This window comes from Nonomuraea angiospora (genome assembly GCF_014873145.1).
GTDB lineage: Bacteria > Actinomycetota > Actinomycetes > Streptosporangiales > Streptosporangiaceae > Nonomuraea > Nonomuraea angiospora.
Window position 1 is genome coordinate 8,219,495 of record NZ_JADBEK010000001.1, and the last position, 57,281, is coordinate 8,276,775.

At 70.0% G+C, this 57,281-nt stretch carries 53 protein-coding genes and 1 pseudogene (1 of these 54 cut by a window edge); 27 read left to right on the plus strand and 27 right to left on the minus strand.

Annotated features, from left to right (window positions below; genetic code table 11):
* The first annotated feature begins 64 nt into the window (after positions 1-64).
* Both H4W80_RS61535 and H4W80_RS37645 read left to right on the plus strand, forming a co-directional pair.
* Entirely contained in the window at positions 65-361 is a 297-nt protein-coding gene (locus H4W80_RS61535) for a TadE family type IV pilus minor pilin (RefSeq protein WP_378526202.1), read from the plus strand.
* A gap of 37 nt (positions 362-398) precedes the next feature.
* The gene (locus H4W80_RS37645; RefSeq protein WP_318787635.1) at positions 399-755 is read left to right on the plus strand and encodes an Rv3654c family TadE-like protein; all 357 of its coding nucleotides are present in this window, start codon (positions 399-401) and stop codon (positions 753-755) included.
* A gap of 30 nt (positions 756-785) precedes the next feature.
* Here the strand turns inward: H4W80_RS37645 and H4W80_RS37650 are convergent, their stop codons facing one another.
* Positions 786-1,526 (minus strand): class I SAM-dependent methyltransferase, encoded by a 741-nt coding sequence (locus tag H4W80_RS37650; protein WP_192789413.1) that lies wholly within the window; start codon positions 1,524-1,526, stop codon positions 786-788.
* A gap of 893 nt (positions 1,527-2,419) precedes the next feature.
* Between H4W80_RS37650 and H4W80_RS37655 the strand changes: the two genes are divergently transcribed.
* On the plus strand, positions 2,420-4,087 hold the full coding sequence (locus tag H4W80_RS37655; protein ID WP_192789414.1) for a hypothetical protein: 1,668 nt from the start codon (positions 2,420-2,422) through the stop codon (positions 4,085-4,087).
* A 202-nt stretch (positions 4,088-4,289) separates the two neighbouring features.
* Here the strand turns inward: H4W80_RS37655 and H4W80_RS37660 are convergent, their stop codons facing one another.
* Positions 4,290-6,830, minus strand: a complete 2,541-nt coding sequence (locus H4W80_RS37660; RefSeq protein WP_318787244.1) for a DEAD/DEAH box helicase — start codon at positions 6,828-6,830, stop codon at positions 4,290-4,292.
* Positions 6,831-7,239: 409 nt separating this feature from the next.
* Between H4W80_RS37660 and H4W80_RS37665 the strand changes: the two genes are divergently transcribed.
* The 5 genes from H4W80_RS37665 to H4W80_RS37685 all read left to right on the plus strand — a co-directional run bounded on the left by H4W80_RS37665 (position 7,240) and on the right by H4W80_RS37685 (position 12,799).
* Positions 7,240-7,590, plus strand: coding sequence for an STAS domain-containing protein (locus H4W80_RS37665; RefSeq protein ID WP_043629845.1), 351 nt, complete (start codon positions 7,240-7,242; stop codon positions 7,588-7,590).
* A 1-nt stretch (position 7,591) separates the two neighbouring features.
* Positions 7,592-8,011 carry an ATP-binding protein gene (locus tag H4W80_RS37670; RefSeq protein ID WP_192789416.1) on the plus strand — a complete coding sequence of 140 codons (420 nt, stop codon included), beginning with the start codon at positions 7,592-7,594 and terminating at the stop codon, positions 8,009-8,011.
* A gap of 1,623 nt (positions 8,012-9,634) precedes the next feature.
* A complete protein-coding gene (locus H4W80_RS37675) occupies positions 9,635-11,950 on the plus strand; it encodes a sodium-translocating pyrophosphatase (RefSeq protein ID WP_192789417.1) in 2,316 nt (771 codons plus the stop codon).
* A gap of 203 nt (positions 11,951-12,153) precedes the next feature.
* Positions 12,154-12,318, plus strand: coding sequence for a hypothetical protein (locus H4W80_RS37680; RefSeq protein WP_192789418.1), 165 nt, complete (start codon positions 12,154-12,156; stop codon positions 12,316-12,318).
* Positions 12,319-12,322: 4 nt separating this feature from the next.
* A complete protein-coding gene (locus H4W80_RS37685) occupies positions 12,323-12,799 on the plus strand; it encodes a SixA phosphatase family protein (RefSeq protein ID WP_318787245.1) in 477 nt (158 codons plus the stop codon).
* A gap of 382 nt (positions 12,800-13,181) precedes the next feature.
* Here H4W80_RS37685 and serB read toward each other — a convergent pair whose 3' ends face one another.
* The 4 genes from serB to H4W80_RS37705 form a co-directional block, all read right to left on the minus strand.
* On the minus strand, positions 13,182-14,405 hold the full coding sequence (serB, locus tag H4W80_RS37690) for a phosphoserine phosphatase SerB (RefSeq protein ID WP_192789419.1): 1,224 nt from the start codon (positions 14,403-14,405) through the stop codon (positions 13,182-13,184).
* Positions 14,406-14,621: 216 nt separating this feature from the next.
* Positions 14,622-15,158, minus strand: coding sequence for a DUF11 domain-containing protein (locus H4W80_RS37695; RefSeq protein ID WP_192789420.1), 537 nt, complete (start codon positions 15,156-15,158; stop codon positions 14,622-14,624).
* A 101-nt stretch (positions 15,159-15,259) separates the two neighbouring features.
* On the minus strand, positions 15,260-16,270 hold the full coding sequence (locus tag H4W80_RS37700) for an S-adenosylmethionine:tRNA ribosyltransferase-isomerase (protein WP_192789421.1): 1,011 nt from the start codon (positions 16,268-16,270) through the stop codon (positions 15,260-15,262).
* On the minus strand, positions 16,267-16,923 hold the full coding sequence (locus H4W80_RS37705; RefSeq protein ID WP_192789422.1) for an SDR family oxidoreductase: 657 nt from the start codon (positions 16,921-16,923) through the stop codon (positions 16,267-16,269). Before H4W80_RS37705 ends, H4W80_RS37700 begins: the two co-directional genes overlap by 4 nt.
* 94 nt (positions 16,924-17,017) lie before the next feature.
* Between H4W80_RS37705 and H4W80_RS37710 the strand changes: the two genes are divergently transcribed.
* Both H4W80_RS37710 and H4W80_RS37715 read left to right on the plus strand, forming a co-directional pair.
* Positions 17,018-18,133, plus strand: coding sequence for a GAF domain-containing sensor histidine kinase (locus H4W80_RS37710; RefSeq protein WP_318787246.1), 1,116 nt, complete (start codon positions 17,018-17,020; stop codon positions 18,131-18,133).
* Positions 18,130-18,741 (plus strand): response regulator, encoded by a 612-nt coding sequence (locus H4W80_RS37715; RefSeq protein ID WP_225963875.1) that lies wholly within the window; start codon positions 18,130-18,132, stop codon positions 18,739-18,741. The genes H4W80_RS37710 and H4W80_RS37715 overlap by 4 nt, the downstream gene beginning before the upstream one ends.
* Positions 18,742-18,768: 27 nt before the next feature.
* On the opposite strand, the gene H4W80_RS37720 is transcribed toward H4W80_RS37715, so the two are convergent.
* A complete protein-coding gene (locus tag H4W80_RS37720) occupies positions 18,769-19,419 on the minus strand; it encodes a hypothetical protein (RefSeq protein WP_192789424.1) in 651 nt (216 codons plus the stop codon).
* A gap of 170 nt (positions 19,420-19,589) precedes the next feature.
* On the opposite strand from H4W80_RS37720, the gene H4W80_RS37725 reads away from it, so the two are divergent.
* On the plus strand, positions 19,590-22,259 hold the full coding sequence (locus H4W80_RS37725) for a protein kinase domain-containing protein (protein ID WP_192789425.1): 2,670 nt from the start codon (positions 19,590-19,592) through the stop codon (positions 22,257-22,259).
* A gap of 8 nt (positions 22,260-22,267) precedes the next feature.
* Here H4W80_RS37725 and H4W80_RS37730 read toward each other — a convergent pair whose 3' ends face one another.
* A complete protein-coding gene (locus H4W80_RS37730; protein WP_318787247.1) occupies positions 22,268-22,987 on the minus strand; it encodes a hypothetical protein in 720 nt (239 codons plus the stop codon).
* Between the two features lie 68 nt (positions 22,988-23,055).
* On the opposite strand from H4W80_RS37730, the gene H4W80_RS37735 reads away from it, so the two are divergent.
* From H4W80_RS37735 to H4W80_RS37750, 4 genes are all read left to right on the plus strand, one after another.
* A complete protein-coding gene (locus H4W80_RS37735; protein WP_192789426.1) occupies positions 23,056-23,844 on the plus strand; it encodes an ABC transporter ATP-binding protein in 789 nt (262 codons plus the stop codon).
* 87 nt (positions 23,845-23,931) lie between these two features.
* Positions 23,932-24,852, plus strand: coding sequence for an SPFH domain-containing protein (locus tag H4W80_RS37740; protein ID WP_192789427.1), 921 nt, complete (start codon positions 23,932-23,934; stop codon positions 24,850-24,852).
* 9 nt (positions 24,853-24,861) lie between these two features.
* Positions 24,862-25,617, plus strand: coding sequence for a sulfite exporter TauE/SafE family protein (locus tag H4W80_RS37745; protein WP_192789428.1), 756 nt, complete (start codon positions 24,862-24,864; stop codon positions 25,615-25,617).
* A 30-nt stretch (positions 25,618-25,647) separates the two neighbouring features.
* Positions 25,648-25,869, plus strand: a complete 222-nt coding sequence (locus H4W80_RS37750; RefSeq protein ID WP_185069927.1) for a hypothetical protein — start codon at positions 25,648-25,650, stop codon at positions 25,867-25,869.
* On the opposite strand, the gene H4W80_RS37755 is transcribed toward H4W80_RS37750, so the two are convergent.
* The 6 genes from H4W80_RS37755 to H4W80_RS37780 all read right to left on the minus strand — a co-directional run bounded on the left by H4W80_RS37755 (position 25,862) and on the right by H4W80_RS37780 (position 31,491).
* Positions 25,862-26,686, minus strand: a complete 825-nt coding sequence (locus H4W80_RS37755; RefSeq protein WP_192789429.1) for an NAD(P)H-binding protein — start codon at positions 26,684-26,686, stop codon at positions 25,862-25,864. The genes H4W80_RS37750 and H4W80_RS37755 overlap by 8 nt on opposite strands.
* Before the next feature lie 29 nt (positions 26,687-26,715).
* Entirely contained in the window at positions 26,716-27,594 is an 879-nt protein-coding gene (locus tag H4W80_RS37760; RefSeq protein ID WP_192789430.1) for a Rieske (2Fe-2S) protein, read from the minus strand.
* A 63-nt stretch (positions 27,595-27,657) separates the two neighbouring features.
* On the minus strand, positions 27,658-28,269 hold the full coding sequence (locus H4W80_RS37765) for an HD domain-containing protein (RefSeq protein WP_192789431.1): 612 nt from the start codon (positions 28,267-28,269) through the stop codon (positions 27,658-27,660).
* Position 28,270: 1 nt separating this feature from the next.
* Positions 28,271-30,559, minus strand: a complete 2,289-nt coding sequence (locus H4W80_RS37770; protein WP_192789432.1) for a molybdopterin-dependent oxidoreductase — start codon at positions 30,557-30,559, stop codon at positions 28,271-28,273.
* 124 nt (positions 30,560-30,683) lie between these two features.
* Entirely contained in the window at positions 30,684-31,331 is a 648-nt protein-coding gene (locus H4W80_RS37775; RefSeq protein WP_192789433.1) for a hypothetical protein, read from the minus strand.
* A 1-nt stretch (position 31,332) separates the two neighbouring features.
* The gene (locus H4W80_RS37780; RefSeq protein ID WP_192789434.1) at positions 31,333-31,491 is read right to left on the minus strand and encodes a hypothetical protein; all 159 of its coding nucleotides are present in this window, start codon (positions 31,489-31,491) and stop codon (positions 31,333-31,335) included.
* A gap of 708 nt (positions 31,492-32,199) precedes the next feature.
* Here H4W80_RS37780 and H4W80_RS37785 point away from each other — a divergent pair.
* A complete protein-coding gene (locus tag H4W80_RS37785; RefSeq protein ID WP_192789435.1) occupies positions 32,200-33,063 on the plus strand; it encodes a helix-turn-helix domain-containing protein in 864 nt (287 codons plus the stop codon).
* Between the two features lie 53 nt (positions 33,064-33,116).
* On the plus strand, positions 33,117-33,341 hold the full coding sequence (locus tag H4W80_RS37790) for a DUF397 domain-containing protein (RefSeq protein WP_192789436.1): 225 nt from the start codon (positions 33,117-33,119) through the stop codon (positions 33,339-33,341).
* Between the two features lie 138 nt (positions 33,342-33,479).
* Here H4W80_RS37790 and H4W80_RS37795 read toward each other — a convergent pair whose 3' ends face one another.
* Together H4W80_RS37795 and H4W80_RS37800 are read right to left on the minus strand one after the other, a co-directional pair.
* Positions 33,480-34,193, minus strand: a complete 714-nt coding sequence (locus H4W80_RS37795) for a DUF6082 family protein (protein WP_192789437.1) — start codon at positions 34,191-34,193, stop codon at positions 33,480-33,482.
* Positions 34,194-34,253: 60 nt separating this feature from the next.
* On the minus strand, positions 34,254-35,639 hold the full coding sequence (locus H4W80_RS37800; protein WP_318787248.1) for an MFS transporter: 1,386 nt from the start codon (positions 35,637-35,639) through the stop codon (positions 34,254-34,256).
* 130 nt (positions 35,640-35,769) lie between these two features.
* Between H4W80_RS37800 and H4W80_RS37805 the strand changes: the two genes are divergently transcribed.
* The 4 genes from H4W80_RS37805 (at position 35,770) to H4W80_RS37820 (ending at position 40,286) form a co-directional block, all read left to right on the plus strand.
* On the plus strand, positions 35,770-36,600 hold the full coding sequence (locus H4W80_RS37805; RefSeq protein ID WP_378526196.1) for a helix-turn-helix transcriptional regulator: 831 nt from the start codon (positions 35,770-35,772) through the stop codon (positions 36,598-36,600).
* Positions 36,601-36,660: 60 nt separating this feature from the next.
* Positions 36,661-37,734: a CapA family protein gene (locus H4W80_RS37810; protein WP_192789440.1), complete on the plus strand. Its 1,074-nt coding sequence runs from the start codon at positions 36,661-36,663 to the stop codon at positions 37,732-37,734.
* Positions 37,735-37,776: 42 nt separating this feature from the next.
* Entirely contained in the window at positions 37,777-39,600 is a 1,824-nt protein-coding gene (locus H4W80_RS37815) for an SDR family oxidoreductase (protein ID WP_192789441.1), read from the plus strand.
* A gap of 122 nt (positions 39,601-39,722) precedes the next feature.
* Positions 39,723-40,286, plus strand: a complete 564-nt coding sequence (locus H4W80_RS37820; RefSeq protein ID WP_192793982.1) for a TetR/AcrR family transcriptional regulator — start codon at positions 39,723-39,725, stop codon at positions 40,284-40,286.
* 148 nt (positions 40,287-40,434) lie between these two features.
* Here the strand turns inward: H4W80_RS37820 and H4W80_RS37825 are convergent, their stop codons facing one another.
* Complete coding sequence (locus H4W80_RS37825) at positions 40,435-40,758, minus strand: hypothetical protein (protein ID WP_192789442.1); 324 nt, start codon at positions 40,756-40,758, stop codon at positions 40,435-40,437.
* 239 nt (positions 40,759-40,997) lie between these two features.
* Between H4W80_RS37825 and H4W80_RS37830 the strand changes: the two genes are divergently transcribed.
* Positions 40,998-41,456 (plus strand): tetratricopeptide repeat protein, encoded by a 459-nt coding sequence (locus tag H4W80_RS37830; RefSeq protein WP_225963876.1) that lies wholly within the window; start codon positions 40,998-41,000, stop codon positions 41,454-41,456.
* Positions 41,457-42,012: 556 nt separating this feature from the next.
* On the opposite strand, the gene H4W80_RS37835 is transcribed toward H4W80_RS37830, so the two are convergent.
* The 7 genes and pseudogenes from H4W80_RS37835 to H4W80_RS37865 all read right to left on the minus strand — a co-directional run bounded on the left by H4W80_RS37835 (position 42,013) and on the right by H4W80_RS37865 (position 50,297).
* Positions 42,013-42,687: a hypothetical protein gene (locus H4W80_RS37835; RefSeq protein WP_192789443.1), complete on the minus strand. Its 675-nt coding sequence runs from the start codon at positions 42,685-42,687 to the stop codon at positions 42,013-42,015.
* A gap of 367 nt (positions 42,688-43,054) precedes the next feature.
* Positions 43,055-45,625: an ATP-dependent chaperone ClpB gene (gene clpB / locus H4W80_RS37840; protein ID WP_192789444.1), complete on the minus strand. Its 2,571-nt coding sequence runs from the start codon at positions 45,623-45,625 to the stop codon at positions 43,055-43,057.
* 32 nt (positions 45,626-45,657) lie between these two features.
* Positions 45,658-45,981, minus strand: a pseudogene (locus H4W80_RS37845) (heat shock protein transcriptional repressor HspR); the annotation flags it as partial.
* Positions 45,982-45,984: 3 nt separating this feature from the next.
* Positions 45,985-47,160 (minus strand): molecular chaperone DnaJ, encoded by a 1,176-nt coding sequence (dnaJ, locus tag H4W80_RS37850; RefSeq protein WP_192789445.1) that lies wholly within the window; start codon positions 47,158-47,160, stop codon positions 45,985-45,987.
* Positions 47,161-47,181: 21 nt separating this feature from the next.
* Entirely contained in the window at positions 47,182-47,778 is a 597-nt protein-coding gene (gene grpE / locus H4W80_RS37855) for a nucleotide exchange factor GrpE (RefSeq protein ID WP_192789446.1), read from the minus strand.
* A complete protein-coding gene (gene dnaK / locus H4W80_RS37860; RefSeq protein WP_192789447.1) occupies positions 47,778-49,646 on the minus strand; it encodes a molecular chaperone DnaK in 1,869 nt (622 codons plus the stop codon). The genes grpE and dnaK overlap by 1 nt, the downstream gene beginning before the upstream one ends.
* A 198-nt stretch (positions 49,647-49,844) precedes the next feature.
* Positions 49,845-50,297, minus strand: a complete 453-nt coding sequence (locus tag H4W80_RS37865) for a hypothetical protein (protein WP_225963877.1) — start codon at positions 50,295-50,297, stop codon at positions 49,845-49,847.
* Between the two features lie 69 nt (positions 50,298-50,366).
* Between H4W80_RS37865 and H4W80_RS37870 the strand changes: the two genes are divergently transcribed.
* The 5 genes from H4W80_RS37870 to H4W80_RS37890 all read left to right on the plus strand — a co-directional run bounded on the left by H4W80_RS37870 (position 50,367) and on the right by H4W80_RS37890 (position 55,421).
* Positions 50,367-51,248, plus strand: a complete 882-nt coding sequence (locus tag H4W80_RS37870; RefSeq protein ID WP_318787249.1) for a proline dehydrogenase family protein — start codon at positions 50,367-50,369, stop codon at positions 51,246-51,248.
* Between the two features lie 9 nt (positions 51,249-51,257).
* On the plus strand, positions 51,258-52,052 hold the full coding sequence (gene proC / locus H4W80_RS37875) for a pyrroline-5-carboxylate reductase (RefSeq protein WP_192789449.1): 795 nt from the start codon (positions 51,258-51,260) through the stop codon (positions 52,050-52,052).
* A 34-nt stretch (positions 52,053-52,086) separates the two neighbouring features.
* Positions 52,087-53,442 (plus strand): efflux RND transporter periplasmic adaptor subunit, encoded by a 1,356-nt coding sequence (locus tag H4W80_RS37880; protein ID WP_192789450.1) that lies wholly within the window; start codon positions 52,087-52,089, stop codon positions 53,440-53,442.
* Positions 53,439-54,122, plus strand: a complete 684-nt coding sequence (locus H4W80_RS37885) for an ABC transporter ATP-binding protein (RefSeq protein WP_192789451.1) — start codon at positions 53,439-53,441, stop codon at positions 54,120-54,122. Before H4W80_RS37880 ends, H4W80_RS37885 begins: the two co-directional genes overlap by 4 nt.
* A gap of 114 nt (positions 54,123-54,236) precedes the next feature.
* A complete protein-coding gene (locus H4W80_RS37890) occupies positions 54,237-55,421 on the plus strand; it encodes an ABC transporter permease (protein WP_192789452.1) in 1,185 nt (394 codons plus the stop codon).
* A gap of 2 nt (positions 55,422-55,423) precedes the next feature.
* On the opposite strand, the gene H4W80_RS37895 is transcribed toward H4W80_RS37890, so the two are convergent.
* The 3 genes from H4W80_RS37895 to H4W80_RS37905 all read right to left on the minus strand — a co-directional run.
* Positions 55,424-56,164 carry an ABC transporter permease gene (locus tag H4W80_RS37895; protein WP_192789453.1) on the minus strand — a complete coding sequence of 247 codons (741 nt, stop codon included), beginning with the start codon at positions 56,162-56,164 and terminating at the stop codon, positions 55,424-55,426.
* A complete protein-coding gene (locus H4W80_RS37900; RefSeq protein WP_192789454.1) occupies positions 56,161-57,051 on the minus strand; it encodes an ABC transporter ATP-binding protein in 891 nt (296 codons plus the stop codon). Before H4W80_RS37900 ends, H4W80_RS37895 begins: the two co-directional genes overlap by 4 nt.
* Before the next feature lie 80 nt (positions 57,052-57,131).
* Positions 57,132-57,281, minus strand: the 3' portion of a protein-coding gene (locus tag H4W80_RS37905; protein ID WP_318787250.1) for a response regulator transcription factor. Its footprint extends 507 nt past the window's final position; only the last 150 of its 657 coding nucleotides appear in the window; its start codon lies beyond the right edge, outside the window — the gene reads right to left on this strand; the stop codon is at positions 57,132-57,134.

Consider the following 57,281-nt stretch of genomic DNA (forward strand, 5'->3'; position numbering starts at 1 on the left):
CAGGAAGCGGTCGGCATCGCGGGGCTCGGTCACGGCCGAGACCGCCGCGGTGCTGCCCGCGCTCATGGTCGTGCTCGCGGCCGCGCTGTGGGCCGTCCAAGCTGTCAGCGTCCAGCTCGAGTGCGTGGACGTGGCCCGCGCCGCCGCACGAGCCGCGGCCAGGGGTGAGCCCCTTGACCAGGTCATCACCCGTGCCCGCACGGCAGCCCGCCCCGGGGCGAAGGTAGCCGTAACCCGCGACATAGAAACCACAAAGGTTCAGATCACCGTAGAAGTACGACCACCCTGGGGCCAATCATTGCCCGCAGTACAAATATCCGCGACGGCCATCGCCGACACCGAGCCCGGATATCCCCCGTAACCACAGGCGCACGAGCTCGGCAGGTGAGGAGGTCCACATCAATACTAAGGAAAAAGGCTCAGCAACACTCTGGGGGGTAGCTCTCATGGGTCTTCTGATGGCGGTGGCCACAGCGTTCGCCACGCTGGGCTCGGTGCGCGTGGCACGCCATCGCGTCCACAGCGCTGCCGACCTGAGCGCCCTTGCCGCAGCCAAGCTAGCGATAATGAATCCCGAGACTGCCTGCGCCCGAGCAGCCGCCCTGGCCGGCCAGAACGGCGTGAAGCTGACCCAATGCAAAATCACTGACGAAATCGCCGATGTTTGGACCTCGCTGTCGATCTCGCTACCGATATTGGGCTCCCGCACGCTGACGGCCAGATCTCGGGCCGGTCCAGCGGAAAGGGGCCCTTGAATCGTCGACTGGGCCGTACACTCGTGGTCGTCAAGCGCGCATGCCGGAAAGCAACAGAAATAACGGAACGCGACGCCGGCGCGCCAGCTCATCGGCATCCCCGTTGAAACGATCCTCGCAAGGTGCACACTCGCGCAGCGAGCTCAGCGCAAACCCTGACCTCGTGAGTGCCACAACATAATCCTCTATAGTGCGGTGAAACCACGTGACGGTTCCACCGATCCATTCTCTTTCCCGCGGCCCTTGGACAAAGTAGTCATCAACAACCCAAGACGTTCGCTTCTCCCGCGCACCGGAGTCGTGCGAGGTCAGAACCGGATGAACGACCGTGAAGACGATGCGTCCGCCGGGCGAGAGGCATCTATGGAGGGCGGCCAGCACCGTCTCGATATCTTTGACATAGTGAAACGCCAATCTCGAAACAATCAGGTCGAACGAAGAGGGTGGAGCGGAGAAGTCCTCGATATCGACCATCTCGACGCGGCCGGCCGTTTCGCATAACGCCGCATTGGCAGCCTCGACCATCGCCGCCGAGCCGTCCAATCCCAGGTAGCTACGACAGCCGGCATCCAACAGGACTTGTCCGATGGCCGCATCCCCGCATCCGAGATCCAACACCCGGAGCCCTGCGACCTCACCAAGTTCCGCCAGGAAAGCCGGTTCCTCCATCACATGGTTGGGGCTCGACACACCACTATGCCGATGGCCGAAGTACCGCTCGACGACTTGGGGCGCGTCGTAGAAGGACCCGCCGCGCTTGGTTTCAGCCACGGCCCCGAAGCGTAGATCGGCGACCCCGCCGGAGCTCTCGTTACCGAGGATCTGGTGGCAAAGGGTGAGGCGGGTTGGAGTGGGAGTCGATGGTGAGGGACTCCGGTGGGGGAGTCGATGGTGAGGGACGTGAGGGACTCTGGTGGGTCGGGAGCGGAGGGTGAACGGCTCTGGTGGGTCGGGAGCGGAGGGTGAACGGCTCCGGTGGGTGGGAGTGGATGGCGAAGAAGGCCAGTGGTGGGGAATTGATGACCAGGGACTTTGGTCGGTGGGGAGTTGACGGAGAAGGCGTCCGGCGGGTGCGGAGCCGACGGTGAGGGATGGGGTGCTTGCGTGGAACTGATGACCAGGAGGGAGTCGGCGACTGGGCATGGGGCGCGGAAGGGGGGATCGGGGCGGCTGGGAGGCAGGTGGTGAAGGTCGAGATCGATCTCGGCCCTCCGGTCTGAGGTCCGCTTCAGGCGAATGGTCCTGCGTTGCGCTGCCCTCATGGGAGTGGCCGACCGCATGTGTTTTGCGGGCGAATGGGTGGCATGGTCGCTGTGGCGTAAATGTGGTGAATGGCGACATTTCGGTTGACATGAAACGCGGCGAATGAATCGAATGAGCGGCCGAAAAGGCTGGGGCACTAGGGGTTTGCGGGGCTAGGTCGCAATCCAGTCACGACCTCTTAGACATGGTGTCCAAGAGTCGTGTATCTACCGTAAGGTTCCGCTTACCCTCGGTCCATGCCGAATGTGACAGGGCGCCCGTGAGCGCCGGAGCGAAGTCGCTAGGGTGCGGGTCCGGGGACGGTCGGTGACCGTATCGGCCGGGCGGACTGCACTTCCGGTCGTCGCGTGAACGCCCCCGGGTGGTCAGGCGGCGCGAGGCTCTCGATGGAGGGAAGCGTCGTGACGGTAGTCGGCAGAGTGGTGGCCACAGGGATGATCGTGGCCGGCTCCATCGCGCTTGGCGGGACCGCTCAGGCCGCCGCGGTGACTTGGCGGGCCGACACGTCCGGGCAGATCACCTCGCCCGCTGACGGCCAGGTGCTTTCGAGCTCGTCCGTGACCGTTTCCGCGCACACGGGCGTGATGCAGCTGAACATGGGGCTCTACGTCGAGGGGCCCTCCACGCCCAGTCGGAAGGTCGCCGGAGGGGGAGCGAACCAGACGATCTCCGGCACGTTCGACGCCGGCAACGCCCCGAACGGGACCTTCACCGTGACCCTCAAGGGAGAGATCACGGGGAGCCAGTACGCGAGCAGTGCGTTCAAGCTCCGTCGGCCGCCCGAGGCGCCGGGCAACGTGAACGCGACCCGGCAGGGCAGCGCCAAGGTCCAGCTGACCTGGAGCAAGGGCTCGGAGCCCGACCTGCAGTCGTACGAGGTCTCCAACAGCCAGTCCGGCATCGTGGGAAGGCTGCCCGCCGACAGTGCGTGCGCCGGGTCCACATGCCGGGCGGTGCTCGCCGTGCCGGCCAGGGCGAAGGGCCAGAAGGTGGGGTTCACGGTCAAGGCGTTCAGGGGTGACGGCGACGGCGGGTCGATCGGGTCGGGCAGTTCGGCCGCCGCGTACGTCGCCTTCCCCGCCGCGCCGACGCCCACGCCGACGAAGAAGAAGACCGGCGGCACCCGGACCCCGAAGACCACCAAGAACGTCGACCCGCTCCCCACACTGCCCGCCAAGAGACAGACCCTGCCGACGACGAAACCGACGACGCACAAGCGAACGACAGCCAAGCTTCCGGAAATACCCGACGCCGATCCGAACGGGAACCTGCCGATCCCCACGACCGACGAAACGGGTGGTCTGCGCCCATCCGACGCAAAGGGCGGCGCGGACACCGCTTCCGTCCAGCCCGACGTGAAGGCGCAGTCGAGCGAGTCGCCGATCGGGAACCTCGGCCAGTACGGCCTCTACGTCGCAGCGGGCGTCCTCCTGCTGCTGTTCGGCGCCCATGCGGGGGCCTGGGCGCGACGGCGGGCACTCGCCACGGGCGAGAGCTCCGCGCCTGGACCGGCCACAGCGGCCACGGGTGTGAGCACGTCGCCGGTCGGCGGGGTGCAGACCGCCCATGCGAACGAAAGCGTTTCGGTCACCACGGCTCCGCCCCGGCGGCGGCCCGCCGTGATCCTGGCCGTCGCCAAGACTCGGGTTCCCGATCAGTCCCGGGCTCAACGGCCGGTGTCCGCGGAGAATTTCGACGAGGCTGCTCCGGAACAGTCGCCGGCGCCGCCCGCACTCGACCGGAAGCGTGAGGAGGCCCGCGGCACGTTAGGGGTGGAGGAAGTGCGAGACGTGCCGGAAACCCGCCAGGGGCCCGTTCGCATCACCTTGCTCAGTTCCGCGGTCACGGATGTCCCCGAGGCCGAAGCATCGCCCGTCCGGCCCGCCGTGCGGATGGAGGATCGTTGGGACGATTATCTGCCGCCGTCTCCCCGGTCAATGGAGGACAGCGGATTCTGGGAACGCCCTCAGCCGGGGGCGGCCGATTTCTGGTCCGGCGACGATGACAACAAGGGCGAAGGCGAGGAACGCGCTTTTGTGGGACCTCGGCATAGAGATGGCGAAAGCTGAATCGGCTATTTGAGTCGGCTCATCGATCAACCGGGTCCGAGGTCTGGGTTGGCGTGCGACAGTGCAGGTGGAGCGGGGTCCGGAGTGTTCGGGATGGCGGGTCCAGCGGGCCGGTATTTACGGGCGGCGGGTGCCGCTCGCGCGGAGAATAGTCGCTGAGCGCCGCGCTCGGTGGCAGTTGTTGTGTGGATGCCGGGGCGTCTTACTGAGAAGACAGCAGTGTGTTGAGGAGGCGGACGGCGCCTCGTTTGTCGAGAGGCTCGTTGCCGTTGCCGCATTTCGGGGATTGAATGCAGGAGGGGCAGCCTCGTTCGCATTCACATGAGGTTATGGCTTCGCGGGTGGCGGTCAGCCAGTCGGCCGCGCGGGCGTAGCCGCGTTCGGCGAAACCCGCCCCGCCCTCGTGGCCGTCGTACACGAAGACGGTGAGCAGCCCCGTGTCGGCGTGAAGTTCGGTGGAGACGCCGCCGATGTCCCAGCGGTCGCAGGTGGCGAAGAGGGGGAGCAGACCGATGGAGGCGTGTTCGGCGGCGTGGGCGGCGCCGCCGAGGTCGATGCCCGCCTCGGCGAGCGGCGCGACCGCCGAGGCGGGGAGCGTCCACCAGACGGCGCGGGTGCGGAGAGTGCGGGGTGGCAGGTCCAGGGGCTCGTCGCCGAGCATCTCGCCCGATTGGAGGCGTCTCTTGAGGTAGGAGACCACTTGCCGGGTCACCTCCACCTCGCCGAAGTGGAGCGTGCCGGGGCCCAGGGGATGGGAGCGCTGGGTGGCGAGGATGGAAATGTCGGTGATGTCGCGAGCGAACGTCGTGAAATCCGGGGTCGCGCTGGACACCAGGGCGACCCCGGCCTCCAGGTCCAGAAGCTCAACCAGGAAGGTCTCGCCCTGATGGATGTAGACCGCGCCCGTGTGCACCGTCGTGTGCGCGGACGGCTCGTCCACGCTGCCCAGGAGGCGCCCGGTGGACGACTCCACGACCTGGATGGGGGCGCCTCCGCCGCCTCGGATGTCGGCGAGGTCGGTGGCACGCTCCCGCTTGGTCCAGAACCAGCCGGCGGGCCGCCTCCTGAGCAGCCCCTGGGAGACCAGGTCATCGAGGACCGTTGAGGTGGTGGTGCCGAAGATGGGCAGGTCGTCGTCGGTCAGCGGGATCTCGGCGGCCGCGGCGCAGAGGTGGGGGCCCAGGACGTACGGGTTGTCGGGGTCGAGGACGATCGCCTCCACGGGCTGGCCGAACAGGGCCTGGGGGTGGTGGACGAGGTAGGTGTCCAAGGGGTCGTCCCTGGCGATCAGCACGGCGAGCGCGTCCTGGCCGTCGCGGCCCGCCCGGCCCGCCTGCTGCCAGAGGGAGGCGCGGGTGCCGGGCCAGCCCGCGATCAGCACGGCGTCCAGGCCTGAGACGTCCACGCCCAGTTCGAGGGCGTTGGTGGTGGCCAGGCCCATGATCGTGCCTGAGCGGAGGGCCTTCTCCAGGAGCCTGCGGTCTTCGGCGAGGTATCCGGCGCGGTAGGCGGCGATCTTGTCGGGGAGGTCGCTCCAGTCCGGCTGGGCGGGGGCGTCCGGGAGCGCCCAGGTGAGGGAGCTCTCCGAGGCCGGCTCGATCGTCGGGCCCGTGTGCTCTGAGGCGCAGGCCGCCGGGTCCGTCGTGGAGAGCCCGCTGGTGGTTCGGGATGGTTCCGGCGTGGCGGGGTCCGCCGGCTCCTCTGTGCCGGGTTGGCGGTCCGTTTCCAGCAGGGTGGCCTGGGTCGTCCCGCCTGGTTCGGTTGGCGACTGGCGGCTGGTGGTGGGGGCTGGTTCGGGGGAGGTCGGCGGGGTGGCGCTGGTGGGCTCGGCCGTGCCTGGTTGGTGGTTGAGGGTGGGGGCTGGGTTCAGGGGGGCTGGCTGGGGGGTGGTGGCCTGTTCGGCTGTGCGTGGCTGGTGGCTGGAGGTGGGGTTGGTTTCCAGCGGGGGCGTGCCGGTTGTGTTCGGCTGGTGGCGGGTTGCGGGGCGGGGGTGGCGGGTGGAGAGGGAGAAGGCTACGTCGGCGAGCTTGGCGCGGGCCGTCAGGGCGACTGTTTCGGCGCCGCGGCGGGAACGTACGAAGGCGAGCGTGCGGACGTCGGCCAGGACGAGGTCCGCCAGCAGATCCGCCGCCTCTGCCGTGGCCGTACGCCGTACAGGGGCCCCTCCCTCGCCCCGTAGCTCGGTCAGGGGCGGCTCCCACAGCGCGATGGTGGTGGAACCCTTGGGTGAGGCGTCCACGGTCACCTCGTCCATCTCAAGCCCCGTCAGCCTCATCCCGAACGCGCCCGGCTCGCTGGCGGTCGCCGAGGCGAGCAGGAACGTGGGGCGCGAGCCGTAACGGGCGCAGACGCGGCGCAGGCGGCGCAGGATCTGGGCGACGTGGGAGCCGAAGACGCCGCGGTAGCCGTGGCACTCGTCGACGACGACCATGCGCAACCGGCGGAAGAACGAGGACCACTGGGCGTGGCGGGGGAGGATGCTGCGGTGCAGCATGTCCGGATTGGTAAGGACGTAGTTGGCGTGCTTGCGCACCCACGTACGTTCCTCGAACGGCGTGTCGCCGTCAAAGCAGGCCGCGCGGAGCTGGGTGATGCGCAGCTCGCGCAGGCCGCGCAGCTGGTCGGCGGCCAGGGCCTTGGTCGGGGTCAGGTACAGGATCGTGCCGCCGTCGAGGCAGGAGGCGACGGCGGGAGTGAGGTACGCCAGCGACTTCCCGGACGCCGTACCCGTTGAGATGATCACGTTTCGGCCACGGAATGCCAGGTCGGCGGCCTCGTACTGGTGAGGCCAGAGTCCTGTCACCCCGCGGTTCGCCAAGCGCGTAACAAGTACTTCTGGCGTCCACTTGGGCCATCCCGCTTGACCCGCCCGACGTGCTGGAACATGCTCCACATGGGTGACACGCTCATGACGTGCGGGAACACCGAGCAGGTGGCGGAGGAGTGGACCCGCCTGTTGTGGGGAGGATGCGGAGGAAGTCACTGTTTCCAGTCTTGCATCGATGGGCAAAGTCGCCGGGAATCGTGATTTCGTATAGACACAAGCCAGACGCATGGTTGAATGCCGCGCGTCAGGGTCGGACGATCTGGGGCCACGCTCCAGATTGCCAGTCCCAAGAGAGTAGTTTCGCAGGCGAGGCGCTGGAGGATCTGTGGATCTGAAGTTGGATCACCGCACCGAAGACCGACTCACCATCGTGGAGGTCGAGGGTGAGATCGATGTCTACACGGCGCCGAGATTGCGTGAGCTCCTCATCGACCTGGTGAACAAGGGCAACTTCCACCTGCTCGTCAACATGGAGAAGGTGGACTTCCTCGACTCCACGGGCCTTGGCGTCCTGGTCGGGGGGCTCAAGCGGGTGCGTGCGCACGACGGCTCGCTCGAGCTGGTCTGCACCCAGGAGCGCATCCTGAAGATCTTCCGGATTACCGGTCTGACCAAGGTCTTCGGGATCTACGCTTCGGTCGACGAGGCCAAGGAAGCTCACGGCAAAGACAAGTAGCATGGCTACCGTCGAGCTGACGTTCAGCGCTCTTCCCGCCCATGTGCGGACCGCGCGGCTGGTGGCGACGGCGATCGCTCGCCGCACCGGCGTGGAGGAGTCCCTGCTGGACGAGGTAAGGCTCGCTGTGGGTGAGGCCTGCTCCCGGGCAGTCGAGGCGCACCGCGTTCACTGTCCGGGCGAGCCCATCCGCATCGAGCTGCGTGACGACTCCGGGCGTTTCGAAGTCACTGTCAGCGACCAGGCCCCCAGCGATGAGATCAAGCAGGAGCAGCCCCTCGATCTGGGCATGCTCTCTGACTCGTTCATGTCGGGCTTCGGCCTCGCGGTCATCGAGGGCCTGGCCGACGACGTGGAGGTCTTCCCCAGCCCGAAGGGCACGAACATCCGCATGAGCTGGCCCGCGGCCGCCAAGGTCTGAGCCGGCTCCGCCGTCCCGCCTCGCTCCGCCGGGCGTCCCTTCGTGGCGCTCGGCGTGCGGTCGTTCTGTGCTTAAAAACCCCATCTTGTACGGCGGAGCACGGGCGGCACCACCCGCCGCACGTGGCTGAGCGCCTCCAGGGAGACGCCCGCTGACCCGCGCGTGCCTGGCCGCCGTAACGGCGCACGGGCACCGTGGTTCCCGCCTTCCGCTGGCCCAGGGGGTGAACGGGGGTTCGTGTAGCGAAGTGGGCCCAACGGATGACCCCGACGGGCGAACGAGGTTCGTGGGCGGGCGGTCGCACTGGGCGAGGGCGGCTTCGCGGGGCGCACAGCCCTATGGGTGCCCCGAGGGGCAAAGGGAGTCCGTGGGTGGACTGTCGCATGGGGCAAGCGGGGGCGGACGGGCTCGGTGGGCGGCCAGGCGAACTCGCGGGGCGGGCGGGCTCGGCCGGTCATCAGGCGGGCTACGGGGCGGGCGGCGCGGCGGGCGGTCAGGCGGGCTGGTGGAGCGGCGGTCAGGCGGGCTCGCGGAGTGGGCGGTTTCGTGGTGGGGCGGTCGCGCGGCATGCGGGTCTGTGAGGCGCGCGGCGTTGCGGGTCTGTGAGGCGAGCGGCATGCGGGTCTGTGAGGCTGGCGGTCCTGTGGCATGCGAGTGGCGTTGCGGGTCTGTGAGGCGTGGGGCGGTCGGGCGGCATGCGAGTGGCGTTGCGGGTCTGTAGGCGCGCCGGTGTCGCGGGTCTATGGGGCGAGCGGCATGCGGGTCTGTGAGGCTGGCGGTCCCGTGGCAGGCCAATGGCGTTGCGGGTCTGAGGCATGGGGCGGTCGGGCGGCAGGCGAGTGGGTTGCGGGTCTGCGAGGCGAGCGGCGCGGCGAGTGCGGATGAGGTGCGGTCCGCGGCGTGGATGAGTGTCCGATGGGGCCGTGTCGACGGCACCGACGGGCGTTCCGGTCGTCGGACGATGTGCGGTCCTCGGTGTGGAAGGTCGTCTGACGGGGTCGTGTCGCCGGGGACGATGGGCGTTCCGGTCGTCGGATGACGTACGCCTGCGCGCGCGGAAGGGCGTTCGAGGAGGCTGTGTCGCCGGAGGCGATGGGTGTTCCGGTCGTCGGATGAGGGGCGGTCCGCGGCGTGGGTGGGCGTCCGATGTGGCCATAGCCACGGGGGCCCGGTGAGGTAGGCGCGGGTGGGGCACCGCGTGTCGTGTCCTGGGTGGCGGTGCCGTGGTCGGGTGGCGGTGGTGGGCGGCTGGGAGGATCGTGGGCGATCGTTCCGGTGGTCGGGTTCCGCCTCTCTGGTCCCTCCAGCATCGCTCCAGGCGGGCCAAGTTTCGGTCCGGCACTATCCGGAGGTTTTCATGACCGTAAACCCGGGGAAATTTCGCCTGTCAGGCCGCAAACCGGCCCGCTGTCAGGGGATTACTGGACGCGCGCACAATTAGCCACCTCGAGAGCCTTCATATCCGTTCAGTGCCTGCGTAGACTCCCGGCACCGGCCAAGGTGATCCGGCGGAACGCGGATTCAACCGGAAGCGGCACCCACAACCCGGATGGTGCCGCAACACCCGCCGAGGAAAACTGCAGCACCGCCCGGGCAGGACGACCGGTCTTGCCGAGGAGAACGATGAGCAGGCACATGCTGGCAGCGGAGCCAGCGTCAAATCTGGCCCTGAGTGGAAACAATCTCACCATCGTGATCGTGGTCGCCGCGGTCGCACTGATCGCACTAGCCGTCGCAGGCGGCCTGGTGCGCGAAGTGCTGTCCGCCGGCCAAGGCACGGAGCGCATGCAGAACATCGCGCGTGCCGTACAAGAAGGCGCCGCCGCCTATCTAGGGCGCCAGTTTCGCACATTGGCGATCTTCGTCGTCGCAATACCTATCCTGTTGCTCCTGCTACCGGGGGAAACGGAAGTAGTCGTCGGGCGTTCGATCTTCTTCGTGGTCGGGGCGGTTTTCTCCGCGCTGACCGGGTTCATGGGCATGTGGCTGGCCGTGCGCGGAAATGTCCGTGTCGCCGCCGCGGCCAACGAATCGGGCGAGAAGCGCGCCATGCGCATCGCGTTCCGTACCGGCGGTGTGGCCGGTATGTTCACCGTCGGCCTCGGCCTGTTCGGCGCGGCCGTGGTCGTGTTCATCTACCAGGGCAACGCCCCCGGTGTGCTCGAGGGATTCGGGTTCGGGGCGGCGCTGCTCGCGATGTTCATGCGAGTCGGCGGCGGCATCTTCACCAAGGCCGCCGACGTCGGCGCCGACCTGGTCGGCAAGGTCGAGCAGGGCATCCCTGAGGACGACCCGCGCAACGCCGCGACCATCGCCGACAACGTGGGCGACAACGTCGGTGACTGCGCGGGCATGGCGGCCGACCTGTTCGAGTCGTACGCGGTCATGCTGGTCGCCAGCCTCATCCTGGGCAAGGTGGCCTTCGGCGAGCAGGGGCTGGTCTTCCCCCTGATCGTCCCCATGGTCGGCGTGATCACGGCGATCATCGGCATCTTCGTCACCGGGATGCGCGACCGCGACCGCAACGGCATGTCGGCGATCAACCGCAGCTTCTTCATCTCGGCCGCGATCTCCGCGGTGCTCGTCGCCGTGGCCGCGTTCCTGTATCTGCCCGACAGCTTCAGCGGCCTGACCGGCGCCACCGTGCAGTCCGACGCCGACCCGCGGTTCATCGCCATCGGCGCGGTGCTCATCGGCCTGGTGCTGGCCAGCGCCATCCAGCTGCTGACCGGCTACTTCACCGAGACCAACCGCCGTCCCGTACGCGAGATCGGCGAGAGCTCGGCCACCGGCCCGGCCACCGTCATCCTGGCCGGCATCAGCGTCGGCCTGGAGTCGGCCGTCTACTCCGCCCTGGTCATCGGCGGCGCGGTCTACGGCGCGTTCCTGCTCGGGTTCGGGAACGTGACGATCGCGCTGTTCGCGGTGGCGCTGGCGGGCACCGGCCTGCTGACCACGGTCGGCGTCATCGTCTCCATGGACACGTTCGGGCCGGTCTCCGACAACGCCCAGGGCATCGCCGAGATGTCGGGCGACGTCGAGGGCGAGGGCGCCCGCGTCCTCACCAGCCTGGACGCGGTCGGCAACACCACCAAGGCCATCACCAAGGGCATCGCGATCGCCACGGCCGTGCTGGCGGCGACCGCGCTGTTCGGCGCCTTCCGCACCGCGGTGGAGAGCGCGCTGGCCGAGGCGGGCGGGGCGGTGAAGTCCGCGCTCGGCGCGTTCTCCACCTTCAGCCTCAGCGTCGACCAGCCGAACGTCCTGGTCGGCCTGGTCATCGGGGCCGCGGTCGTGTTCCTCTTCTCGGGGCTCGCGATCATGGCGGTCGGACGGGCCGCGATGCGCGTGGTCTTCGAGGTACGCGACCAGTTCCGCAACAAGCCGGGCATCATGGACGGCACGGAGAAGCCGGAGTACGGCCGGGTCGTGGACATCTGCACCCGTGACTCGCTCCGCGAGCTGGCCACGCCCGGTCTGCTGGCGGTCATGACGCCGATCGCGGTCGGGTTCGCCCTCGGGTACGCGCCGCTGGGCGCCTTCCTCGCGGGGGCCATCGCGTGCGGCACGCTGATGGCCGTCTTCCTGTCGAACTCCGGTGGCGCCTGGGACAACGCCAAGAAGCTGGTGGAGGACGGTCACCACGGCGGCAAGGGCTCTGAGGCGCACGCCGCCACCGTCATCGGCGACACGGTCGGCGACCCGTTCAAGGACACGGCCGGGCCTGCCATCAACCCGCTGATCAAGGTGATGAACCTGGTGGCGCTGCTGGTCGCGCCCGCGGTCGTGCAGTATGCGGGCAACCCGGCCCTGCGGATCGGCGTCACGGTGGTGGCGGTGGCCGTGGTGGTCGGGGCCATCGTGGTGTCCAAGCGGCGCTCCGTGACCACCGAACCGGCCAACAACGACAACCGCGAGCACCAGCCCGTGGCCTCATAACACCGCAATACCCTGGAGAGACGCCCGCCCTGCTGCGTAGGGGCGGGCGTCTCGTCTTTCCAGGCTCTTCCCGGCATTGGCATCCGGGGCCGCTGGTCGTCGGCTTCTGCGTCGGGCGACGCCCGCCCGATCCCACGCCGACGTTGGCGCCCCAAAGCACCGCCGCCTCATTGGGACGTGGGCGATGGGGTGGGGAGGGGAGGGTGAAGGCGGACGTGGAGGCGGGGTGGTCCGGTGGGAAACTGGGCGACGTGAAAGGTGACAAGCAGCCCAGTGGTGGCAAGACCCTGGGCCTGATTCTGCTGGTGATGCTCGTCATCCTGGCCGTGATCGTCGGGCTGGCCGTCTGGGCTTCGAGGACGGGGTGATCTGGTGCGGACCTTGATTGTGCTGCGGCATGCGAAGGCGGCCCACGTGCCCGGGCTGGCCGATCGGGAGCGGCCGCTGACCGGGAGGGGCGAGCGGGACGCCAAGCGGGCGGGCGACGAGATACGGGCCGCCGGGCTCGACCCGGAGGTCGTGCTGTGCTCGCCGGCGCTGAGGACCAGGAGCACCGCCGAGATCGCCTTTCCCGAGGCGGAGATCAGTTATGAGCGCGACATCTACGAGGCGTATCCCGATGAGCTGCTGGAGCTGGTCCGCCGGGTCGATCCCGAGGTGAGCACCGTGGTGCTGTGCGGGCACAACCCGGGGGTGCATGAGCTGGCCGTGGGGCTGGCCGGAGGGGACTACGTGTTCCGGCCGGGCGCGTTCGCGGTGATCGAGGTGGAGTCTGACTGGGATGAGCTCTGGATGGGTGAGGGGCGCTTGGTAACGCTCTGGGACCCTAAGGAGCCCCACGAGCACTGAAATGAAGGCGCCCCAAAGGATTCGAGGGGCATGGAGACCTCAGAGGAGCGCGGAGGCTCCGAGGAAGGGCAGAGGTCCCGATGGGAGCAGAGGTCCTGAGAAGGCGAGGTCCCACGGGCGCGGAGGTGTCCAGGGCGCCGAGGCTCCTGAGGTGGCGGAGGCTCAACGGGCGCGGAGACGTCCAGGGCGCCGAGGCTGAGGGGCGGAGGTCCAGCGAGGTGTCCAGGGCGCTGAGGCTCGCGAGGAGGCCGAGGTCCCAATGGGCGCGGAGGGCCCTGAGTGGCACGGAAGCGCCGGAAGAGGGCCGAGGCTCCCCCAGGGACGCGTACCGGTCCGGAGGGTCAGAGAGCCCATCCTGGGGCCCCAGGATGGGCGGTGGCGGTCAGCCCGCGGTGAGGGTGGCGCCGTCCTCCGCGTCCGCCGCCTCCACCTCGTCCCTGGAGATCCCCAGCAGGTAGAGGATCGAGTCGAGGTAGGGAGTGTTGACCGCCGTGTCGGCCGCCTGCCGTACCACCGGCTTGGCGTTGAACGCCACCCCCAGCCCGGCCACGGCGATCATGTCGAGGTCGTTGGCCCCGTCGCCGATGGCCACCGTCTGCGAGATCGGCAGGCCGGCCTCCTTCGCGAACCGCTCCAGCGCCCGCGCCTTGCCCGGCCGGTCCACGATCTCGCCCACGACGCGGCCGGTCAGCCGGCCGTCGATGACCTCGAGGACGTTCGCCGCCGAGTAGTCGATCCCGAGCTCTTCCACCAGCCCGTCGGTGATCTGCGTGAACCCGCCGCTGACGATGGCGAAGCGGTAGTCGAGCCGCTTGAGCGTGCGAACCAGGGTGCGGGCGCCGGGCGTGAGCACGACCTCCTTGCGCACCGCCTCGAACACCTCGGCCGGCAGCCCCTCCAGCAGCGCCACCCGGCGCCGCAGCGACTCGGCGAAGTCGAGCTCGCCGCGCATGGCCTGCTCGGTGACCTTGGCGACCTCGTCCAGGCAGCCGGCGTGGGCCGCGAGCAGCTCGATGACCTCGCCCTGGATGAGGGTCGAGTCGACGTCCATGACGATCAGCCGCTTGGCGCGCCGCGACAGGCCGGTGCGCTGCACGGCCACGTCCACCGCTTGGACGGCCGCCTCGGCCGCCAGCTCGACCCGCAGCGAGCTGGGGTCGGCGCCGGAGACGGACAGCTCGATGCAGGTGACGGGCCATTGGGCGAGGCGTTCGATGCGGTCGATGTTCGCGCCGGCGGCGGCGATGCGTCCGGCGATGCCCGCGATGGCGGCGGGCTGGAGCGTGGCGCCCAGCACGCTGACCGACAGGCGGCCGCGGCGGCGCTGCTCCTTGGCCTGGGAGCCGGTGGAGAGCTCCACCTCCATGCCGAGGTCCTCGGCCACCCGCTCGACCGCGGTCCACATGGCGCCGAGGGTCGTGCCGGTGCCCGTCGGGGGGCCGCCGGCGTACGTGACGAGCACGCCGAGGGTGAGCCGGCCGCGAATGACGACCTGTTCGATGTCCGCCACAGTCACTGGAAAGGCGGACAGAACGGAGAAAAGCCGCGAGGTGACGCCGGGCCGGTCGGGGCCGGTCAGGGTGATCAGGAGGCTGCGCTGGTCCACATCCAGCCACGGTACTGCGCCCGGCCCGATGCTCGCGAAGCAGGGCGGGCATTCGGGCGCGGGCGCAGCCGTGATCGTCCTACCGGGTGACACTGCGGTGAACGTCCTGTGGACATCCGGCCAATATTCGAGTGGCCGGTAACGTTCCATCGGACGCTGCGGGGAACGTTCAGCGGGGGTAGGGTCCCGGCGTCTCGAAACGTTCCACCGGACGTACTAGCGGACGATCTTGGTCTTGACCGTCTTCACGTAGCCGTGCTCGGGGATGCCGAGCCGGTCGAGCTCTTCCTTGCTCATGTTGTCCATGCCCGTCTGGACGTCGTAGGAGACCACGCCGAGCTTGGCGGTCTGCGTGCCCGTCGCGGTCTTCTTGAGCTTGGTCTCGAAGACCAGGGCGATGGAGTCACCCTTCTCCAGGATCTTGGGCACGAAGCAGAAGAACGCGCGGCCCTCGAGCCCGCACTCGGTGCCCTTGACGCTCGTGCGGTACATGATCCGCTTAAGGTCGACCCCCTTGGGGAACTCGCCGCCGACGAAGTAGGCGTCGGCCTGGTAGGGCCCCTTGTTGGTGGCGACGATGCTGAAGTTGAGCTTGCCGCCGGCCTTGGCGGTCTTCGCGGTCTTCACGTTGACGGCGAAGGCCGAGAACGGCTCGCCGGCGGCCGTCGTGGCGGAAGCGGAAGCCGGAACAGCCGGGACAAGCAGGGCCGCCGCCAGCAATGCCAGCGACGCGGCCTTGGTCAGGTTACGCATTAAACGTCTCCGGTGAGGAAGTGGTCACGGGGAGGCGTACACAGTTGAAGCCCCCGTAAATGCCCGCTGTTCCTATCATGTTGGCAAAATCTATGTAAAGACTATTTCTTCAGAATCAAGTGCGTGTCACCGAACTCGTGCCATAGATATGCGTTCTGTAGCGCCTCCCCGTACGCCCGCGCGAGCGCCCTCTCGCCCGCGATCGCGCTCAGCATGAGCAGGTGGCTGGAGCGCGGCTCGTGCAGCCCGGTGATCAGTCCCGTGACGGCCCGTACGCCGCTCCGGGGCGTGACGATGTGCCTGGTCCACCCGGTGGCCCCGCCGACCAGCCCGTCCGTCCCCACGGCCGTCTCCAGGGCCCGTACGACGGTCGTGCCCGCCGCCACCACCCGGTTGCCGCTCTCGAGCGCCAGGTTGACCAGCCGCGCCGTGGCCGCCGGCACCTCGTACCGCTCGGCGTAGGGCGGCTCGTCCTTCTCCGGCGAGGCCACCCCCGTGTGCAGGGTGATCGGCGCGATCCCGATCCCGCGCGCCACGAGCGCCGTCACCAGCTCCGCGGTGAACGGCCGTGCCGCGCTCGGCATCTCCGCGCTCCCCGGCACGGTCGCGAACACGGTCTGGTACGCCTCGATCGGCCAGTCCGCGCTCACGTACGAGTAGCGGATCGGCGCCCCGTGCGCCCGCAGGTACGGCTCCACCTCCCGATCCAGCGACGCCCGCCACAGGCGCGGCGTCTCCCGTTCGATCAGCCGCAGCGTGGCCCGCCCCGGCAGCGGCAGCCACTCGCCGGGCTCGCCCCCGCCGTAGGGCTCGGAGGCGGTGGCGGTACGGCGGCGCAGCTCGACGAGCCAGGTGCCGTCCTCCCTCGCGGTGGAGAAGTGCACGGCCAGCCGGTCGAGCCGGACGGCCGCGGGCAGGGTCGCCGAGTTGTTCACGACGATCAGGTCACCGGGGTCGAGCAGCCCCGGCAGGTCGGCGAAGTGGTGGTGCGAGGGGGCGAGGTCGCCGCGCGAGACCATCAGGCGTACCGCGTCCCTGGACATCCCCCGCGCCTCGGGCGGCTCGCTCGCCGACAGGCCCGGCGGCAGCGCGAAGTCGAGCGCGACGGTCATTGCAGGCTCACTTTGCCGCTGGCCGGACGGGACCGCACCAGGTCGTGCAGCGCGGCGGCCACCTTGGCGGGGTCGGTGGCGCCCGCGGCCTCGTCGGCGCCCACGGCGTCGGCGAGCATGCGGGTGTTCATCTCGCCGGGGTCGGCCCACCAGACCCGGATCGCGGGCTCCTCGGCCGACAACACGTTGGAGAGCTGCTCCAAGGCCGCCTTGGTGGCGCCGTAGCCGCCCCAGCCCTCGTACGCGCCCGTGGCGGCGTCCGAGGTGATGTTCACGACGGCCCCGCCCGCCGCGCGCAGGGCGGGCAGCGTGGCCTGGATCAGCGCGAGCGGGGCGGTGACGTTGGTCTCCAGCAGCACCCTGAACGCCTCCAGCGGGTAGCCGGCCAGCGGCGGCAGTGGCGTCACGCCGAGGTCGCTGGCGTTGTTGACCAGCAGGTCCAGCTCGGGCGCCGCCCGGGCCAGCCGCTCGACGTGCGCGGGCTCCGTCACGTCGCCGGGGATCGCGGTGGCGCCCAGCTCGGCCGCGGCCCGCTCCAGGTCCTCCGCGCCGCGGGCGGTGAGCACGAGGTTCCAGCCGGCGTCCGCCAGAGACCTCGCCAGGGCGAGTCCGAGACCGCGGGAAGCGCCGGTGATGAGTGCGGTGTTCGTCATGGTGCCGACGTTAGGAACGCCGCGGGCGGCGCACATCGGGCCGAAGTCCCGCCGCCGCCTGGGCACATCGTCCTAGGACCATAAGCTGGGTCCCGTGACCTCCGACCGAGACGAGATCCTGCAGGCGGTGAGCTCCGCGGTGCTCGCGGTCACCCGCCATCTGTCGGTCCGCGAGGTGCTGCAGGTCATCGTACGCTCGGCGCAACGGCTGCTCGACGCCCGCTACGCCGCGCTCGGCGTGCCCGACGACGAGGGGTCGTTCGGCGAGTTCGTCGCCGAGGGCATCACCGACAAGCAGTGGGACGCGATCGGGCCGCTGCCCCGGCAGCATGGCATGCTCGGCGCGATGCTCCGCGAGGGGAGCCCGGTCAGGCTGCCCGACCTGCGCAAGGACCCGAGGTTCGAGTGGTGGCCTAAGGCCCACCCGGTGATGAAGGACTTCCTAGGCGTCCCGATCCGCGACGGCGACCAGGTGCTCGGCATCATCTTCCTGGCCAACAAGCGCACGCCGGGCGGCTTCACGCAGGACGACCAGGAGCTGCTGACGCTGTTCGCCGCGCACGCGGCCATCGCGCTGACCAACGCCAGGCTCTATGAGCGCGGGCGCGAGCTGGCCATGCTGGAGGAGCGCAACCGGGTGGCCCGCGAGCTGCACGACGCCGTGACGCAGAAGCTGTTCTCGCTCAGGCTCACCGCGCAGGCCGCCTCCGCCATGCTCGACCGGGCGCCCGAGAAGGCCGCCGCCGAGCTCGAACGCGTCCAGCGCCTGGCCGGGGAGGCCCTGTCCGAGCTGCGGGCGGTGATCGTCGAGCTGCGGCCGGCCGAGCTCGACCGGCACGGCCTGGCCGAGACGCTGCGCAAGCACGTGCGGCTACTGGACCGGCTCCACCCGTCACTGGTCACGTTCGAGTGCGTCGAGCTGCCGCCGGTCGACCCGGCGGTCGAGGTGGCGGTGCTCAGAGTGGCCCAGGAGGCGCTGCACAACGCGCTCAGGCACGCGGAGGCCACGAGCGTCTCCGTGCGCCTGGCGTTCGCGGACGGCAAGCTGGTGTTGATCGTGCGCGACGACGGCAACGGCTTCGAGCAGGCCGAGTCGCGCGGCCTGGGCCTGGTGTCGATGCGCGACAGGGCGGAGTCCGTGGGCGGGGTCATGACCGTCGACTCGGCCCACGGCCGGGGGACCACGGTATGTGTGGAGGTGGGCGTTTGATCCGGGTGCTGATCGCCGACGATCATCCGGTGGTGCGGCAGGGGCTGCGTACGTTCCTCGACCTGCAGGACGACATCACGGTCGTCGGCGAGGCGGGTGACGGGGCGCAGGCCGTCGAGCTGGTCGGGGAGCTGTCGCCCGACGTGCTGCTGCTGGACCTGAAGATGCCGGTGCTCGACGGGCTCGGCACGCTCGAACGGCTGGCCGGGTCGGCGACCAGGGTGGTCGTGCTGACCTCGGTGAGCGACCGGTCCGACGTCGGCCCGGCCATGCGGGCGGGGGCGTCGGGGTTCCTCTACAAGGACGTCGATCCGACCGCGCTGGTGCAGGCCGTGCGGACCGTGCACGGAGGTCAGGTGTTACTGGCGCCCGAGGCCGCCGAGGCGATGCTGTCGGCGCCGGACGGGCCGCCACCGGCGCCGCTGACCGACCGCGAGCGCGAGGTGCTCGCGCTCATCGCGGCCGGCCGGTCCAACCGGGAGATCGCGAGGAGCCTGGCCGTCGCGGAGAAGACGGTCAAGACCCACGTCTCCAACGTGCTGATGAAGCTGGGCGTCCAGGACCGCACCCAGGCCGCGCTGTACGCCGTACGGCACGGCCTGGGGTAGTGCTCACGACCTCGTCCGAGGGAGCGGTCAGGTGTCCTTCTTCTTGTTGCTCTCCTCGTGGCTGGCGGGCGGGTTGTACGTCTTGACCGGCGGAGGCGGCGTCCAGCTCCGGCCCGGCCGGCGCGGCGGGGAGACGATCCTGGTGTTGACCTTCTTGAGCCAGTAGTAGCCCTTGATGCCGAGGCGCTTGAGTTCTTCCTCGTCGATGTTCTCCATGCCCTGGTCGACGTCGAACGACATCACGCCGACCCGGGCCGTGGCCGTGCCCTTGGTGCCCTTCTTCAGCGTCACCTGGAAGTTGAGCCAGTCGGTCTTGCCCTTCTCCAGCCGCAGCGGGCCCCAGCACCAGAACCAGCGGCCCTCCCAGGTGCACTTGGTGCCCTTCGCGGCGCCCCAGCGCAGCGTGGGCACGACGCCCTTGGGCACCTCGCCGCCCATCCAGTAGTAGTCGGCGTAGTAGGGGCCCAGGTTCTTCGCGCGGACGTAGTATGTGATCTTGCCGCCGCGCTTGGTGCGGCCGCTGTGCTTGACGGAGATCTTGAAGCTGGAGTACGGCTTCAGCTGGGCGACCGCCGCCGTGGTGGGGGCGGCGGCGGGGGTGGCACTCGCCGGGGCGGGTACGGCCAGCGGCGCGGCGGCCAGACCGCCGGCTAAGAACAGGCTGAAGCTTCTGCGCATATGACGGCTCCCCGTACGGTGCTGGAAATCCCCGATCATCTCCACGATTATTGCGTAGGGCAAATTTTTCGCAAAGAGCGATGATCTTTCGTAACTTGGGGTGTTTTGTGGGTGTTTGCCCGCGCTTATCCCACTTGTGAACGGGGGTCTAGCACAACGGGGAGGGCCAGGTGCCGGAAACGCACCCCTTACAGCCGACCGATCCGCGAACACTGGGCGAATACCGGCTGCTCGGCCGCTTGGGCAAGGGGGCGCAGGGGATCGTTTTCGAGGGCGAGTCGCCCGACGGGCGGCGCGTGGCGATCAAGCTGCTGAACACCCGGCTGGACAAGCCCGGGCTGGACTCCGAACGCTTCCTGCGCGAGGTGGCGGCCGCGCGGCGGGTGGCCCAGTTCTGCACCGCGCAGGTGCTGGGGGCTCACATGGACGGCGAGCATCCGTACATCGTCAGCGAGCTGGTGGACGGGATCTCCCTGCAGGCGGTGGTGCAGCGGGACGGGCCTCGTACGGGCGGCGCGCTCTACCGCCTGGCCGTCGGAACGGTCACCGCGCTGGCCGCCATCCACCGCGCCGGGATCGTGCACCGCGACTTCAAGCCCAGCAACGTGCTGCTCGGCCCGGACGGGCCGCGGGTGATCGACTTCGGCATCGCGCGGGCGCTGGACTCGGCCATGACGATCAGCAGCGGGGTCGTGGGGACGCCCGCGTACATGTCGCCCGAGCAGATCTCGGCCGAGCGGGTGGGGCCGGCCAGCGACATGTTCAGCTGGGGCCTGACCATGGTGTTCGCGGCCACGGGGCGGCCCGCGTTCGGCCAGGACAGCCTGCCCGCGGTCGTCTACCGGGTGATGCACGAGGAGCCCGACCTCTCGGCGCTGCCCGAGACCCTGCGGCCGATCGTGCGCTCGTGCCTGCGCAAGCGGGCCGATGAGCGGCCGGCGGCGGCCGACGTGCTGTTCGCGCTGCTGGCGAACGAGGGAGAGCCGCCGCGGCCCGAGGACGCGCTCAACACGGGCTCGCAACTCGCGGCCGAGCAGACCCCGCCGGACCCGCCCGCGCCCGCCGCCGGCTGGGCGAACCCCAGCGGGCCGGCGGCGTCCGCCCCTCCCGGCGGGTACGGGTGGGCGAACCCGTCGGGGGAGGCGTACGCGCCGCCCCAGGGCCCTGCGACGCCCTACGTGCCGCCGCAACAGGGTGGCGGGCCGAGGTGGGGCGGTGCCCCTGGGCACGGTGGCGTGTCCGGGCAGGGTGGCGGGCCGCAGCACGGGGGTGCGGCGCGGGGTGTGCCTTATGTGCCTCGGCAGCAGCCTCCGTCGGGTCCGTCGCAGGTGCCGCCGCCCTATCCGATGAACGCCACGCCCCGTCCATCGATACCCGGCCCGGTGGAGCCGGGGCCGGAGGGGGTTGCGGGCGGTGAGGGACCGCCCGGGCGGGCGCCGTCGGTGCCGGGCCAAGGCCAGGGGCAAGGGCAAGGGCGCCAGGGGCGAGGGCAGGAACAGGCGCCCACGTCTCAGCAGGCCCCGTCCCGGCAGTCCCCGTCCCAGAAGCCTCCGGCGGTGGGGGAGGCCGGTGGGCGGGGGGACAACGACGCGTTCTTCAAGCATGCGCCCATCGAGGAGCGGCCCGACGAGGTCAACGCCAGGCGCAGGCGGGCCGCCATGGTCTCCGGCACGCTGGTCGTGGCGCTCGCCCTGGCCGGGAGCGTGCTGTACTTCGGGCCGAAGATGTTCGGCGCCGGCGAGCCGACCGGCGGGAAAGCGGCCCAGACGACCACCTCCGCGAGCGCGGCCCCGGCCCAGACACAGGCACTGACGCAGGCCGAGACCCCGATCCCGACGCCGACGCCCAGCCAGATCACGCCCACCCCGACCCCCACGCGGAAGGTCGTCCCCGTCCTCGGCAAGCAGGACGGGAAGTCGTTCAAGGGGCACACCAAGGGCGTCCAGACGATCTCCGCGATCTCCGCGGGCGGCAAGACGTGGCTGGTCACCGGCGGGCAGGACGGCCGGGTGCGGCTGTGGGACCTGGCCAGGCACAAGTCGCTGGCCACGATGAAGGGCCACAGCGAGGAGGTGTACGCCGTCGCCTGCGTGATGGTCGGCAAGACCCCCATGGCCGTCTCCGGCGGGTACGACGGCAGCGTACGCCTGTGGAACCTCAAGACCCACAAGGGCAAGGTGCTCGGCTGGCACGGCGACGCCGTCTACGCGGTCGCCGTCACCAAGGTGAAGGGCAAGTACGTCGCGGTGACCGGCGACGCCGACGGCTATCTGAGGTTCTGGGACCTGAAGAAGCGCAAGTCCACCGGCAAGATCATCAGGGCCCACCGCAAGCCGGTCAACTGGCTCAGCGCCACCCACCTAGGCGACCGGGCCGTGGCCGTCTCGGCCAGCGAGGACGAGACGGTGCGCATGTGGGACATGGCCCGGCGCAAGGCGTACGGGAAGGCGTACAAGGGGCATTCCAGGGGCGTGTACTCGGTCGCGGTCGGCAAGGTGGGCGGGAAGACGGTCGTGGCATCTGGCGGTAAAGACGGAAAAATCAGGATCTGGGATGCGAAGAGCCGCAAGACCGTCGCCACCCTCTCCGGCCACAAGAAGATCGTTTACTCGCTCTCCTTCGGCACCCTCGACGGCCGCACGGTGCTGCTGTCCGGCAGCACCGACGGCACGATCAGGCTCTGGGACCCCGAGACCCGCAAGACGCTCGGCAAACCGGTCAAGGCACACAAGAAGGGCGTGTACGCCGTGGGCATCGTCCCACTCGACGGGAACGCGGCCATCGTGTCCGCGGGCAAGGACAAGGTGGTCAGGCTGTGGAAGATCGCGAGCAGCTCTTAGCGGGCCGGCTACGTGCTCCTGAGCGGTTCGAAAATCGCATGATGGGCGGCCACGAGCGCGCGGCGTACCGCCCGGTCCAGGTCGCGCAGGGCCGTGGCGCGGGCGGCGATCTGCCCCGACGTGAGCCCGCGCTCGTCGGCCAGCCGCACCACGGTGGCCAGCCGCGTGGCGAGAGTGGAGACGCGGTGCGCCCGCCCGGGGTAGCCGGGCGCCAGCTCGCCGCCCCGGTGCCCGACGGCCGAGGGGCGGGACTGCGCGGGGCCTTCGACGCCGGACAGGGCGTCGGTGGCCAAGCGCATGGCCTCCGACAGCTCGCGTTCGGCCTCCGACAGCGACGGCAGATCATGGCGTACGGGCCCGGAGTCGTGGATCTCCAGGCGTACCCCGACATAGGACGACCCGCGCAGGTCGGGCGCCGGCACCAGACCGAGGTTGCGGCCGTCGAGCACCGCGATGGCGGCCTGGCCGGCGTCCACCGCGGCCGAGTTGAACGCGGCGGGCCCCGACAGCCCCAGCGGATCGCCGGGCGCGGGCAGCGCGAGCCGGAACTCGCGCAGGCCGTCGGAGCGCAGGTTTGCGAGGTATTTACGCAACGGGACGTCGCCGGCGACGGTGGGACCGCCGGCGGCTTCCACGTGGTCAGCCGCCTCGTCGAGACCGACGTGACCGGCGAGCCACGCGTTGCCCCAGGCGACCAGGGAGGGACAGACAGGCGATTCAGGGCGCACCGATCCACGATAAGCGCTCGCCCTGCAATAGGTTTGTCCCGAGCGTGACTCCTAAGGAGGTATCGGGGATGGGTGGTCAGGTGCTGCGGCTCCAGGACGTCGCCGTCAGGCGGGACGGAGCGGCCCTGCTGCGCGGCATCGACTGGACGGTCAACGCCGATGAGCGTTGGGTCGTCGTCGGCCCCAACGGCGCGGGCAAGACCACGTTGCTGCAGGTCGCGGCCACGTTGCTCTACCCGAGCGAGGGCGTGGTCGAGGTGCTCGGGGAGCGGCTGGGACAGGCGGACGTCTTCGATCTGCGCCCGCGGATCGGGCTGGCGAGCTCCGCGCTGGCCGAGCGCATCCCGCCGGAGGAGAAGGTCATCGACCTCGTGCTGACCGCCTCGTACGGGATCATGGGCCGCTGGACGGAGGAGTACGACTCCAACGACGTGACCAGGGCGGTCGAGCTGATCGACATGATGGGCGCGGCCCATCTGATCAGGCGGCGGTTCGGCACGCTGTCGGAGGGGGAGCGCAAGCGGGTGCAGATCGCCCGCGCCCTCATGCCCGACCCCGAGATGCTGCTGCTCGACGAGCCCGCCGCCGGGCTCGACCTGGGCGGGCGCGAAGACCTGGTGCGCCGGCTCTCGGTGCTCGCGGGCGACTTCCGCTCGCCGACGCTCATGCTGGTGACGCACCACGTGGAAGAGGTGCCGAGCGGGTTCACGCACGGGCTGCTGCTGAGGCACGGCTCGGTGGTGGCCCAGGGGCCGCTGGAGCACGTGATGACGCCCGACAACCTGTCGCAGACGTTCGGGGTGCCGCTCTCGCTGGAGCGCAGCGCCGAGGGACGCTGGTACGCGCGCGCCTACTAATCCCCCTATTTATCCACATAAAAGCCGCCGAAAGCGGAAAGGAAATAGGATCTACGGAGTCGGTCCCCTCGACTCCGGAGCGTCGCCATGTCCGTCGAGCAGCTCATCGTCGCCCTTGTCGTGGTCGCGGCCGTGGGCTTCGGAGTGGCCCGCACGGTCCGCATCATCCCCCAGGCCACGGCCGCCATCATCGAACGCCTGGGGCGCTACCACCGGACGCTGACCCCGGGCCTCAACCTCGTGGTGCCGTTCATCGACCGCATCAAGGACCTGATCGACCTGCGGGAGCAGGTGGTCTCCTTCCCTCCGCAGCCGGTGATCACCTCCGACAACCTGGTCGTGTCCATCGACACCGTCATCTATTTCCAGGTCACCAATCCGAAGGCGGCCACGTACGAGATCGCGAACTTCCTGACCGGCGTCGAGCAGCTCACGGTCACGACGCTGCGCAACGTGGTCGGCGGCATGGACCTGGAGCGCACGCTGACCTCGCGCGAGGACATCAACACCGCGCTGCGCGGCGTGCTCGACGAGGCGACGGGCAAGTGGGGCATCCGGGTCAACAGGGTCGAGCTCAAGGCCATCGACCCGCCCTCCTCCATCCAGGACTCGATGGAGAAGCAGATGCGCGCCGACCGCGACAAGCGCGCCGCCGTGCTGACCGCCGAGGGCCAGCGCCAGGCGGCGATCCTGCAGGCGGAGGGCGAGAAGCAGGCGGCCGTGCTGCGGGCTCGCGGCGAGGCGGAGGCGGCCGTGCTGCGCGCGCAGGCGGAGGCCGAGGCCCAGGCCATGCGGGCCAAGGGCCAGGCGGACGCGATCGGCATGGTGTTCAGGGCCATCCACGAGGGACGGCCCGACCAGCACCTGCTCGCCTACCAGTACCTGCAGACCCTGCCGGAGATCGCCAAGGGCGACGCCAATAAAATCTGGATCGTCCCATCAGAAATGGGCAAAGTTCTGGAGAATCTGGGCGGCCTCTTCACACCCCCTAAGAGCCCGGATACGTAAGGAGGGCTCGTGACGGGGTGGGAACTGGCCGCGGTCTGCGTGGCCGGGCTGGTGGCCGGCGCGATCAACGCGGTCGTCGGGTCCGGGTCCCTGATCACGTTCCCCACGCTGCTGGCGATCGGCATCGATCCCGTCACCGCCAACGTCTCCAACACCATCGGGCTCGTGCCGGGCTCGTTCACCGCCGCGTACGGCTACCGCCCCGAGCTCCGGGGCCAGCGCGAACGCCTCCTGCGCCTGGGCCTGGCCTCGGCCCTGGGCGCGCTGGCCGGCGGGATCCTGCTGCTGTTCCTGGACCCGTCGGTGTTCCAGGTCGTCGTCATCGCGCTGATCGCGCTGGCCTGCGTGCTGGTCCTGGTGCAGCCCAGGCTCAACCGGTGGCTGGCCGAGCGGCGCGAGCACGCGCACCCGCACGGTGGGCTGGAGCTGTGGTTCGGCGTGCTGGCCGCCGGGATCTACGGCGGGTACTTCGGCGCCGCCCAGGGCGTGCTGCTGATCGGGCTGCTCGGCAGCTTCCTCGACGACCACCTCCAGCGGGTGAACGCGGCCAAGAACGTCCTCGCGCTGATCGTCAACGCGGTGGCCGCCGCGCTGTTCATCGTGGTCGCGGACGTGAACTGGCTCGCCGTGGCGGGGGTGGCCCTGGGCGCGGTGGCGGGCGGCTTCCTGGGCGCCAGGGTGGGGCGGCGCATCCCGGTGCCCGTGCTCCGGGGAATCATCGTCTGCGTCGGTATTGCGGCGATTTTCGTACTGGTGTACGGATAGGGTCTCGCGTTCGCGGGTATGAATTAGTACATGAAGGGCGACTGGGTAGAGATCGTCATCGATGCCGGAGGCACCCCGCGTACGTACGAGATCAGGGCCACTCGCGCCGGGCGGCGGGTCGACGTGACCACGAGGCGGGGGCTCGTCGAGGTGAGCGAGGTCACCCGCAGCGGCACGCCGGTGCGGACGGCCAGGTTCATGTCCAGCCGCATCCTGGCCCTCGTGGAGCACCCCGCGGACGAGGTCAGCTGAAGTCGGCCACGTGATCCTCCGCCCACTGGCCGAATGTCAGCGCGGGCCTGCCGAGCAGCCGCTCCACGGTGTCGGTGGGCTGCTCGGGAGCCGTCACGAAGCTCGCCCACGCCTTCAGCGCGCTCTCGACGAAGGCCGCGTCCCCCCAGGCGGCCATGAGCTGCTCGCGGGCCTCCTCCGGCGGCTGCTCCTCCCAGCGCACCTCGCGCCCGGTCGCCGCGCCGATCACGCGCACCTGCTCCGCCTGGGTGAGCAGCTCGGGGCCGGTCAGCACGTACGTGGCGCCGTTGTGGCCCGCCGAGGTGAGCACGTGCGTGGCCACGGCCGCGATGTCCCGCTCGTGGATCAGGGACCTCGAAGCCTGCCCGTACGGCCAGCGCACCACGCCCTGCCTGATCTGCCCGGCCCAGCCCAGCGTGTTCGTCGCGAAGCCGCCGGGCCGCAGGAACGTCCACCCCAGCCCCGAGTTCCGGATCAGCCGCTCGACCTCGTGGTAGTGCGTCACCGGCTCGTCCGCCACGTTGGCCGACAGGTAGACCACCCGCCGCGCGTGCTCCGCGACGGCCGTGACCACCTCCGCGGCGCCGTCCGCGGTGAAACGCGGCCACAGCAGGAACACGCTCTCCACGCCTTTCAGCGCGGGCTCCAGCGTCCTGGGCGCGGACAGGTCGCCGCGCACCACCTCCACGCGCTCGGGCAGCCTCGCCCGCCCCGGGTCCCTGACGAGGGCCCGCACCTCCAGCCCCGCTCCCGCGAGCTGGGACACCACATGCCTGCCAACATTGCCGGTCGCGCCGGTCACCAGAATCGTGCTCATGGGGCCGACGGTAGAACCTCAAGCGAACTTCAGGTCAACCCCGGCCGCACCTGGAGCGTGCCGTCACGACGGATCCGCGTCTCGAACATGGGCGCGGGGGCGGTCGCCGGACCGTGCCGCACCGAGCCGTCGGCCAGCCTGAACGTGCTGCCGTGCCACGGGCAGACCACGCACGCCTCGCCGTTCTCCATGACCAGCCTGCCCTGGTGCAGCGGGCCGGCCAGGTGCGGGCAGCGGTCGGCGAGCACGGTGACGGCCTCGCCCTGGCGCAGCACGAAGAGCTGGATGTAGCCGAGCCGCCGCGCGACGGGCCGGCCCTCCGGCAGGTCCCTGAGCAGGCACAGGTCGTGCCAGCCCAGCGGCACCAGGTGGGCGATCTGCGGGGCGTGGTTGGCCCCGGCCGCCTGCCGGTAGGCCATGTGGCCGCCGAGATAGCCGCCGAGCCCGGCCAGGCCGAGCCCGGCCAGGGTCAGGGTGCGGCCCAGCTGCTCGCGCCCGCGTACCCGGGCCAGCAAGGAGCCGGAGAACAGGCCCAGCGCGGCCACGTTCGACACCATGTGGACGAAGCCCACGCGCTGCTGCTCGCGGTGGAGAGAGGACCAGTCGGTCAGCCCGGCCGCCGCCGTGGGCAGCGCGTTGGCGATGCCCGTGGCCAGCAGCACGCGCGAGGCCCGCGGGTCGCCGTCGGTCAGGTCCAGCACCGCCGCCGACAGCCAGCAGCCCAGGCTGACCGTGGCCAGCGGCGGGTGCAGCGGCTTGCCCGTGGGCACGCCGTGCAGCAGGTCACGCAGCCGGCCGGGGCGGATGCGCTGGCGTACGGTCTTGGCCAGCACTCTGATCGGCGTGTCCAGGGCCTTGGACTTCTCCAGCCGGTCGGCGAGAGCAACCGGCCCGGCCAAACCCCGCAACGGCCGACGTTTCGCTCGCACTTCCTCTTTCACGACAAGTCCCCTACCCCGCCCATGTGGGGATCACTCGGACAGGTGTCCCCTGGCCACCGAGAGTTCGACCAGCTCCAGCGCGTACGCGCCGAGGGACGGCGAACCCTCCTCGATGATCCGCACTTTCTCCCTGACCTGCGCGGCCTTGACCTTGAACAGCGGCCACGTGCCACCTTCGGTGAGGTGGTTGGCGAGGATCGGGGAGAAACGGTCGAGCGCCTTGGCGAACCTGGCCTCCGGCGTCTTCCTGGCCTCGAACTCGTCCCACAGCTCCCGCAGCCACTGCCCCTGGTCGGCGGGCAGCAGGCCGAAGATGCGGTCGGCGGCGGCGCGCTCGGCGCCGGCCTGCGCGGCCACCTCCACGGGGTCATAGATGAACGTGTCGCCGGCGTCGATCTCGACCAGGTCGTGCACGAGCAACATGGCCACCACCCGTTGGAGGTCCGTTCCAGGTGGGGCATGCTCGCCGAGGATCATCGCCAACGTGCCCACGTACCAGGAGTGCTCGGCGGTGTTCTCCCGCCGCGAGCCGTCCATCAAATGGTTGCGGCGGATGATCCGCTTCAACTTGTCGATCTCGATGGCGAAGGCGATCTGGGCGTTCAGGCGGTCCTCTTCTGGCGCGATAGTCACGCGCGACACCCTATTGTGCGGTGATCACCCCGGTTGGTGAAATCGTGACCGGAACTCCGTTGAACACTGCGTTACCACTCAGTACGTCGATGGTGGATTCGTCCGTGAGCGTGTTGACGCTGACCCCCGCGTGCTCGGCCGCCACGCTCTGTGAGCTGCCCGCGTGGCCCCAGCCGTGCGGCAGGCTGACCACGCCCGGCATGATCGTGTCGGTGGGTTCGAGCGGCACCGTGAGCTGCCCCTTCGCGGAGCGGACCACCGCCTCGCCGTCGAGCCCGAGCCTGGTCACGTCGGCCGGGTTGATCTGCAGGGTGCAGGTGTTGCTGCCGCCGACCAGCGGGCCCACGTTGTGCAGCCAGCTGTTGTTGGAGCGCAGGTGGCGCCGCCCGATCAGGACGATCTCCGGCGGGTCCTCCTCCAGCCTGCCGCGCAGCCGTTCCACGTCCTCGATGATCTGCGGCGGCGCCAGCTCGATCAGGCCCGAGGCCGTCTTCAGCACCTCGCCGAGCCGGGGCTCCAGCGGGCCGAGGTCCAGGCCGTGCGGGTGGTCGAGCAGCTTGCGCAGCGACAGGTCGCCCTTGCCGGCCCACTCGCCGTAGGGGCCGAGCTTGAGCATGAGGTCCAGCCGGCGCTCGCCGCCCGTCTCGCCCTCCAGCTCGGCGCGCAGCCCGGCCACGTCCCGCCCCTCGACCCCGGAGCCGGGCGTCTCGGTGGCCTTGCGCAGCATCTCGCCGATCACGAACTCGTCCAGGTCCCCCTCCAGGCCCGAGGCGATCATGGCCAGCCTGGCCAGGATCTGGGCCTCGGAGGGCCGCCCGTCCAGCGGCAGCAGCGGCGGCGAGTAGCGGGCGTAGTTGCGGACCGCGAACCCGAGCAGCGCGAAGTCGTAGTGGCCCGACTGCAGCATCCGCGGCGGCGGGAGGATGACGTTCGCGTGCCTGGTGGTCTCGTTGAGGTACGGGTCCACGCTCACCATGAAGTCGAGCCGCCCGAAGGCCGCGTCGAGCCTGGCCCCGTGGGGCGCCGACAGCACGGGGTTGCCCGCCACCGTGATCAGGAACGTGACCTGCCCCTCGCCGGGCGTCTCGATCTCGTCGGCGAGCGTGGCCACCGGCAGCTCGCCGTTGCTCTCCGGCAACCCTCTGACGCGGCTCCTCCACCTGCCCACCTGGTACGGCCGCGTGTTCATGGCCTCACTTCGTGAGGCGGGCTCGGTCGCCCGGATGCCGCCGCCTTCCCCCGCTCTGGTCGCTTCGCTCCCGCCGCTCCTCCAGGCGGCGGCACTCCCTCGCCGCGCGCCGAACTCGGTCGCGGGCTTGGGGAACATGGCGCCGCCCGGCCGGTCGAGGTTGCCGGTGAGCACGTTGAGGACGTCCACGAGCCACTGCGCCAGCGTGCCGAACTCGGCCGTGCAGGTGCCGATCCTGGCGTAGACGGCGGCCGTACGGGCTCCCGCCAGCTCCCTGGCCAGCCGCACGATCACCTCGGCGGGCACGCCGGTGCGCCCGGAGACCGCCTCCGGCGGGAAGTGCTTGGCCGCCTCGCGCACCTCGGCGACCCCGTTGACCTGGTGCGACAGTGTCACGAGGTCCTCGGCGAACAACGTGTGGACGATCCCGAACAGCAAGTAGGCGTCCGTCCCCGGGCGGACGAAGACGTGCTCGTCGGCCAGCGCGGCGGTGCGCGTACGCCGCGGGTCGACCACGACGAGCCGGCCGCCGCGGCCGCGCAGGGCCTTCAGCCGCCCGGGGAAGTCCGGCGCCGTGCAGAGCGAGCCGTTGGACTCCAGCGGGTTGGCCCCGAGCATCAGCAGGTAGTCGGTCCTGTCCAGGTCGGGGACCGGGATGGCCAGCGGGTGCCCGAACATGAGCCCGCTCGCGACGTGCTTGGGCATCTGGTCGGCGGTGCTGGCGGAGTAGACGTTGCGGGTGCCGAGCGCCTTGATCAGGGGCGCGCCGTACAGGGCGCCCGCCATGCTGTGGGCGTTCGGGTTGCCGAGGTAGATCGCGGCGGACCGGCGGTCGGCGACCCGGTCGAGGCCCTCCTTGACGGCGGCGAACGCCTCCTCCCAGCCGACCTCGCGCCACAGGTCGCCCTCCCTGATCAGCGGCTTGCGCAGCCGGTCGGGGTCCTCGTCGAGCCGGCCGAGGCTGGCCCCCTTCGGGCAGATGAACCCCTTGCTGAACGGATCGTCCTTGTCACCGCGGACGCTGGTCACGTGCCCGCCCTCGTCGAGGGTGAGCGTCAGGCCGCAGACGGCCTCGCAGAGGGGACAGGTCCGGTGGACGGTCGACGTCATCACGACTCCTGAGTTCGCCAGCTGAACTCATCTTGGCCCGTACCGCGCGCATGGGGAAGCCCCGGAGCCCCCGCGGTCTCCGGGGCTTCCCACCCGGGGAAATGTCCCGGATTCCCCCAGGTCCTCAGCCCGCCTTCGCCAGCGCGACCGGTGCGCGCAGATCAGGCGGCTCCTCGAGGTCGGGTCTCAGCGAGATCCAGGCCCGTCTGCCGTACAGCCGGTCGAGTCCGGGAGAGGTCGCCCCCGGGACCTCGTCGCGCCTGACGATCTCCACGATCACGAACTGCGCCCGGCGCCGGTGCCGGTAGACGTTCGCGCTCCTGGCCCAGCAGGCGGCCGCGATCTCCTCGCTGTACGCCTCGAACTCCTCGGCCGAGATGCCGGCCCTGGTCATGATCAGGGCCTTCTCGCCCGTGGTGGTCGGCGTGATCCAGAGCACCAGCGGGATCCGCCCGGCCCTGGTGTGCATCGTGGTCTCCAGGCAGACCCGGTGCAGGCGGTGCCTGGAGACCACGCACCAGAAGTGCGCGCTCACCCAGTTGCGCCCGCTTCTGGTGGCGGCCGGCACCGAGACGGCGCTCGTCAGCAGGACGAACGGCCACCACCGGCCCTCCTGGGTGGCCTCCAGCAGGGTGAGCGTGAGCAGCGCCAGCGCGGCGAGCAGCATCAGCTCGGTACGGATCCGCCACAGCCTGACCAGCGGCCCGCCGCGCCCGGCGCCGGGAAGGTCCTCGTTGGCGGGGTAGATCTGGTTGCGCGGGTTCCTCGGCACGTCAGGACACCTCCTCGGTCACGCGGTGTGGCACGCTGAGCTGGTCGAAGCGTGGGTCGCGGTAGCGACGCGAGCCGAACCCGGTCCTGCTCACGGTCCATCCGACGTGGTGGGCGAACTCGTCGGGCTCCATGCAGATCTCGCGATCGGCCCAAGCCATAAGCTCTCGGATCCGGCACTTGATTCGGGCGAGTCCCTTGGTACCTTGTGAGTACATGAGAAGACCCCTTTCGCGGCATTTTCAGAGGTGGCTTCTTCGCCGGACCGACGGCTGATGACCGGTCTCGCCGCAGGGTGGCAGCCCGAATGCGGCGCGCTGGTGGTCAGCCGCGGCCCGGTTTTTTCCAGGCTCGAATGAGCGGACTCTCGCTGAGTTCTTCAGGCGATTCCGAAGTCCTTCCGGCAAGTGGCCTCCCTGGGGCGGAGTTTCGTATCCGGGGCGGCGACGTTGCCGGAGAGGCGACCCGGGCGGGGCCGCGCGATCGAGGGCGGAAGGTTCAGTGCGTACGGCCGTGTCGTCATGTCCGGCCTCCTCACACTCGAGAACCCTCCTGTAACCGATCGTCCCCCGAGGTCCTCGATGCTGCAAGGCATTCAGCAAGGGAAGATTTAATTTTCTTCACGATTGCTGTGCAACTTGCACCGGAACTGTCGTGCCGACCCCCTGGCAGGAGAAGTTCCGCCCGCATCCCACCCCTACGTGGAGTTTGTCTTGCCCCTAGGCTCTCCCCGTGAAAGCCTTCTGGCAAGGCTGTGCGACAGGCCGCGTGCAACTTGCAGTGTAAGATTGAGCGCGAACGGCCCCAGAAAGCCGGGCCCAAACGCCCCCTTCCCGCTACACCTTCATTCCCGACAAGGAGAGTGGACGGTGCCATCGCAGCAGGGCAGTCCGACAGTACGCAGGCTCCGGCTGGGCCAGGAGCTGCGCCTTCTCCGGGAGCGACGATCGCTCACCGGTGCCAGAGCGGCCAAGGAGCTCGGCTGGTCCGCCAGCAAGGTCAGCCGCATCGAGGCGGCCAAGACCATGCCGAGCGCCGACGACATCAAGGCCATGGCGGGGCTCTACCATCTCGATGGGCCGAAACTTGACGAGCTCTTCGGCCTGTTGCGGGACGCGGAGCAGCGCGGGTGGTGGGAAGATTACGAAGACGCCCTGCCTGAGGAGTACACAAGATTCCTCGGGCTGGAGGCAGAGGCCACGCACCAGCGCAACTGGGAACCCCAGGTCGTGCCCGGCCTGCTGCAGACCGAGGACTACGCCAGAGAAGTGATCCTGGCGACTCGCGGCATCGCGCGCATCACGCACAGCGGTGTCAGGAGCCGGGTCGAGGCCCGGCTGGACAGACAGCAACGTGTGCTTCACAGGGCCGACGCGTGCATTCTCAATGTGGTGCTCGACGAGTCGGCGCTTACGCGGAAGTTCGGTGAGCCGGCGGTGATGCGTGAGCAGATGGAGCATCTTCTGGAGGTCTCACTTCTGCCGCACGTCAGTGTCCAAGTCCTCACCATGGACTCGCTTCATCCGGTTAACACCGGTGCGTTTATCCATCTGAAGTTTTCCGCATTTGATGATGTTGTATACCTGGAACAGCTGTATACTGCTCACTTCGTCGAAGACCTCGAACGAGTAGCTGGATACGAGACGGCCTTCGACCACATCCGGTCGGAAGCCTTGGATGAGGACGAATCACGAGTCCTTATACAACGTAAAGCTATGCTTTGGCGACGTTGACGATGAAACTCCAAAGGGGGCAATGGGGCCCCTTTTGCGCATTTGGGGAGAAAATGTACATCCACACTACGACGGCAGCCTGGCGGAAGAGCACCTTCTGCAACGGTGCGGCGACGTGCGTTGAGGTTGCCCCCTTGGCCGACGGCAACGTCGCGCTGAGGGACAGCAAGGAGCAGGACGGGCCCGTCCTGGTCTTCACTCCGGCCGAGTGGGCCGCCTTCACGGCCGGCGTCCGCGAGGGCGAGTTCGACCTGACCGCCTTGGCGGCCGGCGCATGACGAACGGCCCTGCGGGTTGGTAGCAGCAACACTCAGGGCCGTTCGAGTGGAGGCGCGACCTCCGGAGACTTTCCAGCTCTCCCTGCAGGATCGAGCACGGAAGACCCGCACATCATGGCACACTCCCCGCCATGTTGATCAACCGGTGTCGCGCCTCTTTCTCCCCAAGATGAGCCAGGCGATCCCCGCCCCGACGACCGCCACCGCGGCGGCTGCGCCCACCGCGATCGGGCGGGGTGAGGAGCCTCGCACCGGCGTCTCCGCTGAGCCGCTCTGCTGCCACGCGAGGTCGATTATCGAGACGAATCGCTCGGCCTGCCGGCTTTTCGCCACCAGGCGCCGGTGCTCGCGGGTGCCCTCCCAGAAATTCTTCCCGGCCTGCGTGCCGAAGAATTCCGCGCGCGCGTATTGCACCAGGACGGACTCCGGCATCTCGCCCGTGATGAAAAGCATCTCCCAGTAGGACAGCAACAAATTGAGATAGACGTGCACCTGAGGATCGAGCCCGGTTCGGGGGATGCCGAGCCCGCGGCTCAGCGCAGGATTCTCTATCAGCAGCTGCATGAGCTGGAAATGATGGGAACGTTCCGCGTCCTGGCGGGAAAATCGCATTTCTCTGGCCTGCAGAAAAAGAGACAGGCCGATGGCCACGAGCGCGAAGGCGGAGAGCACCGCGGACGCCGCCCCGTATGTCTGGCCGATGTCACTCAATTGCTGCCATCGCGAGCCCGCGGGCACGAGGAGGTCCAGCAGAAGAGGCGAGAGCAGCGTCGCGGCGGCGCAGGCCAGCGCGATCAGGATCAGCAGTAACGCCAGGAAGCGTGACGTGCGCTGTTGGTCACGGGGGGCCATGCGCCTACGGTGACACGCGAACGGCCCGCGTCCCAGAAGGACGCGGGCCGCCGGAAGCACTCAGGCGCGGGCCGGCACGCGGCGTCGTACGAGGAAGAGCGAGCTCAGCCCCGCGACCACGGCGAGGCCCGCCATGGCGATGGAGGAGACCAGCGAGGCGGACACCGTGCCGTGGCCCTGGCTCAGCGTGATGAACAGCGTTCCGACCGTGGAGACGCCGATCACCTGGCCGAGCTGCATCACGGTGAGCAGCGCGCCGCTCGCGTCCGCCGCGTAGGCGTCGTCGACCTGCTCGGTCGCCATGTTCGTCACCGCGACCTGCACGCCGAGCCCGGCGCCGACGAGGGCGCTCATGACCGCGTACGGGAGGCCGCCGCCGGCGGCGAGGCCCAGTCCGAGGTAGGCGGGCGCGGCCACCACGTAGCCGAAGGGCACCAGCGGGCGCTGCAGGCGGAGCGGCAGGCGCGGCCAGAGGAGCCCGACGAGGCCGAAGGCCAGCGCGCACGGCACCAGCATCATGCCGGAGGCCAGCGGCGTCAGGTGCAGCTCACCCTGCAGGTGCAGGGCCGAGGTGAACAGGAACGCGCCCCAGGTCGCCGGGCCGAACAGCAGGATCGCCAGCCCCGGCCGCATGCCGGGCGCGCGCAGCACCCGCGCGTCCACCAGGGGACGCCCGCCGCGGGCCGTCACCCAGCGCTCGATGCGGACGAACGCGAAGAACGTCACCACGCTCAGCGCCATCGAGATCCAGCCCCACGCCGGCCAGCCGAGCTCGCGGCCCAGGACCAGCGGCACGACGAGCAGGAGCACGGCCGCGGACAGGGACACCAGGCCCCACGGGTCGAGGCCCGTCCGGCCTCCGCCCTGGTCGGCGGGCAGCACCTTCATCCCGGCCGCCAGCAGCAGCGCGCCGATCGGCACCAGCACCAGGAACACCACGCGCCAGCCCGCGCCGAGGCCCAGCAGGATCCCGCCGAAAGCCTGGCCGATCACGATGCCACCGCTGATCACCAGCGACCACAGACCCATCGCCCGGCCTCGGGCCGCGCCGTGGTAGTTGCGCTGGATCAACGTCAGGACCTGCGGCATCATCATCGCCGCCCCGGCGCCCTGCAGCAGGCGGGCGGCCACCAGCCAGCCCGTCGAGGGCGCCAGGCCCGCGCCGAGCGTGGTCACCGTGAACAGCGCCAGCCCGCCCAAGAACGCGTTGCGGTAGCCGAACAGGTCGCCGACCCTGGCTCCGGTGATCAACAGGACGGCATAGACAATGGTGTATCCGGCGACGATCATCTGCAGCCCGGCGCCTGAGGAGTGCAGGTCGGACTCGATGGTCGGGGTGGCCACGTTGACGATGTTGACGTTCAGGATGGCCAGGAACTGCCCCACGAGGATGATCGCAAGGAGCAGGCCGCTGGCCCGGGTCCCTTCCTGTGGTTTGGTGTCCACAGAGGGGGAAATAGCGGCAGTTTGCGTCATGTCTAGCAGTCTGCCGGGGATCCAGTACCAGTAACGAGAGCCCACTTATACTGGTATTGGTGGTAACTGGCTAAGCCGTCCCCATGGTGGAGATATGAGTGTGGCAGAGGCAAAGCGCGCCGACCTGTCGGCGTTCCTGCGTACGCGTCGCGAGCGGATCACCCCCGAGATGGTCGACCTCGCGCCGGGACCGCGCAGGCGGACGCCCGGCCTGCGGCGCGAGGAGGTCGCCCAGCTCGCGGGCGTCGGCGTGACCTGGTACACGTGGCTGGAGCAGGGCCGCCCGATCAACGCCAGCACCCAGGTGCTGGACGCGATCGCCCGTACGCTCAGGCTCGACGCCGCCGAGCGCCAGCACCTCTACCGGCTGGCGGGGCAGGCGCAGACCCCGGCCGACACCGACTCCGGCCAGGTGACGCCCGAGATGCGGCAGATCCTCGACCGGCTCGGCGACATGCCCGCCGTCGTGACCAACAGCCGGTGCGACGCCCTGGCCTGGAACGCCGCCTACGCCGCCCTGTTCCCCGAGATGGTCAGCGCGCCGGAGGGCGAGCGGAACTCGCTCTGGCACACCTGCCTCACCCCCACCGCCACGACCCTGCTGCTCAACCGCGACCAGGAGCTCGCGCGGGCCGTGGCGGTGTTCAGAGGCGCCTACAGCCGCCACGTGGACGACCCGTGCTGGCAGGACTTCGTACGCCGGCTCAGCTCGGAGAGCGCCGAGTTCGCGCGGTTGTGGGCCAGGCAGGACGTGGCGGAGCCGGGGCCGAGGGTGAAGCGGTTCAAGCACGTGGAGCTGGGGGAGCTGCGCTTCAGCACGACCAGCCTCACGGCCGTGGCCGAGATCCGGTTGGTCGTGTACACGCCGATGGACGACGCGACCCGGGAGGCGATGCGCACGTTGCTGGAGAAGGGGGAGCCTGCGCGGTAATCCGCCCTACATGGCATGCTCAATCCCTAAAAGACCGGATTCGAGCGGAAGTGGCGGCAGATGAGACTCCCCCGTGCCCTCCCGTTGTTCGCTGTCGCCGCGTCCTTGGTGGCCTGCTCATCGGCCCCCGAGAAAGTGCCGCAGAGCAAGCCGGCGGAGCAGCAGGTGGCCGAGTCGCCGACGGCCAAGCCCAAGCCGAAGCGGCAGCCGTTCACGATCTCTTTCGGTGGGGACGTGCACTTCGAGGGGATGCTGCGGGGACGGCTGGCCAGCCCGCGCACGGCGCTCGGGCCGATCGCGAGCGTGCTGCGCAAGTCCGACTTATCCATGGTGAACCTGGAGACGGCGATCACCACCGGCGGGACGCCCGCGCCGGGGAAGCAGTTCACCTTCCGGGCGCCGCCGACCGCCTTCACCGCGTTGAAGGCCGCCGGGGTCGACGTCGTCTCCATGGCCAACAACCACGGCATGGACTACATGGAGACCGGGCTGACGGACACGCTGGAGGCGATCAGGAGCAGCAAGTTCCCCGTGGTGGGGATCGGGAAGGACGCGGCGCAGGCGTACAAGCCGTTCCGCAGGACCGTGAACGGCAACCGCGTGGCCATCATCGGGGCCACGCAGGTGCTGGACGCGGAGTTCATCCAGTCGTGGACGGCCACCGCCGACCAGGGCGGACTGGCCTCGGCCAAGGACGAGGCCAGCCTGCTGCGGGCCGTGCGGCAGGCGCGGAAGAACTCCGACACCGTGATCGTCCACCTGCACTGGGGTACCGAGATGCAGAAGTGCCCGAACCCGGCGCAGCTCTCGCTGGCCCCCAAACTGGTCAAGGCGGGCGCCGATGTGGTGGTCGGCGGGCACGCGCACATCCTGCTCGGATCCGGGTACCTGGACAACGCGTACGTCAACTACGGCATGGGCAACTTCGTCTTCTACAACTCCACCCCCGGCACCACGGGCCGGACCGGCGTCCTGACGCTGACCATCAACGGACGGAAGGTGCTCAAGGACAGCTGGACCCCGGCCACCATCCAAGGGGGTGTGCCCGTCCCCATGACGGGGCCCGCGCGGACCCAGGCGGTCGCGGACTGGAAGGCGCTGCGCTCCTGCGCCGGGCTGGCCGCACGCCCCTGAGGGATCTAAGCTATTTGACGATCCGTCCAATAGGAGGTCGCGATGCGATGGGTCGAGTCCGGTGACGTGCGCCTGGCGGTCTTCGAGGAAGGCGACCCGGCGAACCCGACAGTGCTGCTCCTCCACGGCTACCCCGACACGCACCGCGTCTGGAACGAGGTGGCCACGCTCCTGCGCGACCGCTACCACGTCGTCCGGTACGACGTGCGCGGGGCGGGGGAGTCCACGGCGCCGCGCGACCGCCGCGACTACGGCTTCGACCACCTGGTCGCCGACCTCGGCGCGGTGATCGACGCCCAGGGTGCTTCTCGGGTGCATCTCGTGGGGCACGACTGGGGGTCGCTCCAGGGCTGGGAGGCTCTCGGGCGGGCCGGGCTCCGGGAACGGATCGCGTCCTTCACGAGCCTGGGCGGGCCGGGGCTGCGGCAGACCGCTCATTTCCTGCGGCACGGGCGGCGGCGGGACGTCGCGGTGCAGCGCATCAAGTCCTGGTATATCGGGGCATTTCAGGTTCCGGTGGTGCCGGAGCTGGCGTGGGGCTCGGTCATGCCGGGGGTCATCTCCCGTACGCTGCGGCGCGAGGGCATCTCGCCCCGGCCCGGGCATCCGGCGCCGACGCTGGCCAGGGACGGGCGCAACGGGCTCTGGATGTACCGGCGGAACATGGGCACGGACGGCGATCCGGGCGTCGGCGACGTGCCTGTGCAGATCATCGAGGCCACGCGGGACGCCTTCGTGACCCCGGCGCTGCTGGCGTCGATCGGGCAGTGGGTGCCCAGGCTCCGGCACCGCAAGGTGGCGGCCGGGCACTGGGCGCACCGGAGCCGTCCCGAGGTGGTGGCCCGCCTGATAGCCGAGTTCGCCCAGTCCGCCGAGCCCGCCCCCGCCGCGCCCACCACCTCAGCGACCTTCGCCGCCTCCAACGCGCCCGCCGCCGCTTCCGCTGCGTCCGCCGCCTCCAACGCCCCCGCCGCACCCGAGTCCGCCGCCGGGTCCGCTGTCTCCGCCACGTCCGCTGCCCCGGCCGTGCGATGGGAGCGGCGGGCCTTCGAGGGGCAGTTGGTGGTGGTCACCGGGGCGGGGTCCGGGATCGGGCTGGCGACGGCGCGGGCGTTCGCGGCCCATGGCGCCGAGGTGGTGTGCGCGGACATCGACGCCGACGCCGCGGGGCGGGCCGCCGACGCCATTGCCAAGGACCTCGGGGGTACGGGGCACGCCGCGCAGGTCGATGTATCGAATATCGACCAAATGGAAGATTTCTCGCGAAATATCATCGCTCAATATGGAGTGCCGGACATTGTGGTGAACAATGCCGGGATCGTCATCGCTGGGTCTTTTCTTGATCATACGGTGGACGACTGGCGCAGGACCATCGACGTCAATCTGTGGGGCGTCATCCACGGATGCCGGCTCTTCTGCGCCGCCATGGTCGAACGCGGCGAAGGCGGACACATCGTCAACGTCGCCTCTCTGGCCGCGTTCGCGCCGTCCCGGCTGCTGCCCGCGTACTCGGCCTCCAAGGCGGCCGTGAAGATGCTCAGCGACTGCCTCAGGGCCGAGCTGGCCGGGCATGGGATCGGGGTGAGCGCCGTCTGCCCGGGGTTCGTCTCGACGCCGATCGCGCGCAACGCCACGTACGTGGGCGCTGACCTGCGCGAGGAGGCCGTACGGGGCCTGGCGCGGCGCGGTTATCCCGCCGAGCGGGTGGCCGCCCACATTCTGCGGGCCGTGCATCGGAATCAGGCCGTCGTGCCGGTCAACCTGGAGGGGAAAATCGGGTATGCCCTTTCCAGGATTTCGCCTGGAACGATGCGCGCGCTCGCACGTTGGAGCGGAACCATAAGAAATCCAGGAATTGGCAGGTAACGATCGCCCATCCGGGAGAAGATGATTGCGTGTCCTCGCCGCAACTCGATGATGATTGTGCCCAGTCCAGAGCACTCAGGCGCCAGCCGGCTCAGCGCCGCAGCGCACGCCGCGTGGAGCGGATGCTCGACGCGTGCGCCGAGCTACTCGACGAGACCGGATACGAGGCCCTGTCCACCACTCGCATCGCCGAGCGGGCAGGGGTCGCGATCGGGTCGATCTACCAGTTCTTCCCCGACAAGCGGGCCGTCACGCAGGAGCTCACCCGGCGCAACGTCGAGGAGTTCGTGCGCAGGGTCGATCGCAGGTTCCTGACGGAGGAATATCGCGGCTGGTGGGAGGCCATCGACGCGATCATCGACGAGTACGTCGACATGCACAGGACGGTCCCCGGCTTCAAGAGCCTCCACTTCGGCGACGCCGTCGACCTCAACCTGCTCGACTCCGACTCCGACAACAACACCGTGATCGCGGGTCGGTTGCGGGGGTTGCTGCTCAAGGAGTTCGGGCTGGCCGACAGCCCGGAGCTCGACCTGGCCGTGCTGGTGGCGGTCGAGGCGGGCGACGCCGTGCTCAAGCTGGCCTTCCGCCGCGATCCCAAGGGCTCGCCGGAGATCGTCGACGCGGCCAAACAGCTGATCCGGGGCTTCCTGCTGCGCCAGCTGCGGTCCTGGCCGGTCCGCTAGGTCCTGGCCGGTCCGCTGGTCCGGCCTGAAGCTGGTCCGGCCTGAAGCTGGTCCGGCCCGCAGCTGGTCCGGCCCGCAGCTGGTCCGGCCCGCAGGCCTGGAGCTAATCGGCCTGAGGTCAGTCAGGCCAAGTCGATCCGGACTGGAGTCAGTCCGGTCTGAAGTCCGCCACTTCCTTGATCAGGCCCTCCAGCCAGGCAGGCACCCGCTTCCCGCGTTCGCCGAGGGCGATCGCGGGCACCTGCTGGAACCGCGGGGTGGCCGGCGTCCGCAGGCACGGTGACGACAGCGAGGCGGGACGGGCTTCCCTTGCCTCGCGGATATGCAACCTTGCCTCCAGGGCATGCAAGTTGCGCTCCGCGGATTCGATGGCCTCCAATCGGGCCGACAAATAGCCCGCCACACCGGGGACGAGGGCCGCCAGCACGACGACGCAGGCCAGCGTGAAGGTCATCTGCTTGGACACGCCCATCACAGCCCCCTTGCTCGCGTAAGCAGCAAAGCGACCCGTATATGCCCTGTCACCTGGGTGAACACGCTCAGAGTCAGCACTATTGGACGCGGCGTTACCGAATTTGTGACTGACCGGCGATGCGCATTGACCGGGCAAAGCGCCGACCGGCTCGGTAGTCTCGCGGTGTGGCGCATGTGACCCGTGAGCACCTTGATCGTCTGCTTGAGCAGGCCCTATTGGCCGACGACCACAGTTCCTTGGCCAGTCGGCTATACGACGTCGCCCTCGGCTATTCGTCGGGCGACGTCTCCAGGGCGTCCATCCTGGTCCTCGCTGCCGAAGAATGGCGGGCGGCAGGCCAGCCGGCGCGCGCTATGGAGTGTTTCCAGCGCGCGGTCGAGGACGGTGGCGAGGCGGGCTTCGACCCCCGCGCCGGCATCGCCGACACGCTCTTCGAACTCGACCGGCCCGATGAGGCCAGGGAGGTCATCGAGACGATACGCGCGGAGGGCGGCGTCTCCACGGCGACCGCTCACACGATCGCCGAGACGCTGGTCGCCTACGGGGACCTCCAGGGAGGGCTCGAATGGGCCACCCAGGCGGTCCTGGGATGCGACGAGAACGATCCGGAGCAGGGGGCGCTCCTGCGCACCCGCTACCGCATCCGGGTCGACCTCGGGCTCCCTGAGGACGAACTGGACGCCCTCGCCCGCTGACCACCCGACCCACCGGCCCACCCGGAGCCTTCCCGGCTCTCAGGACGGCTCAGGGCCCCCTGAGACGCCTCTGCAGCCGGCCCGGTCCGCCTCCCGGGCCGCTTCGACTCCCCGGAGCGGCCCAGGTCCTTGGGGCGACTTAAGGCGCGGGTCGGAGGTGCGGCGCTGCAGGGCCGCCAGGCTCCTCGGCCGGCACGGGTCGGTGGCGCGGTGCTTGGGGCGGCCAGGCTCCTCGGCCGGCGCGGCTCCTGGGCTGGCAAGGCTCCTCGGCTCGCGGGGCCCCTGGGCTGGCTCGGTTCCCGGTCCGCTTCGACCCTCGGGGCGGCCCAGAGCCTTGGGGCGACTGAGGCGCGGCTTGGTGGCGTGGCGCAGGGCGGCTCGGCCGAGTCTGCGAGCGACTCGCGTCCCGTGGGTCGCGTCTCCGGCTGACCCGGTCAGGGGTGCGACGCCTGTGGGTGGCCGGGCGGGACGACGGCTTCGTCGTGCCCGGGGAGGGAGGTGGAGAGGCCGCGGTGGGTACGATCCGCGGCCCCTCCGGTCAGGGGACCGGGTGGAATCAGCGCAGCCCCAGCTCCCGCGCCAGCCCCGTGAACCCGTCCACCGCGGGCTGCCCGCCCGGCAGCATCGAGGTGCCCTCGACGCTCTGCACCGCCTTGGGCAGCAGGATGTCGACCACCTGGGACCCGACCTCCGCGACCGGCTCCTTCAGGTCCAGCGGCGACTCGACGGGGGAGCCCGCGATGCGGTTCTGGTACGGAGCGGCGTTCCCGAGCGGCATCTCGGCGGGCAGCTTGGCCACCAGCGGCGTCTGCGGCAGCTCAGGGAGGGCGGGCAGCGCGGGCACCGCGGCCATGGTCGCCAGATCCTTCATCGAGCCCGTACGCGGCACCACGGGGTACGGCGCGGGCGAGGCCGAGAACAGCGCGGGCATGCCCCAGTTCGCCGCCAGCCCGCCCAGGTCGGCGATGCCGAGCGCCTCGCGGCCGGTGGCCAGCCCGGTCAGGCCGAGCCGGCGGGCCATCTCCCCGGCCGCCATGGCGAGCTTGTTGCTCTCGGTGGTGACCAGCTTGCCGCCGCGGGAGCCGGCGTCCTCCAGGCGGACCTGGGCGCGCTCCTCACAGTACGTGGCGACCGACTTGGGTGACAGCAGGGCGGGCTCCCCGCCGTTGCAGGAGCCGGCCGTCGAGGGGGTCGCGGCCAGCCAGGTGATGCCCGCGGTCAGAGTGGCCACCGCGAGGATGCTCCGGATCTTCTGAGATGACACTTCACGTCCCTGATCGTTTCGGTGATCCGACGAACGCTGAACGTAGTCACACATTCGGCCCTAGGAATGCGGCTTGCCCGAAGAGTGGACCGGACCTTACCAAAGGATCCGTAGAAAGCCGTGGTCTTCAGGCCACGGATGGATGCGGTGACGGGGACCGGAACCTTAGCTATCCTGAACACAGACGATAACCAAGCCTGTACACAGCGGCATCACAAGGCGGCCGGGCCGGGGCCATGACACGCCGGCCAGGGCCACCACGTGCCGCAAGCACAACGAAAGACGACGGAGCCCGGGGACCCGCGCAGGGTCCCCGGGCTCCGAAGGAACGCCGTCAGGCGCGCTGGATGAGGAGTTCGTCGTCCCCGAGGTCGACCTTGACCTTGTCGCCGTCCACGACCTCGCCCGACAGCACGGCCTTGGCCAGCTTGTCGCCGATGGCGGACTGGACCAGGCGGCGCAGCGGACGGGCGCCGTACAGCGGGTCGAAGCCCGTCAGCGCCAGCCACTCGCGGGCGGCGGGCGTGACCTCCAGCGTCAGCCGGCGGTCGGCCAGGCGCCGCGCCAGCCGCTCGACCTGCAGGTCGACGATCTGGGCCAGCTCCTCCGTGCCCAGCGCGTCGAAGAGGATCACATCGTCGAGCCGGTTGAGGAACTCCGGCTTGAACGAGCTCCGCACCGCCCCCATGACGGCCTCGCGCTTGGCGCCGTTCTCCAGCTTGGGGTCGATGAGGAACTGCGACCCGATGTTGGAGGTGAGGATCAGGATCGTGTTGCGGAAGTCGACCGTGCGACCCTGCCCGTCGGTCAGCCGCCCGTCGTCGAGCACCTGGAGGAGGATGTCGAAGACCTCGGGATGGGCCTTCTCGACCTCGTCCAGCAGCACGACCGTGTACGGACGCCGCCGGACGGCCTCGGTGAGCTGGCCGCCCTCCTCGTATCCGACATAGCCGGGAGGCGCGCCGACGAGCCTGGCCACGCTGTGCTTCTCGGAGTATTCGCTCATGTCGATCCGGGTCATCGCCCGCTCGTCGTCGAACAGGAACTCCGCCAGCGCCTTGGCCAGCTCGGTCTTGCCCACGCCCGTGGGCCCGAGGAACAGGAACGAGCCCGTCGGCCGGTCGATGTCGGCGATGCCCGCCCGGCTGCGGCGTACGGCGTCGGAGACGGCCTGTACGGCCTTCTGCTGCCCGATCAGCCGCCTGCCCAGCTCGTCCTCCATGCGCAGCAGCTTGGCCGTCTCGGCCTCCAGGAGCCGCCCCGCGGGGATGCCGGTCCACGACGAGATCACCTCGGCGATGTCGTCGGCCCCGACCTCCTCCTTGACCATGGCGTTGTCGGGCGGCGCGGCGTCGGAGGCGGCCTTCAGCGCCTGCTCAAGCCGGGGCACCTCGGCGTACATGAGCCTGGAGGCGGCCTCGAAGTCGCCGTCGCGCTGCGCCCGCTCGGCGGCGCCGCGCGCCTCGTCGAGCTGCTTCTTCAGCTCGCCGACCTTGTTGAGCCCGGCCTTCTCGTGCTCCCAGCGGCCGACGAGGGCGTTGAGCTCCTCCTGGCGGTCGGCCAGCTCCTTGCGGAGGCGTTCGAGCCGCTGGACGGAGGCCTCGTCGGTCTCCTTGGACAGGGCCAGCTCCTCCATCTTCATCCGGTCGACGTTGCGCTGGAGCTGGTCGATCTCCACGGGACGGGAGTCGATCTCCATGCGCAGCCGCGAGGCGGCCTCGTCGACCAGGTCGATGGCCTTGTCGGGGAGGAAGCGGTTGGTGATGTAGCGGTCGGACAGCGCGGCGGCGGCCACCAGCGCGCTGTCGGCGATCTGCACCTGGTGATGGGCCTCGTAGCGGCTCTTGAGCCCGCGCAGGATCGCGATCGTGTCCTCGACCGAGGGCTCGCCCACGTAGACCTGCTGGAAGCGGCGCTCCAGCGCCGGGTCCTTCTCGATGCGCTCGCGGTATTCGTCGAGCGTGGTCGCGCCGATCATGCGCAGCTCGCCGCGGGCCAGCATCGGCTTGAGCATGTTGCCCGCGTCCATCGCGCCCTCGGCGGCCCCGGCGCCGACGACGGTGTGCAGCTCGTCGATGAACGTCACGATCTGCCCGTCGCTCTCCTTGATCTCGGAGAGCACGGCCTTGAGCCGCTCCTCGAACTCGCCGCGGTATTTCGCGCCGGCCACCATCGCGCCCAGGTCGAGCGAGATCAGCCGCTTGTTGCGCAGCGACTCGGGCACGTCGCCGGCCACGATGCGCTGGGCGAGGCCCTCGACGACCGCGGTCTTGCCGACGCCGGGCTCGCCGATGAGCACCGGGTTGTTCTTGGTGCGCCGGCTGAGCACCTGGACGACGCGGCGGATCTCGGAGTCGCGGCCGATGACGGGGTCGAGCTTGCCGGCGCGGGCGCGCTCGGTCAGGTCGACGCCGTACTTCTCCAGCGCCTGGTAGGTGTCCTCAGGGGTCTCGCTGGTGACGCGGGCGTGCCCGCGTACCTTCTCGAACGCGTCGAGCAGCGCCTGCGGCGTCGCGCCCTGCGCCTTGAGCAGCTCGGCCATCGGGCCGCCGTCGGCGGCCAGGCCGACCAGGAGGTGCTCGGTGGAGACGTAGAGGTCTTCGAGCCGGTTGGCGTGCTGGGCGGCGGTGTTGAGCACGGTGAGGAGCTGGCGGGAGCTCGACGGCGCCCCCACCGTCGCACCCTGCGCCTTCGGCAGCGCCGCGAGCTGCTCCTCGGCCCGCGCCCGCAGCGTGCGCCAGTCGGCGCCGACGGCTTCGAGCAGGGGTGCGGCGGTGCCGCCCGTCTGGGAGAGCAGGGTGGTCAGCAGGTGAGCCGGGGCGATCTCAGGGTTGCCCTCCGCGGCGGCACGCCGCATGGCACCCGAGAGCGCCTCCTGGCTCTTCTGGGTGAGCTTGTAGTCCATTCTTTCTATGCCCCCGGTGGCAGCTCATATCGGATCAACGCTCTGACCATGCGCATCTCGGCACGCAGGCGGTGAACCTCCTCACGCAGCCGCAGAGCTTCGTTCTCGAGTTCGAGGATCCGCTTGATGCCCGCGAGGTTGATGCCCTCCTCCTGGGAGAGCCGCTGCACCTCGCGCAGCTGGATGATGTCGCGGGTCGAATAGAGGCGGCCGCGCCCCGCCGTGCGGCCAGGACTGACCAGGCCCAGCCGGTCGTACTGGCGCAGCGTCTGCGGGTGGAGCCCCGACAGCTGCGCGGCCACCGAGATCACGTAAACAGGTGTGTCATCTGACAGGTCGAAATAGTTGGCGTCCATCGGCTACTCGCTTCTGGCTCGCTGAATCAGCTCAGCGCGCGGGTCTTCGCCCGCGGTCGCGGTGTTGAACTCGCTGAGGAGCTCACGTGACTTGTCGTCGAGCGTCTTCGGCACCACCACCTCGACCGTGGCCAGCAGGTCTCCCTTGGTGCCGTCTTTGCGGGTCACGCCCCTGCCGCGCACGCGGAACGTGCGCCCGTTGGGCGTGCCCGTGGGAATGCGCAGCGTGACCGGCATGCCCTTGAGGGTCGGCACCTTGATCTCCGCGCCGAGCGCCGCCTCGGTGAACGTCACCGGCACGGTGATCGTCAGGTTGTCACCCGACCGTCCGAAGACGGCGTGCGGCTTGACGTGCGTGAGGATGTAGAGGTCGCCGGCGGGTCCGCCGTTCTCGCCCGGCGCACCCTTGGCCTTGAGCTTGACCCGCTGGCCGTCGGCCACGCCGGCGGGGATGCGGGCCTGGATGGTGCGGGTGCTCTTGGCCCGGCCGCTGCCCTCGCACACGGGGCAGGGGTCGTCCACGATCAGCCCGCGGCCCTTGCAGTCGCGGCAGGGTTCGGAGAAGGCGAAGTTGCCCAGGTTTCGGCTGGCCGCGCCCGTGCCCTCGCAGGTCGGGCAGACCCTGGGGGTCGTGCCCGCCTTGGCGCCGGTGCCGGTGCACGCGGCGCAGGCGGCCGAGCTGGTCAGCCTGAGCGACACCGTGGTGCCCTCGACCGCCTCGGTGAACGTCAGCGTGACCTCGGACTCGATGTCCTGGCCACGCCTCGGCCTGGTCGTGGTGGTCGTACGGGTGGTGCCGCCGCTGCGGTTGAACAGCCCGCCGAACAGGTCGCCGAGCCGCTCGCCCGCACCGCCTCCGGTGCTCTGCCCGGTGCCCCCGAACAGGTCGCCGAAGTCGAACGGGAAACCGCCACCACCGGGCCGCTGGCCGCCCACCCCGGACCCGAACAGCGTGCGCGCCTCGTCGTATTCCTTGCGGCGCTTGGTGTCGGACAGGACGTCGTAAGCCTCGGAGACCTCCTTGAACTTGGTCTCCTTGGTCACGTCACCCTGGTTGGTGTCGGGGTGGTACTGCCTGGCCAGCTTCCGGTAGGCCTTCTTGATCTCTTCGGCGGTGGCGGTCTTGGGCACACCAAGGACGGCGTAGTAGTCCTTCTCCAGGTAGTCCTTGGTGCTCATCTACGGCCCTTCGTCCTCTTGTCAGTTTTCGTCGTCGTCATTGGACGCGGGGGTGGCGTCCTCGGGCTCCGCGACGGCCACCCGCGCCGGGCGCAGCACCCTGTCACCCATCCGGTATCCAGGCTGCAGCACCTCGATCGCGGTCGGCTCGGTGACGTCGGATGAGTAGCTGTGCATCAGCGCCTCGTGGACGGTCGGGTCGAACGGCTCGCCCTTCTGCCCGAAGGCGCTGAGGCCCAGCTTGGTGAGGGCCGCCTCCAGCGACTCGGCCACCTTCGCGAAGCCCCCGGTGAGCTCGCCGTGGTCGCGGGCGCGGCCGATGTCGTCGAGCACGGGCAGGAGCTCCACCAGCGCGCCCGCGACAGCCTGTTCCCTGACCGCGGCCCGGTCGCGCTCGACCCGCCTGCGGTAGTTCACGTATTCGGCCTGGAGGCGCTGCAGGTCCGCGGTCCGCTCGGCGAGCTGGGCCTCCAGCTCGCCGTTGGCGAGGGCCTCCGCCGCCGGCGGCTGGGCCGCCTGGTCGGCGACGGTGGCATCCCTGACCTGCCCCGTCTCCGGGTCGATCTTGCGGTTGTCGTGGATCACCGGCTCGTCATGCCCGTTGTCACGCGGCGGCATCACTTGTCCTTCTTCGGCTCGTCGTCGACGATCTCGGCCTCGACCACGTCCTCGTCGGCCTTCTGGCCGTCACCGGCGGCGGCGCCCTGCGGGGCACCCTCGGCACCGGCCTGCTGGCCCTGGCTCGCGGCGTAGATCGCCGAACCCATCTTCTGGCTCACCGTGGCGAGCTTCTCCGCGGAGGTGCGGATGACGTCGGTGTCGGTGCCCTCCAGAGCCTTCTTCAGCTCGGACAGGGCGTCGTTGACCTCGGTCTTGATGTCGCCGGGGACCTTGTCGTCGTTCTCGCGGAGGAACTTCTCCGTCTGGTAGGCGAGCCCGTCCGCGTTGTTGCGGACCTCGGCCTCCTCGCGGCGCTTCTTGTCCTCCTCGGCGTACGACTCGGCCTCGCGCATCATCCGCTCGATGTCGTCCTTCGGCAGCGCGGAGCCGCCGGTGATCGTCATCGACTGCTCCTTGCCCGTGCCCAGGTCCTTGGCGGAGACGTTGACGATGCCGTTGGCGTCGATGTCGAAGGTGACCTCGATCTGCGGGATGCCGCGCGGCGCCGGCGCGATGCCGGTCAGCTCGAAGGTCGCCAGCTTCTTGTTGTACGAGGCGATCTCGCGCTCACCCTGGAAGACCTGGATCTGCACCGACGGCTGGTTGTCCTCGGCCGTGGTGAAGACCTCGGAGCGCTTGGTCGGGATCGTCGTGTTGCGCTCGATGATCTTGGTGAAGATGCCGCCCTTGGTCTCGATGCCCAGCGACAGCGGGGTCACGTCGAGCAGCAGGACGTCCTTGACCTCACCCTTGAGCACGCCGGCCTGCAGGGCGGCGCCGATGGCGACGACCTCGTCCGGGTTGACGCCCTTGTTGGGCTCCTTGCCGCCGGTCAGCTCCCTGACCAGCTCGGTCACGGCGGGCATGCGGGTCGAGCCGCCGACGAGCACCACGTGGGCGATGTCGGAGACCTTGATGCCGGCGTCCTTGATGACCTGGTGGAACGGGCCCTTGGTCCGCTCGAGCAGGTCGGCCGTCAGCCGCTGGAACTCCGAGCGCGTCAGCTTCTCGTCGAGGTGCAGCGGGCCCTCGGACGAAGCCGTGATGTAGGGCAGGTTGATGTTGGTCTCGGACTGGCTGGACAGCTCGATCTTGGCCTTCTCGGCCGCCTCGCGCAGGCGCTGGAGCGCCATCTTGTCCTTGGACAGGTCGACGCCGTGCGCGTTCTGGAAGCGCTTGACGAGCTCGTCGACGACGCGCTGGTCCCAGTCGTCACCACCGAGGTGGTTGTCACCGGAGGTGGCCTTGACCTCGACGAAGCCGTGGCCGTCCTCCTGGCCGACGTCGAGCAGCGACACGTCGAAGGTGCCGCCACCGAGGTCGAAGACCAGGATGGTCTGGTCCTGCTCCTTGTCGAGCCCGTAGGCGAGGGCCGCGGCGGTCGGCTCGTTGATGATCCGGAGCACGTTGAGCCCCGCCACCGTGCCGGCCTCCTTGGTGGCCTGGCGCTGGGCGTCGTTGAAGTAGGCGGGGACGGTGACCACCGCGTCGGTGATCTTCTCGCCGAGGTAGGCCTCCGCGTCCTGCTTCAGCTTCTGCAGGACGAAGGCGCTGATCTGCTGGGGCGAGAACTTCTTGCCGTCGATCTCCTGGGACCAGTTGGTGCCCATCTCCCGCTTGACCGATCGGATCGTCCGGTCCACATTTGTGACGGCCTGCCGCTTGGCGACCTCACCGACGAGGACCTCGCCGTTCTTCGCGAAGGCGACCACGGACGGCGTGGTCCGCGAGCCCTGCGCGTTGGCGATGACGGTGGGCTCACCGCCCTCGAGGATCGAGACGACGGAGTTGGTCGTCCCAAGGTCGATACCTACCGCACGTGCCATGAGTACGTCCTTGTAGTCAAAGTTGAGTCGTGTGGACTCAACGTACGAATGCCGGTCGTCTTTGTCAAACGACTTGAGCCTACTCGACTCAACCCTCGTGAGCGCGTCGGCATTCCCTCTAACGGGGACGGATCCGCGGAAGGTTCCTGGACGCGAAGACGCCCCGGCGGCAGGGCCGGGGCGTTCGCATGGGGCGGGCTACCTGGCGCCGTCGACGACCTGGCGCTTGCCGAGCGGCTTCTTGAGCGTGACCGTCGTGGTCTTCTCGATCGCGATCATGATGCAGGACACGTTCCTGGCCTTGGGCGCGGTGCCCTCGTACAGGGTGATCGTGACGCGCTTGGAGGTCTCCTTGACCTTGACGCGGTCCAGCACCGTGCACGGGGCGACGCCCGACCACCAGGTGAGCTGGACCTTCCGCTTGGACACCGCCTTGGCCTTGGTCCAGCGGACCTTGTGGACGTTGATGGCGTTGCCGGTCGGCTTGACCGGCTGGGGGCCCTGCTTGGGGCTCGTCGTGGGGGTGGTGGTGACCGGCTCGGCCACGGCGGGCGGTTTGGCCGGGACCGCCGTGGAGGCCCGCTCGGCGGGCGCCGCCCCGCCGCAACTCGTCGCGAGCACCAGACAACCGGCCAGGAGAGTCGCAGTCATTGCACGCATACCCATTCGACGGACAAGAGTGTTCCGCGGTTCATCATGCCCCGGTCTAGTGTGGTTCACGTGCTTCGTCAGGCCCTTTTGGCCATCTCCAAGAGCGAACGTGCCGAGCGCCTCATCTCGACGTCGCCGCTGACCGCGGGCGTGGTCGGGCGCTATGTCGCCGACGACGTGGGCGAGGTGATCGGCGAGCTGACCCGCAAGGGGCTGCTGGTCACCGTCGACCATCTCGGCGAGGAGGTGACCGACCAGAGGCAGGCCGAGGAGGGGGTCGCCGAGTATTTGCGGCTGCTGGCCCTGCTGCCCGCCGGCGCCGACGTGTCGGTCAAGCTGACGGCGCTCGGGCTGCGGCTGTCGGAGCCGCTCGCGCTCGACCACGCCGCCGCGATCTGCCGGGCCGCCGCGGCCGCGAACGTCACGGTGACGCTCGACGCCGAGGAGCACGACACGATCCCGGGCCTGCACTCCGTGCACGCCGCGCTGCGCAAGGACCATCCCGACGTGGGCGTGGTGGTGCAGGCGTACCTGCCGGACTCGCTGGATCGCTGCGAGAAGCTCGGCGGGGTCCGGGTGCGCCTGTGCAAGGGCGCGTACACCGCTCCGGGGGCCTACACCAGGCCCGCCGACATCGACCGCTCCTTCGTACGGTGCCTGCGGGTCCTGATGGCCGGCACCGGCTACCCCATGGTCGCCACCCACGACCCCAGGCTCGTGCGGATCGCCTCCACGCTGGCCGTCCTGGAGGGCCGCGACGCGACCGGCTTCGAGCACCAGATGCTCTACGGAGTGCGCCCCGACGAGCAGCTCCGCCTGGCCGGGCAGGGCGCCAGGATGCGCGTCTACCTCCCCTACGGCTCCGACTGGTACCCCTACCTCATGCGCCGCCTGGCCGAGCGCCCCCGCAACCTGGCCTTCTTCCTCAGGTCGCTGGTGAGCCGACGGTAAGCTGCCCCAATGATTGCGATTCTGGGCACGGGCAAGATGGGCGAGGCCCTGCTGTCCGGTCTGCTGCGCGCCGGGTTCAAGCCCGGCGACATCATGGCGACCAGCCGCCGGGCCGAGCGGGCGCAGGCGCTGCGCGAGACGTACGGCGTGCGCACCGTCTCCAACTCCGAGGCCGCCAAGGTCGCCGACACCCTCATCCTGGCCGTCAAGCCGCAGGACATGGCCACCCTGCTGGCCGAGATCGCCCCGTACGTGCCCGCCGACCGGCTCGTGATCACCGCCGCGGCGGGCATCACGACGGCGTTCGTGGAGCAGCGGCTCGGGGTGGACGTGCCCGTGGTCCGGGTGATGTCCAACACGCCGATCAGGTTCGACGAGGCGATGAGCGTGATCTCGGCGGGCGCCCACGCGGGCGAGGAGCACCTCAAGCGCACCGAGGGCCTGCTCAGCCCGGTCGGCAAGGTGCTGCGCATCCCCGAGTCCCAGCAGGACGCCGCCACCGCCCTGTCCGGCAGCGGCCCGGCCTACTTCTTCTACCTGGTCGAGGCCATGGTCGACGCGGGCATCCTGCTCGGCATGCCGCGGGCCGCCGCGCTCGACATGGTCACCCAGTCGATCGTCGGGGCCGCCGTGATGCTGCGCGACTCGGGTGAGCACCCGGTGATCCTGCGCGAGGCCGTCACCTCGCCGGGCGGCACGACCATCGCCGCCATCGCGGAGCTGGAGCGGCACAGCGTGCGGGCCGCGTTCCTGGCCGCGATCGAGGCCGCCCGCGACCGGGGGCGCCAGCTCGCCTCCGGCTGAGAGATCGGCCGGCCTCGCTCCTACGATGGGTCGGGTGACGTTACGTCGCGGCATCGCGCCGCTGCTCGTCCTTTTCGCACTGGCCGGCTGCACCTCCGAGAAGCCGTCCGCGGTCCAGGTCGGCGAGGTCGGCCGGGGCCCGGTCACGGAGGTCGTGGAGGCCCCCGCCACGATCGGCGCGCGTGCCTCCGCGACACTGCGCTCGCCCGCCCAGGGCACGATCGCCAAGCTGTACGTCCGCGAGGGCGACCGCGTGCGCAAGGGCCAGATCCTGGTCAGGATCAGCTCGCCCCAGGCGCGGAGCCAGCTCAGGCAGGCCCGCCAGGCCGCCGAGGCGGCCACCCCCGCGAGCTTCGGCACGCCGGAGGTCCGGCTCCCGTCGTTCGACACCCGGGCGTTCGACCGCAAGGTGGCCGCCCACTTCGCCAGGGCCCGCAAGGAGGCGAAGAAGGTCGATGACGCGAGGACGCGCCGGCAGCTCCTGAACGCCATCGACCTCGCCCAGGCCCAGCACAAGGCGCAGACCAGGGCCCTGGCCTCGATCACCGCCCAGCTCAACCGCTCCATCAGCGGCGTGCTGTCCGGCGTGACCGGCGGGCTGTCCCGCTCCATGGCCTCGCTGCAGGCGGCCTCGAAGTCGCAGGCCAAGGCCGCGGTCAAGGCGGCGGAGAGCACGGTCAGGTCGCTCACGATCAAGGCGCCGTTCGGCGGCGTCGTCACGCTCGGCCGCGCCTCGGGCGGCGGCGGGGCCGGGGCCGGCGTCGAAGGGCTGCTCAGCCGGCTCCCCGGCGGCGGGCAGCAGCTCCCGTCCCTGCCCTCGACGGGCGGCTCCACCTCCGGCAGCCCGGTCGCGGCGGGCGTCCCCGTCTCGGCGGGCGACGCCGTCGTCACCGTCACCGACGTCTCCGAGCTCACCCTGGACGCCGACGTCGACGAGACCGACGTGCTGCTGGTCAAGAAGGGCGTGCGGGCGGGCGTCGAGCTGGACGCGGTGCCGGGTGCCACGTACACGGCCGTGGTGACCGGCATCGGCGTCACCCCCATGGAGGGCACCACGGGCGGCGTCAGCTACCCGGTGCGGCTCACGCTCGGGCCCGGCGCCTTCGACGACGGCTCCAAGGCGCCCACGCCCAAGCCGGGCATGAGCGCCGTCACGCGGCTGACCGTGCGCGAGTCGCCCTCCGCCGTCTCGGCCCCGGCCTCGGCGATCGTCTCCAGCGGGCGCGAGAGCGTGGTCTGGGCGATCAGGAACGGCGCGGCGGAGCGCCGCGTGGTCAAGCTGGGGGCCCAGGGGGACGCGGTGGTCGAGGTGCTGAGCGGGCTGTCCGTGGGCGACCGGATCGTGGTCAAGGGCGCGGACTCCGTACGGCAAGGGCAGCGGATCCCATGACGGCCGCCATCGAGGCGGTGAACCTCACCCGGCGCTACCAGCTCGACGGCGTGGCCGTGGAGGCGCTGCGCGGCGTGTCGCTCCGGATCGACCAGGGCGAGTTCGCCGCCATCGTCGGGCCGTCCGGGTCCGGCAAGTCGACGCTCATGCACCTGCTCGGCTGCCTCGACCGCCCCAGCTCGGGCGTGCTCAAGGTCAACGGGGTGGAGATCTCCGGACTGTCCGACACCGAGCTGGCCGAGCTGCGCAACAAGACCATCGGCTTCGTCTTCCAGTCCTTCCACCTGCTGGCCAGGACGTCGGCGCTGGACAACGTGGCGCTGCCGCTGGTCTACCGGGGGGTCGGCCGGGCCGAGCGGCGCGCGCGGGCCCGTACGGCGCTGGAGGCGGTCGGGCTCGGGCACCGGATGGAGCACCGGCCGTCCCAGATGTCGGGCGGCGAGCAGCAGCGCGTGGCCATCGCCAGGGCGCTGGTCGGGGAGCCCAAGGTGCTGCTGGCCGACGAGCCCACGGGCAACCTCGACACCGCCAACGGGGCCGAGGTCATGGCCATCCTCGACCGCCTCAACGGTGAGGGCGGGGTGGCGGTGGTGCTCGTCACGCACGAGCCGGACGTCGCCGCCCACGCCCGGCGGCAGATCCACGTACGGGACGGGGCGATCGAAAGGGACACAGCGTGAGGCCGCGAGGGAGCGCCGCCGCCTGGACTGAGGAGCGCAGGGAGCGAAGCGACCGGAGCGACGAGGGAAGGCGGCGGCACGAAGGCGACCGAGCGCGCCGAACGGAGTGAGGCCATGAACACAGGTGAGGCGCTGGCGATGGCGCTCGAAGCGCTGCGGGTGAACCGGCTGCGCAGCGCGCTGACCATGCTGGGCGTGATCATCGGCGTGCTGGCCGTGGTGATCCTGGTGGCCATCGGCACGGGGGCGAAGGACGAGATCGAGAAGCAGATCTCGGGCCTCGGCACGAACATCATCCTCGTCGTCCCCGGCCGCATCAGCCTCGGCGCCGCCCCGACACAGAGCAAGCTGGGCCTGGCCGACGTCGCCTACCTGCGGCGCGTGGTGGGCGACCCGTCGAAGGTGACGGTCTCGCTGCAGTCGGGCGAGACCGTACGCGTCGGCCGGGCCGAGGCGTTCGTCACGGTGATCGGCACCGACCAGAACCTCGTCAACATCTTCGACCGCCCCCTGGACAAGGGCCGTCCGCTGAGCGAGACCGACGTGGACACCCGGCGCAGGGTGGCGGTGCTCGGCTCGGAGGTGGCCGACCGGCTGTTCGGCGACCTGGACCCGATCGGGCGGCAGGTGACGGTGGCCGGGGCCAGGTTCCGGGTGGTGGGCGTGTACGCCGAGATCGGGCAGACGTTCGGGCTCTCGCGCGACCAGGAGATCCACATCCCGGTGACGACGGCGCAGCGGCTGCTCGGGATCGAGCGGATCAACGGGCTGGCGGTCGGCGCGTCCGGGCCCGACGAGATCGATCCGCTGTCGGAGAAGGTGACCGCGGCGCTGCGGGCGCGGTATCCGGGCGAGCAGTTCTCGGCGGTCACGCAGACCGCGCTGCTCGGCACGATCGGCAGCGTGCTCGGCATGCTCACCGGCGTGCTGGCCGCCATCGCGGGCATCTCGCTGCTGGTCGGCGGCGTGGGCGTGTCGAACATCATGCTGGTCAGCGTCCGCGAGCGCACCCGGGAGATCGGGCTGCGCAAGGCGCTGGGGGCCAGGCAGCGCGACATCCTGGCCCAGTTCCTCATCGAGGCGGTGCTGCTGACCACGATCGGCGGGCTCGCCGGGATCGTGCTCGGGGTGGGCGGCGCGCTGGGCATCGCGGCGTTCACCGAGGTGCCGGCGTCGATCACGTGGTGGTCGATCGCGCTGGCGTTCGGGGTGTCGGCGGTGGTCGGGGTGTTCTTCGGCGTGGCGCCGGCGCGGAGGGCGGGCCGGCTGGACCCCGTGGTCGCCCTCCGTGCCGAGTGATCTCAGGCGTCCCGCTTCTGCATCAGGACGGCCCCCGCGATCATGGCGATCACGACCCAGGCGAGGTAGACGCCGAGCCCGTCCCACGGGCCGAGCGAGCTGCCGCCCCGGGGCATCACGATCTGGGAGCCCGCGTTGGTGGTGAAGTAGTCGGACACGGTCTTGCCCCACTGGCCGGGCAGCATGGTCGTCACCTGCGGCAGGACCAGCATCAGCGCGATGGCCGAGACGATCGCGCCGGGCGTGTGCCGGACGAGCGTGCCCAGCCCCAGCCCGAACAGCCCGCACGCGGTCAGGTAGAGGCCGCCCCCGAGCACGGCCTGCGCCACCTGGCCCGTCTCCAGCGACAGCGGCTGGGTGACCATCAGGCTGACGAGGAGCGAGGCCGCCGAGGCGACCGTGGTGACGACCAGGGACACTGCCGTGAACACCACGATCTTGCCGGTCAGCAGGCTCATGCGCTTGGGCACGGCCATCAGCGACGTGCGGATGCCGCCCGTGCGGTATTCGCTGGAGATGACCAGCACGCCCAGCGTGGCCATGGACACCGAGGCGAACATGGTGCCGACCAGCCCCATCATGATCGCCGCCGATGCGGGGATCGGCCCGTCGCCCGAGTTCTTCGCGGCCACGCTCATGAGCGTGGCCATGCCCAGCATCAGCAGCGCGGTGATGGCCAGCGTCCACACCGTGGAGCGGACCGAGCGGATCTTGGTCCATTCGGACCTGAGGATGTCGATCATGACGAGAACTCCAGGCTGTCCTTGGTGAGCTCCATGTAGGCCGCTTCGAGCGAGGGCTGCACGAACGTCAGCTCCTCCAGCGGGATGCCGGCCCGCGCGGTGACGGTGCCGATCTCGAGCGTGCTCATCGCGGTCACGCGCAGGTGGTCGGGGTGCAGCTCGCCGACCTTGACCAGCTCGGCCACCTCGGCCAGGCGGGGCGAGCGGACCCGTACGTACCCCTGCGAGCTGCGCCCGATGAACTCCTGCACGCTCGTGTCGGCGATGAGCCGCCCCCTGCCGATCACGATCAGGTGGTCGGCCGTCTGCGCCATCTCGCTCATGAGGTGGCTGGAGACGAACACGGTCCTGCCCTCGGCGGCCAGCTTGCGCATGAACGTGCGGATCCACAGGATGCCGTCCGGGTCGAGCCCGTTGACCGGCTCGTCGAAGATCAGGATCTCCGGGTCGCCGAGCAGCGCCGCGGCGATGCCCAGCCGCTGCGACATGCCCAGCGAGAAGCCGCCGACCCGCCGCCTGGCCACCTCGCGCAGGCCCACCGCCTCCAGCACCTCGTTGACGCGGCTCGCGGGGATGCCGTTGCTCTGCGCGATGGCCAGCAGGTGGTTGTGCGCGCTGCGCCCGCCGTGCACGGCCTTGGCGTCCAGCAGCGCGCCCACCTTGCGCAGCGGATGTCTCAGCTCCCCGTACGACCGGCCGTCCACGAGCACCGAGCCGCCGGAAGGCCGGTCGAGCCCGAGGATCATGCGCATGGTCGTCGATTTGCCGGCCCCGTTCGGCCCCAGGAAGCCGGTCACCTGGCCCGGCTCGACGTCGAAGGACAGGTCTGAGACGGCCGCGGTGCCGCCGTAGCGCTTGCTCAGGTTCGTGGCTCGTATCGCGCTCATGATCCCAGCGTGCCGTCGCCCGCGCCCGGTTTCCTCCTGCCCGGGAACCGTCTGCGGCGAGGGGGTCTGGGAGCGTGGTCCTACTCTCCTGGGCGGATCAGCGCCGCCTCATATGCCACGATCACGGCCTGCGCCCGGTCCCTGACGCCGATCTTGGCGAACAGGCTCGTCACGTGGTTCTTGACGGTCGAGGGGGAGACGGACAGGCCCTGGGCGATCTCGGAGTTGGA

Coding starts and splice junctions, on each gene's coding strand:
- H4W80_RS61535 (WP_378526202.1), top strand. CDS start 65: ATGGTCGTGCTCGCGGCCGCGCTGTGGGCCGTCCAAGCTGTCAGCGTC.
- H4W80_RS37670 (WP_192789416.1), top strand. CDS start 7,592: ATGGCTACCGTCGAGCTGACGTTCAGCGCTCTTCCCGCCCATGTGCGG.
- H4W80_RS37675 (WP_192789417.1), top strand. CDS start 9,635: ATGAGCAGGCACATGCTGGCAGCGGAGCCAGCGTCAAATCTGGCCCTG.
- H4W80_RS37695 (WP_192789420.1), bottom strand. CDS start 15,158: ATGCGTAACCTGACCAAGGCCGCGTCGCTGGCATTGCTGGCGGCGGCC.
- H4W80_RS37700 (WP_192789421.1), bottom strand. CDS start 16,270: ATGACCGTCGCGCTCGACTTCGCGCTGCCGCCGGGCCTGTCGGCGAGC.
- H4W80_RS37705 (WP_192789422.1), bottom strand. CDS start 16,923: ATGACGAACACCGCACTCATCACCGGCGCTTCCCGCGGTCTCGGACTC.
- H4W80_RS37720 (WP_192789424.1), bottom strand. CDS start 19,419: ATGCGCAGAAGCTTCAGCCTGTTCTTAGCCGGCGGTCTGGCCGCCGCG.
- H4W80_RS37735 (WP_192789426.1), top strand. CDS start 23,056: ATGGGTGGTCAGGTGCTGCGGCTCCAGGACGTCGCCGTCAGGCGGGAC.
- H4W80_RS37740 (WP_192789427.1), top strand. CDS start 23,932: ATGTCCGTCGAGCAGCTCATCGTCGCCCTTGTCGTGGTCGCGGCCGTG.
- H4W80_RS37750 (WP_185069927.1), top strand. CDS start 25,648: ATGAAGGGCGACTGGGTAGAGATCGTCATCGATGCCGGAGGCACCCCG.
- H4W80_RS37755 (WP_192789429.1), bottom strand. CDS start 26,686: ATGAGCACGATTCTGGTGACCGGCGCGACCGGCAATGTTGGCAGGCAT.
- H4W80_RS37770 (WP_192789432.1), bottom strand. CDS start 30,559: ATGACGTCGACCGTCCACCGGACCTGTCCCCTCTGCGAGGCCGTCTGC.
- H4W80_RS37780 (WP_192789434.1), bottom strand. CDS start 31,491: ATGGCTTGGGCCGATCGCGAGATCTGCATGGAGCCCGACGAGTTCGCC.
- H4W80_RS37790 (WP_192789436.1), top strand. CDS start 33,117: ATGTACATCCACACTACGACGGCAGCCTGGCGGAAGAGCACCTTCTGC.
- H4W80_RS37795 (WP_192789437.1), bottom strand. CDS start 34,193: ATGGCCCCCCGTGACCAACAGCGCACGTCACGCTTCCTGGCGTTACTG.
- H4W80_RS37810 (WP_192789440.1), top strand. CDS start 36,661: ATGAGACTCCCCCGTGCCCTCCCGTTGTTCGCTGTCGCCGCGTCCTTG.
- H4W80_RS37815 (WP_192789441.1), top strand. CDS start 37,777: ATGCGATGGGTCGAGTCCGGTGACGTGCGCCTGGCGGTCTTCGAGGAA.
- H4W80_RS37820 (WP_192793982.1), top strand. CDS start 39,723: ATGCTCGACGCGTGCGCCGAGCTACTCGACGAGACCGGATACGAGGCC.
- H4W80_RS37825 (WP_192789442.1), bottom strand. CDS start 40,758: ATGGGCGTGTCCAAGCAGATGACCTTCACGCTGGCCTGCGTCGTCGTG.
- clpB (WP_192789444.1), bottom strand. CDS start 45,625: ATGGACTACAAGCTCACCCAGAAGAGCCAGGAGGCGCTCTCGGGTGCC.
- dnaJ (WP_192789445.1), bottom strand. CDS start 47,160: ATGAGCACCAAGGACTACCTGGAGAAGGACTACTACGCCGTCCTTGGT.
- grpE (WP_192789446.1), bottom strand. CDS start 47,778: ATGCCGCCGCGTGACAACGGGCATGACGAGCCGGTGATCCACGACAAC.
- dnaK (WP_192789447.1), bottom strand. CDS start 49,646: ATGGCACGTGCGGTAGGTATCGACCTTGGGACGACCAACTCCGTCGTC.
- H4W80_RS37865 (WP_225963877.1), bottom strand. CDS start 50,297: ATGACTGCGACTCTCCTGGCCGGTTGTCTGGTGCTCGCGACGAGTTGC.
- proC (WP_192789449.1), top strand. CDS start 51,258: ATGATTGCGATTCTGGGCACGGGCAAGATGGGCGAGGCCCTGCTGTCC.
- H4W80_RS37885 (WP_192789451.1), top strand. CDS start 53,439: ATGACGGCCGCCATCGAGGCGGTGAACCTCACCCGGCGCTACCAGCTC.
- H4W80_RS37890 (WP_192789452.1), top strand. CDS start 54,237: ATGAACACAGGTGAGGCGCTGGCGATGGCGCTCGAAGCGCTGCGGGTG.
- H4W80_RS37895 (WP_192789453.1), bottom strand. CDS start 56,164: ATGATCGACATCCTCAGGTCCGAATGGACCAAGATCCGCTCGGTCCGC.
- H4W80_RS37900 (WP_192789454.1), bottom strand. CDS start 57,051: ATGAGCGCGATACGAGCCACGAACCTGAGCAAGCGCTACGGCGGCACC.